Source organism: Geobacter sp. OR-1, assembly GCF_000813145.1.
Lineage (GTDB): Bacteria > Desulfobacterota > Desulfuromonadia > Geobacterales > DSM-12255 > Geoanaerobacter.
This window is the reverse complement of the sequence record NZ_BAZF01000008.1, coordinates 114619-171038: the sequence shown is the minus strand read 5'-3', so window position 1 is coordinate 171038 and position 56420 is coordinate 114619. Positions and strand designations below refer to the sequence as shown.

Below are 56420 nucleotides of genomic sequence, written 5' to 3'. Positions count from 1 at the left end.
TGAACATACGTCCTCCATCTATGGAATTGACTGCTATTGATTCCATAGACGGGGACTTATCGAAAAAGGATACACCTGTGAGAGGAATTATTTCGGTTTGCGATCGCACATGAGTTCGTTGCGTTCGTCGTGGTAGAGGCTGCACTGGGATTCCATAGCCTTCCGTAACTCGGTGCGGCCGCGATGGAGCCTGATCTTGACGGTGTCGATGCTGATATTGAGTATTTCGGCAATTTCGGGGTTCGTCAGTTCTTCGAAATCGCTGAGGAGCAAGACGGTGCGGTAACCTTCGGGCAACTGGTCAACCACGCCGCGTATGCAGGCATTCATCTCCCGGCGGATATATTCGCTGTCGGTCCCTGGCGTACCGTGATCGGGGAAATCGTCAAGCGACGCGTCCTCGTCGAGCTGCAGTTCGGAACGCTTTTGTTGCGCCAAAGCTGAACAGGCATGATCATGGGCCGTGTTCGTGGCAATACGGTAGATCCAGGTGGCAGGAGAGGCCTCACCCCGGAAACCTTCCAACGATTTGCTCACCTTGAGAAAGACCGCTTGGGTCAGATCCAGGGCTTCCGCCTCATTGATGAGGTTACTGAGATAACGGTAGATCTTCGGCTGGAATTCCCTGTAGATGCTGTCAAAGTCTTTCAAATATGCTCTCCGGTTGCGCTTGATTTGTGCATTTCTGTGCATCGCAAGGCTGGCCGCGGGTTTTATGGCTGGTCCAGCATAAATCCTGATTCTTAGATTAGAAATGCCAAGTGATCGTTCATAGGTACCTTGGTTGTTTTGCCAACGTGTCGCGGTGTGACCTGCGTGGCGCGGTTTTGCTGCGTCAGTGTCTACGCCGGTGTTAGATCTTGCCTGTGATAATTTTGTTCAGTATCAAACCAACTGCTATCAAAATAGCACCTGCGGCTGCCATCACTACGCCGAAATCATAGCTTTTGTTCATCTCTCTTAGCTTGTCATCTGTTCGGTTGTAATTCAGTTGTGGAATCGTCTGGTCAAACTTAAGATTGTATTCTCCTTGGACGTTTCCAGACCCGATAGCAGGCATTGCGCCGACCAATGCAACCGCTACTCCAGACCAAATCAAAAGTGTTCCGTACCTTGCGCTGGAATACATTGCTATTCCGCCCATTACGGCAAAAATCGCCCCATCAATTATTGTTATAGTTTTTATCGCCCTTATCATATTTCCCGATCTAACGTTAATCACTGGTTTCCCGATATAAGTAACTTTGTTACCGATATAAGCAAGTTATTACTCAATATAAGTAACATGCCTGGTTACCTATATATGGGCTTCATTCGCACGGGCCTTGCGTAGCCTGGCTCGGCAGCATCAGTTCATCGATGTTTCTTGTACACCTTCTTCTTGGCCTTGGCCCCGGCCAGGGAAAAGAGGTCGCTCTGGGAGATCCGCCAGATGTCACCCTCTCTGACCATCCGGTATGAACGGGTCTTGTACTGGATATCGCCATCGCCCTCCAGGCCCACCTTGGCCCTGACGACTGCTATGTCGTCATTCTCGACATGAACCGAGACGTCCTGCATCTTCTGCCAGCAGCAGGCCGGTTTGAAGGTGGCATTCCCCAACTTTCTGGCAAAGTCCTCTTTAGCGGTTTTGCCGCCGTGCTGGGTCCGGTCGTACAGGTCGTCGTAACGGTCGGCGCGCCATAGGTCGAGAATCTCCTCGAATGCCGCCCTGGCGGCAGTGGATGCCTCGCTGTCGGTCTGGTAGGCACTTCTGGCAAAGGCGCTGACGCTGCTGAGGGTCAATACGAAAACGGCTAATACGGTAATGAAAAATTTCATGTTCACACCTCCCTCGGCAATTTTAGCCGATAACCCTTTGGGTGCAAGTATCCGTTGCGACAGGAACCGGTCGTGATATACTCCCTTCCAGGTTGAGCGATGCAAGGAGGGACAAATGATTTCACTTACCGTCAATGGCAAGAAGTACCAGGTTGATGCTGCTCCGGACAGCAAGCTCCTCTGGGTGCTGCGTGAGCAGCTGGGGCTTACCGGGGCCAAGTTCGGCTGCGGGATTGGGATGTGCGGGGCGTGTACCGTGCTGGTGGACGGCAAGGCGCGCCGATCGTGCATAACCCCGGTCAGCGCGGTCAAGGGGAAGAAGGTCGTTACCATCGAGGGGCTACCGGAAAACCATCCGCTGAAGGTTGCCTGGATCGCCGAGCAGGTGCCGCAGTGCGGTTACTGCCAGCCCGGCCAGATGATGCAGGCTGCAGGGCTGCTCAATGAGCATCCCAAACCGACCGAAAGCGAGATCGACAGCGCCATGAGCGGATGCCTCTGCCGTTGCGGCACCTATCAGCGGGTTAAGAGCGCCATCAACCGTGCTGCCGGAAAGGGGAAGAAGCCATGAGCCCGAAAATGAGCAGACGTGAATTTCTTCAGCATGCCCTTGCCGGAACCGGCATTGCCGTGGCAGTAACCATGACCCCGCTCGGTTACAGGGTCTTCTCAGCAGCGGACGCCGCTGCCGGCGAATTCGTCCCGTCGGTCTGGCTGACGATTGCGCCTAACGAAACGGTCACGGTCATGGTCGCCAAGTCCGAGATGGGGCAGGGGGTTTCAACGTCTCTGCCGATGCTGGTGGCCGATGAGCTGGAGGCCAACTGGGGGAGCGTCAGATTCGTCTTTGCCCCTGCCGACGACAAATTTCGCGATCCGGTCTGGGGAACGCAGGCCACCGGTGGCAGCACCAGTATCCGGCACCTGTACGAACCGCTTCGGCTTGCCGGCGCCGCTGCCCGCGAGATGCTGATCGCTGCGGCGGCCAGGGAGTGGAAGGTTCCTGCGGAAGAATGCCTTGCCGCTAACGGCGTGGTGCGCCACAAACGGAAACTGAAAAGCTTTTCATTCGGCCAACTGACCTCAATGGTCGCCGGGATAGCGCCGCCGGCCAAGCCGAAGCTGAAGACACCCCAGGAGTTCCGGCTGATCGGGAAAGAGATCCCGAGACTCGACGTCCCGGAAAAGGTCTCCGGCGCCGCGATATTCGGGATGGATGTAAAGGTTCCGGGGATGCTTGTTGCCGCTGTGGCCCACCCACCGCTCATCGGCGCCCACCCGGCTTCATACAGCAGCGCCGCCGCACTGAAGATCAAGGGGGTCAGGCAGATAATCAAGCTTCCAAAAGGGGTAGCGGTCTGTGCCGACAGTCTGCCTGCGGCACGGGGCGGAGTTGACGTACTCAAGATCAAGTGGGAAGGGGGCGACCCCAAACTGGACAATGCATCGCTCGATGCCCGCTTTGCCAAGGCGCTGAACGAGAGCGGGATCAAGGCCAAGGAAACTGGTGATCCGGCGACAGCTTTCAATGCCGCTGCCAAAAAGCTGGAGGCAACCTTCAGCCTCCCATACCTTGCCCACGCCACCATGGAGCCGATGAACTGCACGGCGCATATCACAGCCGAGCGGTGCGAGGTCTGGGCACCCACCCAGAACCAGACCGGCGTCAAGGCGATGGCCGAGAAGATCTCAGGCCTGCCGGCCGACAAGGTCCTGGTCAACACTACCTACCTGGGGGGCGGGTTCGGCCGGAGGTTCGAGACCGATGTGGTCGAAGAGGCGCTGCTACTCGCCAAGGCCACCGGAAAACCGGTTAAGGTGATCTGGGCCAGGGAGGATGACTTCCGCAACGACTTCTACCGGCCGATGAACCTTTCCCGGGTTGCGGCATCCCTTGACAGCCAGGGGAAGATCACCGGCTGGCAGCACAAGGTGGTCTGCCCTTCGATCTTTGCCCGGGTATTTCCGGACACCATGAAAAACGGCGTGGACCAGGCCGCAGTCGAAGGGGTGGCCAATCTTGACTACGATGTGCCGAACCTCAGCGTAAACTATGTCAGGATCGATACACCGGTGCCGGTCGGGTTCTGGCGGTCCGTGGGGAGTTCGCACAATGCCTTTGTCGTTGAGACCATGATGGACGAGCTGGCGTATCTGGCCGGTGTCGACCCGGTCGAGTTCCGGCTGTCGCACCTGGGGGGGAACCCCAATGCCTATGCGGTGGTCAAGACCGCCTCGATGAGGGCCGGGTGGGGCAAACCGCTTCCTAGCGGCAAGGGACGTGGGTTCGCCTTCCACCGGTCGTTCGACACCAATGTGGCCATGGTAGCCGAGGTGGCGGTTGACCGGAAAAGCGGCAGGGTCAAGGTCAGCAGGGTAGTCTGCGCCGTGGATTGCGGGCCGGTAGTCAACCCGGAGATCGTCAGATCCCAGATCGAGGGGGCAGTCTGTTTCGGGCTGTCCGCCGCGCTCAAGGAGCGGGTCGAGATCGCCGCCGGCGGGGTAGTTTCCGGCAATTTCAGCAATTACGACCTGCTTCGGATGAATGAAGCGCCAAGGATCGAGGTCCACCTGGTCAAGGGGCAGGATAAGCCGGGCGGGATCGGGGAGCCGGGTGTGCCGCCGATTGCCCCGGCTGTCGCCAACGCGGTCTTTGCCGCCATTGGCGCCCGGTTCCGGGAACTGCCGCTCTCTCCAAAGGCTATCCTCAAGGCGCTGAAAAAGACGTGAGGCGGGAATTATGAACGGCGGAAATGAAACAGTGGCGGTTTTCGAGGAGGTGGTCCGGTTGCAGCGCGCCGGTCAGCCGTGCGTGCTGGCAACCGTGATCGCCAGCCGCGGGTCATCTCCCCGCAAGGCAGGCGCCAAAATGGTGGTCCGCGGTGACGGCACCAGTGCCGGGACCATCGGCGGCGGCAAGGTGGAGCAGGAGGTTGTCAGGACCGCGCTCAAGTCGCTGGCAGACGGTACCGGCCCTGTATCCGCAACCTTTGTCCTGGATGAAACCTTTGGCCATGCCTGCGGCGGGGAGCTGACTGTGCAGATCGAGCCGCTGGGCGGGATGCCGCGGCTGGTGATGTGCGGCGCCGGTCATGTGGGGCAGGCGCTGACCCATCTGGCCGCCTTGGCCGGATTCCGGGTATCTGTGGTGGATGAACGGCCGGATTACCTGGCACCCGAGCGGTTGCCAGAGGCAGCGGAGTACTTTAACGGCGATTATGCCGCCGGTGTGGCATCGTTCCAGCCGACGGAGGCGGATGCCGTGGTAATCGCCACTCCCGGCTATGCGAGCGACCTGACTGCGGTCAAGGCAGCGCTGGCAACCCCGGCCGGTTTCATCGGCGTTATTGGCAGCATGCGCAAGAAGGAGACCCTGTTCAAGGATCTGGCCGGGCTAGGGTTTACCTTTGCCGACCTGGAGCGGCTGACGGTCCCGGTCGGCCTCGCCATTGGTGGAAATTCGCCGCCGGAGATCGCCATTTCCATAGCTGCCCAGCTGATCGAGCGCCGCTACCGTGCCTGAACCTAAGGTGGCGGCCCTGATCCCGGCAGCGGGCCGTTCCGAGCGGATGGGGTGCTGCAAGATGCTGCTGCCACTCCCGGACCGGCCGGTGATAATTCGCTGCATCGAGACCATCAGACTGGCCGGTATCAACGATATCGTCGTGGTCCTCGCCTCACCGCACGGCACAACCATCCATGAAAAAATTGACCATCTCCCTGTCACCGTTGCCTGGAACTGCAATGAGGGAAGCGACATGGCCGGCTCGCTGAAAGTGGGACTGGAACATCTCCCTGCCGATGCTACCGGCGTGCTGGTCTTCCTTCCCGACACCCCGCTGGTAACTCCCGAGACCTGCGAGATGCTCTGCGAGCGTCATACGCAAAACCCGACCGCCATTTTCATCCCTACCCATGCCGGCCGCCGTGGCCACCCGCTGCTGCTCCCCCGAGTCGTGATCGACCAGCTCCCAGACTATCCGACCCTGCGCGACCTGCTGCAGCTCCGCCAGGAGTTGATCAATCTCTGCCCCACCGAAGATGCTGGGATATTGCTGGACATGGATACCCCCGAGGATTACGAGCAATTGAAACGGATGTAACAATCTCCCAACCTTCCTATCGAATTTCAATTCCATTCACGTTCACTGTGCCATCACTTATGGTAAGCGATCCGTTTATTGTAGTTGTGCCTCCGGGGGGTGGAGTGGTCACTGATGGGTCATCGCATCCCCCACCAATAGAGATTAATTTTGGGCAATTGATATTGATCGATTCAAAGGAAGAAGGCAGGCATATGCTGCCTTGATCTGGAACTATGGTGCATATGTCACCAGCACCACCGCAATAAGGCTGTGGCGAGGGAAGAAGATTTATGTACATTGTTTTGACCGCGCAACCGAAACTTGCCGTTACGTTCTTGGGTTCAGTCATTGACAAAATGCACGGACTTCCGCTACATGCTCCTGACCAGCTTCCGAACATAAAACCGTTTGTTGCTAAAGGGGTAAGGGTCACTAGAGAGTCGACATTCAAATATTGACTACAATTGGCAGTGCAACTTCCTCCGGTGGAGAGAAGCACGCTGCCTCTGCCAGATATGGTTATATTCAGTGCAGGATTGAACAAAAATCCTACCGTACAATCACCAATTATTGTGCCTGTGGTATATGAATTACCGTTCCATGTGCCTGCCGGGCAGGTTCCGTTTACTGTGGTTGAAAGCGAATAATCGGATGAAGGATTAACGGTGAAGGTCGAAGTGCCACCACTGGCAACGACGAGAGGGTTAGGGGATGAAATTGTGCCGTTTCCGCGACTTATAAAAGCGGTAACTGAGTATGGCCCCGTTGTTGTGACGCTGTTGGAAGAAACCGAAACCGGTCCTGCCCCTGATGCGTTGGTGGCATAGACATTAAAACTATAGGTGGTTCCATCGGTAAGGCCCGTGATTATGATCGGACTGCTGGCACCACTGGCTGTTATGTTGTCGGGGGTGGACGTCACGGTATATGAAAGGATTTTGCTTCCGCCATCTGCCAGAGGCGGCTTGAAACTGATAGATGCCCGGCCTGGGCCAGCGCTCGCAATGACATCTAGTGGGGCGCCGAGTGGAGCCGGTTTGAATTTTTGGATACGGTTATTGCTCTGATCGACCACATAAATATTGCCGCTTTCATCCACTGCAACTCCGGTAGGGTTACTGAACTGCCCGTTGCCGTTTCCAGTCGAGCCCCATTGGGTCAGAAGTTCGCCGTTGCTGCTAAACTTCTGGATGTGATTGTTGCTGTAAGACGCCACATATACATTGCCATTCGGATCCGTTGCCATGCCGTTTCCAGCACCGGTTATGTTCCACTGCGTCAGATAGCTGCCGTTGCCGGTGAATTTCTTCAGGATGGGACCGAAGCCAGTCACATAGGTATTGCCACTCGCATCCACAGCCAGACCATTGGGAAGAAAGAACTGTGTAGGCCCCTGTCCCGATGAGCCCCACTGAGTCAGATAGTTGCCGCTGTTATCGAACTTTTGGATACGGTTTATTGCTTGCATCAGCGACAAAAATGTTGCCGGTTCGATCAACTGCCAAGGTGTTCGGGTTGTTAAACTGCCCGTTACCGGTCCCGTATGAACCCCAAACGTTGAGGGAGTTTCCGCTGCCGTCGTACTTCTTGATGCTGTTTGGGACTGAAACAAAAACCTGGCCGTTTGCATCAACCCCTATCCCCCTGGGGACACTTAATGTGCCCCACTGGGTGAGATAATTACCGTTGGAGTCGAACTTCTGAACCCGGTTGTTATTTCCATCGGTAATATAAATGTTGCTGCTGGTGTCCACTGCAATTTTATTGGGTGTAGAGAATTGCCCGTCTCCGCTCCCGGCTGAGTCCCACTTATAAAGAAAGTTACCGTTAGAGTCGAACTTCTGGATGCGGTTATTCTGATCCGCTACATAGACATTACCCTTGGAATCAACCGCCACTCCCCACGGATAATTGAACTGTCCGTCACTGCTGCCAATAGTTCCCCAACTGGTCAGAGAGTTCCCGTTGCCGTCGAACTTCTGTACGCGACTGACCCCTTGTCCCACTGCGACTTCGAGCACATATACATTGCCATTGCTGTCAACCGCGACATTGCTAGGAAATATTTGCACTTCGTTTCCCAACAGGTTAATAAAATTGCCATCATTATCAAATTTATGGACGCGGTTGTTCCCACCTTCAACCACATAGACGTTATTGTTTGTGTCCACAGCTACGCCACTTACCCCGCTAAACGGCAGGTTACCGCTCCCCGTTGACCACTGGGTCACGAGGCTGCCGCTATTGTCGAACTTCTGAATTCGCTTGTTGGCATTATCAGCCACGAAGACATTTCTATTGTCATCCACAGCCACTCCATACAGCGAATCGAACTGCCCACCACCGATCCCAGCTGGCCACTGGGTCACCAAGTTGCCATTATTGTCGAACTTCTGAATCCGATGGTTGCCGCCATCTGATACAAAGACGTTGCCATTACTGTCCACCGCCACTCCATACGGGAAGTTGAACTGCCCGTCTCCGCTCCCGGTTGAGCCCCATTGATTCACCAAATATCCGCTATTGTCGAATTTACTAACTCGATTGTTCTTGTAATCCACCACATAAACATTGTCATTGGCATCAATAGCAATCCCTTTTGGTAAGTTGAAATACCATTGTTGAGGGATGTTAGGCCAGGCACAGTCAAAGGAGAAAAGCAGGGTCGGGTCTATGGTATAGGAGTAGTTTCGCACCTGTTCAAGGTTGCCATCAATATCTCTAGAAAAAAAACGTAGTGTCGAAGACTCTGTTATGGAGATGGGAGTACTGTAAACCGTTGTAGGCGTGCAGCTATTCCCCAAGCAGTAGTAAGTGGCCTCGCAACCGCTGCCAGTACTATCGTTGCAGGTAAGAGTCACGTTCTGAGGGGTATTGAATGTTCCCATAGAAGGCGAAGGGATGGTCAGGGGAGGCGTGGTGTCCGCAGCTGTAACTGCTTGCAACGACCCAAGCAGACCGATCAGTAAGGGGATAAAGAGAATGTGGCGCAATGTCCTTTTCATTGTGATCTCCTGGAAATGGGATCTGGCCCGTCATTGCCTTGAAAGAGAACTCTATCGACAAACAAAAAGCCGGGCTGCTGGTTGCGCTCTAACGTTGAGCGCACCGGCAACCCGGCTGACTTGTCGCAAAAATAAGTGAGTCCCGTGGCTTTCCGTCCCCCGGTCACCCGGGGTTTGGCGTATATGCAATTAGTGCCATTTTATTCACGGTAACTCATGTGTCAATACATATCTGACAAAAAAGTAATAATTTTCTAGTCCGGCTTACAGACTCCGTTCCACTGCCTCGGCCACCTTTCTCATCTGCTCCATCAGCCTGGCGAACTTCTTCGGCTTCAGCGACTGCGGACCGTCGCTTGATGCGTGCTCCGGGTCGGGATGGACTTCGATGATCAGGCCGTCGGCGCCACCGGCAATTGCGGCCAGCGACATCGGCCCGACGTAGTGGTAGTTGCCGGTGCCGTGTGACGGATCGGCGATGATCGGCAGGTGGGTCTTGGTCTTCAGGACCGGGATGGCGGAGAGGTCCAGGGTGTTGCGGGTGGCGGTCTCGAAGGTGCGGATGCCGCGTTCGCAGAGGATTACCGACTGGTTTCCCTCGGCCATGATGTACTCCGCGCTCATCAGGAACTCCTGGATGGTCATAGCCATGCCGCGTTTGAGCAGTATCGGCTTTCTAATCTGGCCGACCTTTTTCAGCAGGGCGAAGTTCTGCGAGTTCCGGGCGCCGATCTGCAGGATATCGGCGTATTCGGCCACCAGTTCGACGGTTTCCGGGTTTATCACTTCCGTGACAAAAGGGAGTCCGGTCAGTTCCCGTGCCTTTGCCAGCAGCTTCAGTCCCTCTTCCTCAAGCCCCTGGAATGAATAGGGTGACGTCCGCGGCTTGAAGGCGCCGCCGCGCAGGATATGAGCTCCGGCGGCCTTTACAGCCTTGGCGCTCTCGATGATCTGCTCTTCGCTTTCCACCGAGCAGGGACCGGCCATAATGATCACTTCCGGGCCGCCGATGGCGACGGTTTCGCTGATCCGGACGATGCTCCGCTCCTTTTTTACTTCGCTGGAAGCGAGTTTGTAGGGCTGGAGAATCGGCACCACGCTCTCGACGCCGTGCATCGATTCCAGCTGCTGCAGCACCAGTTTCCCCCGTTCGTCGCCGATGGCGCCGATGACGTCGCGGGTGGTTCCGTGAATCACATGCGGCTTGTACCCCAACTCCTTGATCCTCTTCAAAACCTCATCCTTGTCTTTTTTTGCTGCGCCTGCCTTCATTACCACGATCATGGTTCGATCCTTTCTTGCCAAAAGCAAAAGGCCGGAGGAATATCCCCCGGCCTTTGGTTCTGCAAAAAAAAATAAAGCCGGGGGAGACTCGTTGTCTGCCCTCGGCTTTTGGCTGTGTGAAGTGTTATGTTCCCTCGCTCAGACCTGTAACCGGGCAGACGGCCTAAAATAAAAGCCATACCAAAAAGAGAAGCCGGTAAAGTTCTGGAAGGAGAAATTTTTCATGTGGCTATCTTTGTCCAGCCGTAGCCGGTTTGTCAAGCAAATTGTTGCGGGAGGCCGTTGTTGCCGCAGCCAGCGGTAGAAAGGCGGGGAAGTCGGGGCTCTGCAGCAGTTTCATCAGTCTGGTTATACCGGGAGGTTCGTTGCCGTTGCCGTGCACCAGGATGATGCTGCCGTTCCGCGGCTCTTCCCCTTTGGCCAGCCAGGCATCGGCGCCGAGCGGGATCAGGGAGAGTTCGGCCAGCAGTTTCACCAGCCGCTCGTCGGCCACGAGGCCGGGGAAGCGAAAGAACGGCGCCGGGACCAGTCCCGCTTCCAGCATGGCAACTTCGTTTGCCAGGATCTCATGTCGCTGGTCGGTCTTGGCGGCCAGCATGAAGTTGCGCTCCAGCGGAAGCGTCGGGTCGTAGAAATGGGTCAGGGAATGGTTCACCCAGGTGATGGCCAGCAGCCCTTGCTGTTCCCGGGCTTGCAGCCAGGAGAGCTCTTCACGGTGTGTACGGAGCCAGGCGCCGGTGATGCAGATGGCAACCGGTGTCGGCCGGCCGCTTTTACTCGCAATAGCTGCCAGCGCCTCGAACGCCCCCTTCTCGAACGGGCGTTTAGACGGGCAGAGGTCAACGGTCAGGAACATCCCGGAGGGATTGGTCATGGCATGCGTCAGGCCGAAGTTCTGCAATTTGTACGGCGGGGCGGTGTTTTTTGCCAGGATGTCGCTAAAGGATGGTGGTCCTGCTTCTGTGATCGGTCTTACTGAAGAGGCAGGCGCTGTCCTGGTTGCGAGGCTGTTCAGGTCTACAAGCAGGTAATAAGGAACGCCTTCTTTGCGGAACGAGCGGATTGCCAGCTGTTTGGCGCCATTGTCGAGCCGGCAGGCAACTGTTGTCGGCCGGTATTCGGTGATTGTGGCTGCACTGAGCGGCACAGCCAGACAGAGGAGCACCAGCGTCATCAACATCCCCGTCAAACCGGGGTGGAGCCGCATCATCAGACGATTACCGATGCAATGGCCGAATCGATCTTCTCGACATCGACAATGGTATCGATGCACGGACCCTTGGGGCGCTCGTTTAGCACGCCGATAACCGGGAGCGGGTAGCAGTCCTTTATCCCCGAGGTGAGATCCCGTTCGCAGGCAACGGCGACCACCAGCTTGGGGCGCTTTTCCACGATGACTTTGCGGGCCAGGGTGCCGCCGGTGGCAACCGAGATATCGATCTTGTACTTGTCCCCCAATTCGGCCAGACCTTTTATGTTGCACCGTCCGCACCGCACGCACTTGTCGATGCCGCCGGTCACCTTGATGTCGCAGTCGAACAGCTGCAGGCAGTGGGGGAGGAGGATGAGGATCCGGTCCGCCGGGATCAGCAGCTTCTGGGAAGATACCAGGCTGTTGTTCATGGCGACGAACGACTGGCGGATATGGTCCTTGTGGATTCCGATGGCGCGACCGAGCAGTTCTATTGCCGGAAGCAGGAACTTGATCACTACCAGGCGCATGAAACGGGTGAAGAAGATATCTTTGCCAAAGGCCGTGGTCAGCACCAGGAGACCTGTGCCTAGAACGGCCAGGAGGGAGAGGGCGGCAAAGACCAGGCCGACTATCCGCGGCAGATCGGGGTGAAAGTTGGCCAGCCCTTTGGTTGGTATCCACCACATCAGGTAGATCACCCCGACGATCAGCAGGCATGTTACACCCATGAGCGCTACAAACAGGCGCTTCCGGGGAGGAGACGTTGTACCCATGCCGTTATCCTTCAACTGCGGAGCCTCTTGTGCCGAGTGTCATTCCCGGAGAGAGCCGGCATCCGGCGAGGAATTCGGCGGCCGGCAGCCGCTTTTTCCCTTCCAGTTGCAGTTCGTCGACCAGGATGCTGCCACCGGAACAGGCGATCTCTATCCCGCTTTTGTCGGCCTGCAGGACCGATCCCGGCGTCCCGGTGCCGTCGGCTGTCCTGACCCTGAAGATCTTCAACAGCTTGCCGTCAAGGTAGGTATAGGCGCCCGGCCACGGGGTAACGCCCCGGACCAGGTTCTTGATCTTTGCCGGGGGATCGTTCCAATCGATGCATCCGAGTTCCTTCTTGAGCATCGGCGCGTAGCAGGTCAGGTTATCGTCCTGTTTTTCCGGAACCAGGCTGCCAGCTGCCAGCAGCTCAAGCGTCTCGGCAAGCGCCTGCGCGCCGATTTGCGACAGACGGTCATGCAGCGATTGGGCATCTTCGTCCGGGGCTATCGGCGTTGTCTTCTTGAGCAGCATGTCGCCGGTATCCAGCCCCACATCCATCAGCATGGTGGTGACGCCGGTCTCGGACTCGCCGTTTATTATGCACCAGTTCAGCGGTGCGGCGCCCCGGTATCGCGGCAGCAGCGAGGCATGGACGTTGATGCAGCCATGTTTCGGGATATCCAGCAGCGCTTTGGGGAGGATCTGGCCGAATGCCACCACCACGATCAGGTCCGGTTCATAGGAACGGATCTCCTCGACTGCCTCCGCAACCCTGACTTTAAGCGGCTGCATAACGGGGATGTTGTGTTTTTGCGCCAGTTCCTTGACCGGTGGCGGCTGCATCTGCTGGCCCCGGCCCTTGGGCCGGTCCGGCTGGGTAACCACGGCCACCACGTTTTCGCCCCGATCGATCAGGGTCTGCAGGGTGGGACAGGCAAACTCCGGGGTGCCCATGAAAACGATCCGCAACCCGGTCATCGGTTATGCTCCTGCATCTCTTCCAGGGTCCGGCGGTACTTTCTCTTGAATATTTCGCGCTTGAGCGGCGAAATATGGTCTACGAACAGGATGCCGTCCAGGTGGTCGATTTCGTGCTGGAAGGCAATGGCCAGCAGACCGTCCGCCTTGCAGGTCACCTCTTCGCCGTCAAGGTTCAGCGCCTTGACCACCACGCGGGCATGGCGCCGGACATTGGCCGCGTACTTCGGCACAGAGAGGCACCCCTCCTCTTCGTATGATTCGCCGTCGCCGTGTACGATCACCGGATTTATGGCAACGATCAGATTCGGGTCCTCATCTTTTCCGGAAATGTCGATTACTATTATCCGCTGATGCACCCCGATCTGAGGGGCTGCCAGCCCCACTCCGGGTGCGGCGTACATCGTTTCCGCCATGTCTCTGACCAGCTCCCTGGTCTTGTCGTTGATAACCGTCACCGGATGGGACTTCTTTTTCAGGTCCGGGTCGGGAAATGTAAGAATCGTTCGTATCATCTGTCCTCGGTCTCCCTTGAGAATTCAACCACTATAACTAATTTCCCTGCCAAAAAGCAAATTCTTCCTTACTGCGCTTACCGGACGGTAAATAACTCTTGACCTCCTGGCTGGAATAGGTGTACTTACCGGTAGGTATATAAATTTGTGAGGCGGTGCACCATGACCGAAGAAGCAACAGCCGGGGCTCAGGCTAACCAGGCGGTCCGTGAGCGGCTCCTTGCCGAGGGGTTGCGGCTCTTTACCTCCAAGGGGTACGCCGGAACCACGGTGCGTGAGATCGTCGAAGCTGCCGGGGTTACCAAGCCGGTCCTTTACTACTATTTTAACAGCAAAGAGGGGATTTATCTCGAACTGATGGAGGGTGCCTACACCATCTTCGGCGAGCGGATGCGGGAACTGGTCGGCAAGAGCGGGTCGGCGCGCGACCGGATGGAAATCCTCTGCCTCGGGATTTTCGACGCCTTTCTCGAGTTTATCGATGTGGCACGGCTCATTTACGCGATCTATTTCGGTCCGGCGCAGGGCGCCCCGCAATTCGAGCACGATCAGGCCTTTGACTGGATGCTGGATGCGGTAAGGACCGTGGTTGCGGAAGGGATTGCATCCGGCGAATTCCGCCCCGGCGACCCGGCCGACATGACCTGGGTCATCATCGGATGCCTTAATGTCTGCATGGAAGAACAGCTCTGCCGGAACGACCCGAGGATCAACCGGGATGACACCAAAAGAATGCTTGCCCTTATTCTGGATGGGATATCGCGGGGAGATGCAAAATGAAAAAATATGCCTATTTCTTGATGACGCTGGCGTTGGCCGGCCTGACTGCCTGTTCCGGCAAAGGTGAGGCAAAGAAGGCGGGAGTGCAGAAGCCCCCGGTGGCCGTGGACGTGGCAAAGGTCGCGCCAATGCCTCTGGTTGAAGGGATCGAAGTCACCGGAAGCCTGGAGCCGAAGTTTTACGCTGATATCAAGACCCAGATCCCCGGCTTGGTGAAGCAGGTGTTCGTGACCGAGTGGGTCCGGGTGCGGAAAGGTCAGCCTCTGGCCAAGATCGACGTGGCCGAGACCGAGGCGCTTGTGAAGCGGTTCGAGGCCAATGTCGAATCGGCAAAGGCCGGGCTTGCGCAGGCCCAGGTGGCTGTAAGCCGGGCGGACCGGGAGTTGGCCAGGATCAGGAAGCTCAAGGAATCCGGGCTGGCGACGCAGCAGGCCGTTGATGATGCGACCACCGAGGCCGAGGCTGCTCAGGCGCGCATCGCGGCGGCCAGGGCGCAGATTAGGGCCGCGGAAGAGGAGGTTCGCCAGGGACGGGCCAGGCAGGCCAAAGGTATGGTGGCCGCGCCGATGGACGGCGTAGTATCGCTCCGCGAGGTCAATGTCGGCGATCTGGCCAGCGATGCCGCGGCTGCCAAACCGATCTTCAGGATCGTGGACAACCGGTTGCTCAACCTGACCGTCACGATCCCGTCGGCCGAGTCGGCGCGGGCCAGGGTCGGCCAGCCACTGGAATTCACTGTCGATTCCCTGCCGGGTAAGGTTTTCAGCGGCAAGGTGATGTACATCAACCCGGAGCTGAACTCCGGCGACCGATCCCTGAAAGTGATTGCCGAGGTGCCCAACGTTGGCGACCTTCTGAAAGGCGGGCTCTTTGCCAAGGGTAAAATCATCTCGGGAAAGCGGAACGATGTTGTCCAGCTTCCCCGGCAGGCCCTCTCTGCCTGGGACACGGCGGCAAAAACCGGGACCCTGTTTGTGGTGACAGATGATATGGCTCGATTGCGCCGGGTGACCACCGGGGCGGTCAGCAACGAGCTGGTGGAGATCGTGAGCGGAGTCAAGCCGGGCGAGACCTACGTGGTCCGCGGTGGGTTCAATCTCAGGGACGGTGACAAGGTGACCATGGCCGGAGGGGTGAAACAGCGATGAAGATAGATGGTGAGTTCATAAAGCTCGACAGTTTTCTCAAGGCAGTCAATGCCGTCTCCAGCGGTGGCGAAGCAAAGATCGCCATTCAGGACGGGTTCGTCATAGTCAACGGCGAGACCGAAACCCGGCGGGGGCGCAAACTCAGGCCGGGCGACACGGTCGAGGTCAGGGGTGGCAAGAGGTACGGCGTTGAGTAAACCGGTCCTGAAGGGGGGGAAGATGAGCAGCTATTGGTTGCTGGTTCTGATGTTCTGCGGCGGTATGGCTGTGGCGGTCCAGCCGTCCATAAACGCCAGGCTGGCGCAAAAGGTCGGCCCTTTTGAAAGCTCATTCATATCGTTTGCAGTCGGGACCCTGGCCCTGCTTGCGGTTGTTATGCTGACCGGCCGCGGCGGTATCAAGGCGATCGGCACCGCGTCGTGGTGGGAACTGACCGGTGGGCTGCTGGGGGCCTTTTTCGTAACGCTCACCATTATTGTCGTGCCGCGGATCGGCACGGTCGCCGTAATGGCCGGCGTCATCGCCGGACAGCTGGCCACCGGGGTGCTGCTTGACCATTTCGGGCTGTTCGGTCTGAGGCAGGTCCCGATGGAGCCGAAACGGCTGCTCGGAATCGTGCTGCTGGCAGCCGGCGCCGCTCTGGTGCTCAGGAAATGAAAGGAGAGGCAATGAAACCTTACCTGGTATTCGTCTACAACGCCGACACCGGCGTCTTCAACACCCTGACCGACATCGCTCACAAGATCTTTTCGCCCGAGACCTATTCCTGCAACCTCTGCGCGATCACCTACGGCAATTTTTCCATCCGGGCAGAGTGGAAGGAGTTCCTGGAATCGCTCGATGCGGAGTTTGAATTTTTGCATCGCGATGAGCTGGAACCGAGGTATGGGGTCTCCGGCGTGCCGCTCCCGGCGGTCTTCGTGAAAAAAGGGGAAGCTGTCGACATCTGGATCAATAGCGAAGAGATCAACCGCTGCGGTTCGATAGAAGATCTGAAAGCGCTGATAACGGCAAGGCTTGCCGGTTGAGACACTGAACGGCATCGGCATGCAGGGGTGACCCTGCGCTGATCACGGCCAAAAAACATGCAAGGAATAACCAGATGATTCTCTCCGATCTCTCCATAAAACGGCCGATCTTCGCCACGGTCATGGTTTTGGCGCTCGTTACCCTCGGGATCTTCTCCTACAAGCGATTGCCGGTGGAGATGTTCCCCAACGTGGAGTTCCCGCTGATCTCGGTGGTGACCACCTTTCCCGGCGCATCTCCTGAGACCGTGGAGCGGGAGATATCCAAGCGGATCGAGGAGTCGGTCAACCAGATCGCCGGGGTCAAGCACGTTTTCTCCACCTCCCGCGAAGGGGTCTCGACCGTCATGGTCCAGTTCCAGCTGGAGCAGAAGGTGAACGACTGCGCCCAGGAGGTCCGGGCCAAGATCGGCTCCATTCGCGGCAATCTGCCGCAGGGGATCGATGAGCCGATCATCCAGAAGCTCGACTTCAATGCCGCGCCGGTGGCTGCTCTGGCCGTACAGTCCGATACGCTTTCGGCCAGGGAACTGACCTCGCTGGTGGACAAGAAGATAAAGAAAAGGTTCGAGAGCGTTGCCGGGGTCGGCAAGGTGGAGATGGTTGGCGGCCAGAAGCGGGAGATCAATGTCGAGCTCGATCCGGTGAAGCTCGACTCCCTCGGCCTGGGGGTGAACGACGTGGTGACCGGCATCAGGTCCGAGAACACCAACACGCCGCTCGGCCGGCTGACCCGGGGTACCGCCGAATACCCGATGCGGATCGACGGCAAACCGAACCGGGCCGAGGAGTACCGGCTGATGCCCGTGGCCCAGAGGGGCGGCCGGCCGATCACGCTCGGTGAAGTGGCGCAGGTAACCGACGGGGTCGAGGAACAGCGGAAACTGGCCCTGGTGAACGGCAAGCCGGCCATCGGCCTCGATATCTACAAGCAGTCCGGCGGCAATGAGGTCGAGCTCGTGGATACGGTCAAGAAGGTGATGGAAAAGGTTATAAAGGAGCTGCCCCCCGGGGTCTCGTTGACCATGGTGCGCGACGGCACCATCATGACCCGGGAATCCCTGGCCGATGTGGAGGAAACCCTGATCATCGGCGGCATCCTCACGGTCCTGATTGTGTTCTGCTTCATCAACTCCTGGCGGTCCACGGTCATCACCGGCGTCACCCTCCCGATTTCGGTCATTTCAGCCTTCATTATCATGAATGCCATGGGGATGACCCTGAACGTCATGACCCTGATGGCCCTGTCACTGGCGATCGGGATGCTGATCGACGATGCCATCGTGGTGCGGGAGAATATTGTCCGGCATCTGGAGCTGGGCAAGGATCATATGGAGGCGTCCCGTTTCGGGACCGCCGAGATCGGACTGGCCGTGTTTGCCACCACGATGTCCATTGTCGCGGTTTTCGTCCCGGTGGCGTTCATGAAGGGGATCGTCGGCCGGTTCTTCTATCAGTTCGGCATCAGCGTGGCCTTTGCCGTGCTGGTCTCGCTCTTCGTTTCTTTTACCCTCGATCCGATGCTGTCGTCCCGCTGGAGCGACCCGTCCATCCACCTGCACGGAGGTCGGAAAGGCATTGCCCGCTGGCTGGAGCGCTTCAACGACTGGTTCGACATCTCCGCCGACCGCTACCGCGCTGCCATCGGCTGGGCGCTAGACCATCGCAAGACCGTAATGCTCGCGGCGCTGCTGGCCTTTATCGGAGGGATCTTCATCTTCGGCACCCTGGAATCCTCGTTCATGTCCCGGGAGGACAAGGGGGAGTTCCAGATATCGTTCAAGACTGCGCCGGATGCCTCGATGACCGAGACCGATGGCCGGTTGCGCGCCATACTGGCAGCGGTCGCCGGGATTCCGGAGATCGATCACAGCTATGCGACCATCGGCGCCGGTGACAACGGCACGGTGCGCGACGGACTGCTCTATCTCAAGCTGAAAGAGCGCAAAGAGCGGCAACGGGGACAGTTCGACCTGCAGCGCGAGGTGCGGCAGCGGTTGCAGAAGATCGCCGGTATAACCTTCTCTATCGAGGAGGTCGGACAGATCGGCGGGGCGCGTAAGCCTCTGACAGCAGATCTGAAGGGGGACGATCTGGCGGTCCTGAAGCAGCTCGGGCTGAAGCTGAGGGAGGAGTTGTACAAGGTGCCGGGGATCGTTGACCTGAGCGTCACCCTGGAGCACGACATCCCCGAATACCGGCTCAAGGTCGATCGGGAAAAGGCACTTTCCGCCGGGGTCACCAGCAACGATATCGTCGGTTCTCTCAGCCGCCTTGTCGGCGGGGAGGCGATCTCGACTTACGAGGACGAAGACGGCGATGCGGTCGACGTCCGGGTGCGGCTGCCGGAAGCGCTCCGGCGAAATCCGGGGCAGGTCGCGGATCTTAAGGTGTCGGTGCCGGATTCCGGAGGGGGCGCCAGGCTGGTTCCCCTGGCAAGCCTCGTGACTACGGCAGTTGCCGCCTCGCCAACCGAGATCAACCGGCGTGACCTGGCTCGCCAAGTCACGGTATCGGCAAACCTTGACGAACTCCCGATCGGCACGGCCGTAAAGCATGTGGAAGAGGCGGCCAAACGGATCAACATGCCTCCTGGCTATTCAGTCAACCTTTCCGGCGAGGCTGAGGACATGGCCGAATCGTTCGGTTACATGGGCGAATCGCTGCTGCTGGCGGTGATCTTCGTTTTCCTGATTCTGGCGGCCCAGTTCGAGTCGTTTTTCGAGCCGTTCGCCATCATGCTCTCGCTGCCGCTCTCCATCGTCGGCATGGCCGGGATGCTCAAGATTACCGGCGACACGGTCAACATCATGTCCCTGATCGGCCTGATCATGCTGATGGGGCTGGTGACCAAGAACGCGATCCTGCTGGTGGACTATGCCAAGGTCCTGCAGCGGCGGGACGGCCTCGGTCGGCGCGATGCGGTCATCCTTGCCGGCCGGACCAGGCTGAGGCCGATCGTCATGACCACCTTGGCAATGATCTTCGGCATGATGCCGCTGTTCCTCGGAATCGGCGCCGGTGGCGAGGGGCGGGCGCCGATGGCCCGGGCCGTGGTCGGCGGGCTTCTTACCTCCACGCTGCTGACGCTGCTGGTGGTGCCGGTTATGTACACCTACATGGACGATTTCGGCGCCTGGTTGAAACGGAAATGGAAAAAGCAAAAGCGCCGAACAGCATAAAGCAGCAGCCGTCATCATTGCCCTCATTGCCGGAATGCTCCTAGCAAAGCCTCTCTATGCGGTCGAACCGCGCATCCTGACCCTTGAAGGGGCGGTCGACATCGCTTTGAAGCAGAACCGCGATCTCCTCAGAGCCCGCGAATACGCCAATTACGTCCAGGGGCGGTATGTCGAGGAGCGGGCGGCGGCGTTGCCGCATTTCTCCATAGATGCGTCGGCAACCGTGGCGCGGGACGACAGCACCCGGCTACTTGCCCCAACCGATCGCCAGTACAGCCGCGTTATGGACCTCTCGGTGTCACAGGCGCTTTTTACCTGGGGGAAGATCGGTGCGGCGATCCGGGCGGCAGAGGTAGGGCTGAAGACCGCGGATGATCAGTTGCGGCTGTATCGGCAAGCGGCGCAACGGGACGTGTCGGTCGCCTTTTATGACGTGCTGCTGGCAAAGGAGCTAGGGCGCTTGGCGCAGCAGAACCTGGAACAGAAAAAGAGGTTGCAGGACGAGGCCCACAAGAGGTTCAGCGCCGGGGTCGCCACCGATTACGACGTGCTCGCCGCCGATGTGGCGGTGGAAAACGCCCGCCCTGAAGTGATCCGCACCGAGAATGCGGTCCGGACGGCACGGGACAGGCTGCGGTTTCTGCTGGCGCTGGACAGTGAGGATATCGACGTGACCGGCAAGCTGGAGGCGCCGCCGATGAAAGCGGAAACCTATGAGACCGCATTTGCCGCTGCGGAGCAGCACCGGCCCGAGTTGGCCGACATCAGGCACCGGGTCGGGATCTATGGCGAACTGGTGACCATTGCCGCGGCCGAAAACAAGCCGCGTCTCGATCTCAAGGCCGGCGCTGGTTTGCATTACCTCGATACCTACGGCCGGGACGAAAACGGCGCTGCCTGGAACCTCGGCGTTTATCTCAGCTTCCCGTTTTTTGACGGCTTGAAGACATCGGGCAAGGTTCAGCAGGCCAGGAGCGATCTCAGGACCAAGGAGATCGAGGCGGCCAAACTCCGGGACAGCATTGCCCTGGAGACGCGGAACGCCCTGAACGGGGTGCGCGAGGCGTCCGAGATCGTCTCGGCCCTGTCCGGCACGGTCCGCCAGGCGGAGCGGCTGCTGCAGATGGCTGAGAAGGGTTACGAATACGGGGTCAAGATCAGGCTCGAAGTGGACGACGCCCAGTTGAACCTGCTGCAGGCGCAGAGCAATCTTGCCCGGGCGCAGCGGGATTATCTCTCTTCGCTGGTAAACCTGCAATGGACCATGGGGATATTGGGAGAGTAATTCTGGTGTGGTCTAAAGCTAGAAATTTTATCAGGCTTCGTGCAACAAGTAATCTTCCGAGATCTGGGTTTCATCAAAACATGGGACCATATCTCGCACGTAGTCGGCAACGATATCAACAGCGAGATCTGGGAAATAGCCAACCGCACAATAATGGACAAAATCAATAACTCTACCAACAAGTTCAAGATATGCGGCTCTTGATATCCTCTTTTCCCAAGGCTTGGCCAATTTGATTACATCTGAGAACCAGGACTCAAATTCGTTTGCACATTCCTGCTTTGGCCATGCAATTTCAAAATACTCTTCGTAATTTCTGCAAAACTGCCGGATGATCTCATCTTCAAAAGCCGAGAAGTCCTTGGCTTCGCATTGCCATTCTCTGCTTGTTTCCCCGCCGATAATCGCTTTGACAACATAATGTGAAAGCTCACGTGACATATAACCATCATCCGGGGATTCCAGCTTGATGGCGATTGAGTATAACCGGGTTATTTCGGGCAGATTTCCATCTATGCAGATAAATGAAATATTGGAGGGCGTTTCTGTCGCAATTTTCTTAAACGGCCTTGACCTGTTATTACGCACCGTGAAGGTGGCCTTTAACATAAGTCGATGCTTTTTTGCCAGTTCAAGTATAGGAATTACGGGGCCTGAAAAAGTTGCGGTTTCGTTTTGTGGCATCTGAATCATTGTTTACGGGCTGATGTACCTGCCAACTTTGGCAGGACGATGTACTACGGGGTAACGGCTATTGATGTCAGTCACTAAGGAACGTACTTGCTTTTAAGTTTCTCGGCATATCCGGTTAGCTGTTTACTCTTGCAGAGGTTTGCAATGACATCTTCGGTTGCAACTATTGATACCCTGTCCCACAAAGTCGAGAGTTGAGGTCTGACTTCATCTAATGTCTTCCAGAGTTTTTTATTCGCCTGAGGAAGCAGGAGAATCAATCGAGCCTTGTCATCCTGCGCAATAAGCCACATATACCTCATGAGCTGATAATATTTGAAGAACTCTTTCGGGTCGAGTAATTTCGCATCAACTTTTCCCGCAAGTTTAGGTAGATAAGTCATTTTCAGTTTGTTGCGATGCTCATCATCGTTTTTTGCCTTTCCGAATTCAGCTTCTGAAAGCTTGACTTCGCAATATGTCTTTGAACCATCTAAACTCTCCCAATAGACATCGATATTTGTTCCTTCTTTATGAAATTCAATTTTCTCGAATTCAGGATTTTTGATTGGTCCTGTTTGCCCCAGAGCTTTCAGAAGTGTTTCCGGATTCCCTTTTGTATCGAAAAAGTAGGGGTAGAAAAGGTTGAAGGCAAAAGCCTGTGAGGAATTGAGGTGGTGGAAATATCTGTGGAGCGAAATACCTTTCTGGGCCACATGGCCTTCAATCTCTTCTTGTATTCCTTCAAAAACATTGAGCCACTTGTCCTCGTAAGCGAGAATATGGGGGTATAGTTGTCCTCTGAAATATCCGGGCTTCTGGGCTTTCAGTACATTCTTCTTGTAGTCTGCCAAGTGTGTCGTAAGCTGCTTCTGATATGTCATGTTACAAGATCTCCCTCGAAATGATTGGATTGAAGTATACACAATGAGAATATACAAACAACTACATGCTGAAATCCGGCAGGGCATAGCCATAATTTCGATGCACCCTGCAGTACGTCACTTTTTTGTAAAACCTTCCTGTTGTGGCATCTATGAGAACGGAGACACTAAACCGACAGTTGTAGAAAAGGAATTTGCGAATTCTTCCTTCTGCCCATTCAAGACATTCTTTAGTCGGGTTGTTGTACAACTCGGTGAGCGATGAGTCGTTGACATCCTGTTCAAGGTAATGACCGGTCACGAATCCAGGCATGAGATAGTGAAAATCTCTCTCAAAGCGCAGTTCGATATGCCCGCTCTCCATGAATGCGACACCCTTTACCTCGTGACTACCGTTGCCGACCGACAGCAAGATCAGCCAGACCGGTTGATTATTGTGTTTGCGCAGCAGAACCTCATGAATCTTGAATGAAATGATCGGCAGCCGTACCTGCAAATCGTCAAAGCTGTTAAGTTTCATCCAAAGGCACCTTATGCTGTTTTGTCCCTTGCAACAACTCTTTGTAGACCTGGGTTCGCAGCGTTGCAGGGCTTACAACTTCGACCGACGGGAGCCAACGGTAAAGCCAATGTTTGATGGTTTCGGTGCCGATAACGGTAAAGCTCAGTTCGATCCTGCCATCTGGCAACCGCTTCTCCTTTTGCGAGAGATGCCATTTTTTGCGCATTACCTGCCTAGCAATTTCGGGATTGAATCGTAGAACCACGTCAGTCGGCTCACCGTCCAGTTGCGGTCCGAACGCCGATTCAAGCTCCTCTGCCTCGTTGATGTCGTATTTCCTGTAATGCTCATTGGTAACATCGAGAGCAATAATCCGGTCGAAGGCGAAGGTGCGAAGGTTATCGGCATTATGGCACAGGCCGCGCACATACCAGAATCCGTCATGATTGAAGAGATAGAGCGGATCGATCTTCCTCCCAAACGGTTCCGTTTCCGGAGACAGCCGATAATTGAATTCAACAACCCGGCGCTCAGAGATGGCCCGATACAATTGGGACAGATAATCTGCAATCGTCCCTGGCATGTTCCGGTCAGGGTGGATGATCTTCTCAGTCTGTTCAGATGACGTGCCACAAAGCCGGTTACGAATTCCTTCAAGTGCTTGCGTCACTTCTTTTCCCATAGGCTCAACTAATGACTGGGCAATGGAAAGCGCCACTTCCTCCTTGAGGGGTATTTTCTGCCGCTTGAGCCGATATCCTTCCACAAAGGCGTATGTCTTCCGTTTGCGGTCAAACCAGATTGGGAAATTCGCAATAATAAGGCTCTGAATATAGCGATAGGCGCTCCGTTCGCTTATGTCCAGTTCTTCCATTAGAGAGCGGTTGGTGACTATCTCACCGGAATCAAGTTTGTTAAGGATTATGAGAAGGGAATCGAATCTTAACGACATGCACACCTCCAAATGTGAGGCCAGTATACCATATCACCCTGCCATATGTGTGGCAGGGTAAAAACGACAAAGCTTAAACGATGATATTGAAGTGCACATTGCCTCAGGAAAGCTTGGAAATTTCAACTCCGGTGTTTTGGATTCGTAGAAAAGTGTGGCCGCGAGATTATGGTGAGGTAAACAGCAAACAAGGGATCGGGGCGAAAGCCAGCCGATCCCTTGTTTCAATGTGGCGCCGGTGCGGTTGTTACTGGAACCGCGGATTTTTGTTAAAAAATTGGAAGCAGGACTCCATTCGTTGCGTCTGAGCAGACGAGAGTTGCTGGAACTCCACCCCGAGCAGCGTATTTTCCCCCTCCAGCCGTACCCATACCACCCTGGCGGTCACACGCAGCGGCGTCTGCCGGTCATATTCATTCAGAGACTTGAAAGGGGTCATGATCTCCAGGTCAGCCTTGCTGCCAGAGGCAATCTCATGCCGGCCTGGGAGGCGTAGCTGCATTCCGGAGACACTGAAATCACTGGATATCCCTTTTACCTGCACCTGCATTTCCTCGTTTTTCACCAGTACCAGCAGGCTGTTCTGCGCCCGGGGATTGCGGCGGCACTCCTTGACGCTGTTCGGGGGTATGGTTGAGGTCGTGTCAAAGGTAAACCGGGCGATTAAACGGTTGAACTCATGGGTCAGTTTGTTTAGATCCGAACTTATGGTAGCAGTGATTCCTACCTTGGTGCCGTTGTCACTGATGGTGAAAAACAGCGACTCCAGGCTCTGCTGTAAAGCGCTCAGCTTGTGCATCTGCGATTCGCTTACCTCTGAAATCCTCTTGTTGGAGCTGGTCACTTCCCTGACGCTGGCGACCATCCTTTCGATGACTGCAGCAGTGGCGTGGGATTTCTCCTCGGTAACATGGACCCGTTCAACCACCCGCTCCATGGTTTTGGTATTCTGATTGGCCTGGGCGGAAAGTTCGTTGATGATTCGGGAGATCTGTTCGGTCTCCTTGGCGGTCCTCGATGCCAGGTTCCGCACCTCGTCCGCCACCACGGCAAATCCCCGCCCCTGTTCGCCGGCCCTGGCCGCCTCGATGGCAGCGTTGAGCGCCAGCAGGTTGGTCTGGTCCGCGATGTCGCTGATGCTCTCGATGATCGTATGGATCTGCTCGCCGATCCGGTTGAGCCCTTCGGTTTCCTGAGCCGCCCTATTGACCTCCTCCACGGTCAGCTGCAACTGGTCGATATTTTCCCTGGTAGCCAGAAGCCCCTGCTCCGCCTCCCGTTCGGTCTCGATCGACATGGCGCGCATGCTTTCCGCCAGTTCGAGAACGGTTTCGGAGATCATCCTTACTTCCGTGGTTGCAGAGGAGACATCTTCAGCCCTTTTCTGCTGGGTTTGGCTGGCGCCGGCAATTTCATTCGATATCTCTGCAATCTGATAGGACGATTGTTCCATCTGCAGGCTGGCTTCGTTGATGTTTTTCAGGACCTCGATCAGATTTGCGACCATCTGTTTCAGGGATATCAGGATCTTGCTGATTTCATTCCGGCGTTTTACCACTACCTCCTGGCTCAGGTCCCCTTTTGCCATGACCTGGAGATGATTGATGGTGCGGTTGATGGCGGATGTGATCGCCCAGATGTTGATTCCGCCGAACAGCGCGCCGAGTCCTATGAACAGGACCACGGCAATGATCTGGAGCTGCGGGGAATGAAGTGTTCCGGCAACGGTTGCGGCGACGATGCAGAGGCTGTAACAGGTGCAGAGAATGATCAGTCGGTTGCGGATGCTGATGCTCAAATACCAGTTCCATAATGCCATCAATTGCTTGACCCTCCGGGCGCTGATTATTTACCGACGCCATGCAGAAAAAGCAGAGACGCGGCACTTTCTTGTATCGGATTATGATTTCTTAACTTGAAGGTGAAAAAGGATTCTGTGCGATGTTGTGAGGAAGTCCGTGTATTAGCAAAGTGTTCTCTTATCCGCCAAGTCCCCTTGCTCTTGGAGTAAATGGCGATATCATTAAGTTAATTTAAATTCTTGTGGCCTCGTCATCAGATTTGTAACGGCAGATCCGGTAAATTTCCAGACAGCCATTAAGTGGAGGGAGATGGAATGCGGTACCCCGGAATCATTTTCGTCGTGTTGTCTATCGTTACGCTGTTATTTACTCGTCCGGTGCTCAGTCAGACCATTGTGCTCAATACGGCCAACGACTCACCCAATGCAACGGATGATCATAAAGGGATCTGCGACAGGATCATGCTTGAGGCGTTCAAGCGGATGGGGATACCTGTGAAGATCATTGTTCTCCCGTCAGAGCGAGCTCTGATAAACGCAAACGAAGGGATAGATGACGGGAACTATGCGCGGGTCGAGGGGCTGGACAAGCAATATCCCAACCTGATCCGGGTCAAGGAAGAGATCACGACCTTCGAATTCGTCGCTTTTTCCAGAACAGTTCCATTGAAAATCACCGGATGGGAAAGCCTCAAACCCTACAATGTCGGCATAATCACCGGATGGAAAATCCTCGAAAACAACATTGTGGGAGTTAAGTCACTCTCCAAGGTGAGTAACGAACAGCTTCTTTTCAACCTCCTGATCTTAGGCAAGGTGGATCTTGTTGTTTATGACCGCAGGCAGGGGAAAGTCGTTCTCAAGCAGCTGGCTGATAAGGAGATCAAAATTTATAATCCGCCGCTTGCGGTAAGAAAGATGTATCCGTATCTGCACAAACGGCATGCCGATCTGGTCCCACGGCTGGAACAGGTTCTCAGAGCCATGAAGAAAGACGGCACATATAAAAGAATCGTTGACGAGTCACTCCGAACCATTTCAGTAACGGAGTAAATAGATGTCGAGCAGGTTTGGCAGTTCCATAGCAAACAAGTTGACGGCTGCGGTGCTGATCTTCAGTCTGGCGCTCACCCTTTTTTCGGGAATGGGCCTGTTTGCGCTGTATTACCAGGAGGCGATAAATAAAGTTGAGCTAGACCTTCGGCAGATTGGAAAAGCCAATTTGCCCGGCATAACCACCAGCCTCTGGTTAATGGACATGCAGCAGCTGAAGGTTCAGTTGAACTCGCTCTTGAATATCCCCCATGTAGCGGAAGTGAAAATTGAATCGCATGGCCGGATACTGATGTCTGAGGGGGCCGTAAAGCCGGGCCGTACCATGGAGCGGGAGTTCCCGCTCATATACCACTTTGACGGCAGGACAATGCCCTTGGGGACCTTGCAAGTAAAGGTTTGCTCTTCGGATATTTACCGCGACCTTATCGCGGCAACCTACATCAGGTTCCTGTTTCAGGCCGGACAGATAGCCCTGGTATCGATTTTCATGCTGTACATATTTCGGAATATCGTCACACGACGTCTTTCAGCGATATATAAACATATGGCCAAGCTTGACACCGGCAGGCTGCAAGAGTTGTTGATGATGCCGAAGCCGCTGTTGTTCAAGGGGAGGGACGAGCTGGATACATTGGGTGAGTCCTTCAATACCATGATTCACCGGATCGAAGCAGGCATCGACGAGCGCAAACAGGCGGAAGAGCAAATAATAAAACTTAACGTGGAGTTGGAAAGCAGGGTCATTGAACGCACTGCCGAGCTCGAGCGCATGAACAGGGAGCTGGAAGGGTTTTGCTATGCGATTTCGCATGAGTTCAGGGCTCCAATCGCCAGGCTCGAAGGTTTCGGGGCCATGATGCTGGAGATTGCAGAGGGGAAAGGTGAAGTTCAGCTTGTCCACTGTGCCCGGCGCCAAGTTGCTGCCAGCAACCGGCTCAGAACGGTCATCGACTCGCTTCTTGACATGAACCGCCTTTCCCGGGCCGACATGCTCAAACAAAATGTAAATCTGTCGCTGATGGCGACACAGATAGTTGCGGAACTTCGCATAAACAGCGCAGAGCATCCGTTTCATACTGTCATAGCCCCGGAGGTAACAGCCACGGGTGATCGGCGCATACTGGAAATATGCCTGCGTAACCTGCTGGGAAACGCGGTCAAATACAGTGCCCGGACTCCTGATGCTGCGGTCGAGTTCGGCCAAAAAAACATTGACGGGGAAAGAGTCTATTTTGTGAGGGATAACGGCGTGGGATTCGAGATGGAGTATGCAAAAAACATCTTCCAGCCGTTCTGCCGCCTACACCACGAAGGCGAATTCGAAGGTACCGGAATAGGATTGGCCACGGTTCACCGTATCATCGAGAAGCATAATGGCAGGATCTGGGCTGATGCGGCTCCGGGGGAAGGCGCAACCTTTTACTTCACGCTCGGGGTTCAAGGAGGGGAGTGATGAAGGGTCTGCCAGTGCTAGACCCGCCATCGCTCCCCATTACCTCGTCGAAATATCATGCCCTGACGTTTTCAGCTCATTAACCACCGTTTCGGCAAGCTTCGGCAGCAGTTCGGCCAGGATCGGCGACAGCTCGACGCCGGCCTCGTAGGAAGCCGGGATCACGCCGAACAGGGTCACTTCATCAGGTGTCCGGCCGCGGAGATCTGAGAGGGTGAGCACCTCCTGGATACCGATCTGGTGCGGAGACATCTTGATCGGCAGCTTACCGAGCAGGAACTCTTCCTTTTCAAAGCGGAATACATCGCCCGGCTCACCTTTGGCATCTATGACATCAACCAGGTAGACCCGGTCGGCCTCTTCCAGCAGGTGGGTGACCATGATCCCCAGCGTACCGCCATCGTAAAGCTCGACATCTTCGGGAAAGGTGTAGTTGTCCTGCAGATATTTGATGAAATGAACGCCGAACCCCTCATCCGAGAGAAGCAGGTTACCAGCGCCAAAAATCAGAGTTGTCATAAAAGTTCCTCTGAACGTTCTATTTTTCGCAAGATCAAGGCTGTCAAGGGATTGCGCGGAGGCGTAGCAGCGCTACGCCGCACAAGGAATCCCGAAGACTTACGCAGATATTGCGGAAAAGAGGACGTTCTTTACATCACCTTGACCTTGGTGATCTCTTTCCCCTCCGGATCGATGGTATGCACGGCACATGCGATGCACGGATCAAAGGAGTGAATGGTGCGGAGCACTTCCAGCGGTTTATCCGGCTGTGCCACTGGGTTGCCGACCAGCGAGGCCTCGTATGGCCCCAACACCCCTTTCTCGTCTCTCGGCGAGGCATTCCAGGTCGAGGGTACTACTGCCTGGTAGTTCTTGATCTTGCGGTTTTCGATCACGATCCAGTGTGACAGTGTGCCGCGCGGCGCTTCATGGAATCCGACCCCCTTGAAATCGCCCTTGGGAATTTCTGTATGGTTTGCGTAGACCTTGTCCCCCTTGCCAACATTCTCCACCAGCTTGTCCAGGTATTCCAGGGAATAGTCGGCCATGATATGCGCCCTGATCGCCCTGGCGCCCAGGCGGCCCATGGTGGAGTGGAGGTCGTTGACGCCGACCCCGATCTTACGGCAGGTATCGTCAACCAGCTTCTTCACCTTGGCATTGCCGCCGGCATAGGCTGCCAGGAGCTGTGCCGGCGGACCGACCTGCACCGGTTTGCCGTTCAGGCGCGGCGCCTTGCACCAGCTGTATTTGCCGTTATCCTGAAAGTCTGTGTACTTCGGTTTGGTCTCGCCTTCCCAGGGGTGAAGCGTGCGGTCCCCCTCGTACCATGCATGTGCCACGTTTTCCTTGATGTTGGCGATCAGGTCGAGATCCTGGTGGTTGGTGATAACCCTGGCACCCTTGACGTCACCGTTGGCGATGATTGCGCCGGGGAGGGCAAACTTGGTGTTCCTGGTGTCTTCCGCCATCTCCGGTACGGCCAGGTAGTTCACGACTCCGCGGCCATACTTGAACCACTCCTTGTAGGCAGAGGCGATGGCGACCATGTCCGGATAATACACCTGCTGCACGAAGTCGCGGGTTTCCTCCATAAGTGCCCGCATGGCCGCGATCTTCTCTATGTTGATGGTGGCAAGGTTTTCCATGTTGATGGCCGTGGCGACTCCGCCGACGCAGAGATTCTGGATATGGGGGTTCTTGCCGCCGAGTATGGCCACAGCCTGGGCAGCCTTGCGCTGATAATCGAGCGCTTTCAGGTAGTGGGCCACAGCCATCAGGTTCACCTCGGGCGGCAGCTTCATTGCCGGGTGTCCCCAGTAGCCGGACGAGAAGATCCCGAGCCTGCCGGTGTCCACAAAGGATTTCAGCTTCTGCTGCACCGCCTTGAATTCGGTTTCGCTGTTCCCCGGCCAGTTGGAGATGCTCTGGGCTATCTGGGCGGTCTTCTTCGGGTCGGCCTTGAGCGCCGAAACCACATCGATCCAGTCAAGGGCGGAGAGGTGGTAGAAGTGGACGATATGGTCCTGCACCGAATGCTGGGCCATGATGATGTTCCTCACGTACTGGGCGTTGAGCGGCACCTCAACCTTGAGGGCATGTTCGACCGCACGGATGGACGAAATGGCGTGGACCGTGGTGCAGACGCCGCAGAACCGCTGGGCGTAAATCCAGGCGTCCTCGGGCGGGCGCCCCTGGAGAATGGTCTCTATGCCGCGCCACATCTGGGCGGATGACCAGGCGTTGGTGACGGAGCCGCCGTTTACTTCAACATCGATCCTCAAATGACCTTCGATTCTGGTGATCGGGTCAAGGGTTATGCGAGCCATATATTTGTTCCTCCGGGAGATGATTTCTATTGCTTACGTCTTGGGGGCCTCTATGCCTTCTGGGCCGTTTCCGCCGCGGCATCGATCTGCTGTCTGGTGTGCAGCCGCGGCAGCACCGGCAGGATCTTTACGATCACCTGGTAGCCGAGGATCTCGAAGGCAACGATGCCGACGGTGATCATCAGTTCCGCCAGTGCCGGGAAATAACGCCATCCTTTCCCCGGGTTGAACCCGATGAGATAGACGTTGAAACGGTACAGGGCGCCGCCGACCACTATCAGGGCTGCGGAGACGAAGAGCCAGCGGATCGACTCCCTTCTGCGGCTGCTGAACAGCAGGAACGACCCGGCAGCGATCAGGCAGAACTCCAGCAGGAAGAACCGGGAGTAAAAGTCGAATGACAGCGCCTTGGCCAGCTGGCCGCGCCAGGCGAGATCGCCGATCACAACACTCAGCCAGATGACCGTCAGCCAGGGGATAATCCTTGCCAGTCCGGAGAGTTCCTTGGTCTCGAACGGGCGCTTGAAGGCATAGCACGAGATGACCGATTCGAGAATGGCGATGGAGTAGCCGATGTACATGCAGTTGATCAGGAACAGGAGCGGCAGGAACCCGGTATGCCAGAGCGGATGGAGCTTGGTGGATGCGATCAGCAGCAGCGAGCCGAGCGACGACTGGTGCATGGTCGGCAGGGTAATCCCGAGCACGATGATGAAAATCAGCACCTTGTCCAGCCTCGGCTTGAGCCAGGTTGCGCCTGCCCTGACAAAATCGAGCTTATGCTGCAGGGCCTCCTTGTCCGGCGCGATCCTGGGGCTGAGCCAGGCAATAATCGCCTGGGCCATTTCCCACTTGGTGTTCTCTAGGGTGGTCAGGATTGCCGGGAGGAATTCGATCGCCAGAACCGTGGTGTAGGCCATGACGCAGAGCGCGACCTCGAACATGGCCGAATTCGCCTGCCACTGGGAAGGGATGAAGAAGTTATAGGCGTTCCAGGGGCGGCCGACATCGACCATGACCGAAAATCCCGCCAGCCCGTAGCCGAACATGCTGGTAAGGATTGCCGACCGGATCATCGGGTGGTAGTGCATCCTGTTCCTGATATAGACCAGGATCGCCATGGCATAGCCGCCGCAGGCTATGGCCGTGCCGGTGGCGACGTCGTAGGTGATCCAGATCCCCCACGGGTAGCCGTCGCTCATGTTCGAGACCGCGCCGATCCCCTTGATGAAGCGGAGCGCCACCAGGCAGAAGCCGATAAGCGTCAGCACCAGCAGGACTATGAATGACGGGGTGAATATTTTTGCCTCATGTTTTTGGTACTCGCCGTGGCCCATCAGGCACCCCCCTGCTTGTCAGTATCATTATGATGATCCTTCTCATCCGGGCCGTGCGTGCGCATGTTCTTTACCGCGATCCAGCAGAGGGTGCCGTACAGCGCTACTGGAGCGACAAAGCCCTTGTAGATGGTGTGCTGGATTTTTTCCGAGAATTCTGCCGGCGCCTCATCTTTCAGCACCGGCAGGCCGAGCTTGTTGAACTGCATGCTGGCAAGGTAAAGGTGGTTGGCGCCGCCGACCTCCTTTTCCCCGTAGATATGGTTGAGGTATTTGCCCGGGTTTTCGGCCAGACGTTTTTGCGCCTCTGCCAGCAGATCGCCCCTCTTGCCGAACATGATCGCCCCGGCTGGACAGACCTCGGCGCAGGCGGTGATCCCTTTCTGGCGCAGGTTGGTGTTCTTGCAGAGATCGCATTTGACGATCTGGGGGATGGCACGGTCCCACTGGAACTTGGGGATGTTGAAGGCGCAGGCGACCTGACAGTAGCGGCAGCCGATGCAGGTGTTCTTGTTGTAGTCGACGATGCCGGTCTCCGGGTCGCGGGTCATGGCCGCGACCGGGCAGACCGATACGCAGGACGGTTTCTGGCAGTGCATGCAGGAGTATTTGACGTAAGACCAGTCTCGTTCCGACTCCTTGAACAGCTTGATCAGGGTCCGGGTGCTGCCGGAGAGGTCCTGCGGAGCATCCCAGAGGCCGTCCCGGTCGAACGATGCCTGTTCGTAAGCGAGACTGCCGTAATCGCCGTTCACTCTCTTGCAGGCCGCCATGCACGCCTTGCAGCCAACGCATTTCGTGGCATCGTACAGCATTGAGAGGGTGTTGTTGTTGACCTTCCGGTGCGCTTCGGATGCCGAGGCCTTGCCCGTGGTCAGAATAGCCGCCCCTGCTGCCGCTACCTTCAGGAATTGACGCCTATTGGTCTTTTTCATGCGTCTCCTCCCCCTTGTCCGGAGCATCGGGAAGTTTGCGGGCAAGCATGGCGCCGGCGCCGACGGCGGCCCCTGCGGCAAGGCCGATCACGCCGGTCGTGAGCGGATCCGGCCCTTTACCCTTTTCCTTCAGGTCAACCGGGGCATAGCTGTCGAACGGGGTCGGCTCGTGGATCTGGACTTTATCGGCAATGGCGGTCTTGAACAGGATATCCGGCTCGGTGCAGCCGATGCATGGATGACCGACCGAGACCGGCCAGACACCCATATCGTTGAACCGCTGGACCGAACAGTTGGCATAGGTTGCCGGCCCCTTGCACCCAAGCTTGTACAGGCAGTACCCCTGGCTGTGGCCGTCGTCGCCGTAGGCCTTGGCAAACCGGCCGGCATCGAAGTGGGGCCGGCGCTCGCAATGCTCATGAATCTTCCGGCCGTAGGCAAATTTAGGGCGCCCCATGGCATCGAGTTCGGGGAGCTTCTTGAAAGTCACGTAATAGAGCACTGTGGAGAGGAAGTTGTACGGGTTGGGGGGGCAGCCGGGGATATTGATGATCGGTTTGTCCTTGACGATATCCCTTACCCCGACAGCGCCGGTGGGGTTGGGGCCGACCGATTGAATCCCGCCGTAGCTGGCGCAGGTGCCGATGGCAATGATGGCAAGCGCACCGTCTGCGGCCTTCTGCAAAGACTCAAGGGCGGTTTTGCCCGATATCTTGCAGAATATGCCGTTTTCCTTGGTTGGAATGGCTCCCTCAACAACGAGGATATATTTCCCTTTGTTGGCCAGCATCGAGTCATGAAGCGACTTTTCGGCCTGATGCCCGGACCCGGCCATCAGAGTCTCGTGGTAGTCGAGCGACACCAGGTCCAGGATCAGGCTGGACACCGTCGGATGGGTCGAACGGAGCAGCGACTCGGAACAGCCGGTGCACTCCTGAAAATGAAGCCAGATAACTGCCGGCCTGTTGTCTTCCTTTTGTGCCGCTTCGGCAATCCTGGTGACCATGCCGAACGGCAGACCGAGCATTGCCGAAACCGTAACGCAGGTCTTGATGAAATCGCGCCGGGAGACCCCGGAAGTACTCTTTTGCTCCGCCATGTACCCTCCGAACCGCCTTAATATTGTGTAGACATGTAAACGAAATCAATCCATAAGGGCAACCGGCGTGCCATTATCGTTAACCCTTTGTAACTGGTCGTAATTACAGGGTATAGTGAGGTTAGGAGCCGGATGAGAGTCCCTGCCGGGGAAAAGCATGTTGCATCATTTTGTCCGGTATTGTATCGTTTTGACGCAATCCTTCGCGAGGTTCAGTTATGAAGACCGTATTTATCTGTGATGACGAAAAAGATATACTCAACTTCCTGGGCAAGCTGCTGAAGGTCAACAGCTACAGGTTTGAAACCTTCGACTCGGCCACCGCTCTTTTGGCGAGGCTTGAAGCCGACCCGGCGCCGGAATGCGATGCGGTGCTCATGGATGTCCGGATGCCGGATCTGGACGGTATTCAGGCGATGAAACGGTTGAAACGCCGGTCGCCGGGAATCCCGGTCGTGGTCATGACCGGACATGGCACCATAGACGATGCGGTGCACGCCATTAAACTTGGTGCTTACGACTACATAACGAAGCCATTTCCCAAGGAAAAGCTCCTCGGTGTCCTGGACCGGCTTTTTGACCATGCCCGGCTCGCCAGGGAGAACCGGGAGCTGCGCGAGGAGCTTCATCTTTCTGCGCATACCGGACCGATCGTGTTCCGGAGTGCGGCATTCCGGGAGGTTTATGACCTGACGCTCCAGGTTGCGGCGAGTGACGCCAATATTCTGGTTACGGGCGAATCCGGCACCGGCAAGGAGCTGATCGCGGCAGCGGTCCATAATAACAGCCTGCGCAAGGGGAAGCAGCTGGTCTCCGTGAACTGCGCGGCCCTCTCGGATACTTTGCTCGAAAGCCAGCTGTTCGGCCACATGCGCGGGGCCTTTACCGGTGCGGTCATGAATCAGAAGGGGCTTCTGGAAGAGGCTGATGGCGGCACGCTTTTTCTTGACGAGATCGGCGATGTCAGCCCGGCGATCCAGGCAAAGCTGCTGCGGGTGATCCAGCAGAAGGAATTTATCGTGGTCGGCTCGACCAAACCGCGTTCGGTCGATGTCCGGTTCGTGGCTGCCACGAATCGGGACCTGATGCTGGAGGTCAAGGAGGGGCGATTCCGGGAAGATCTGTACTACCGGCTCAATGTCATAGGCATTCCCCTGCCGCCGCTCAGGGAGAGGCTTGATGATGTCGAGCCGCTGGCCCGGCATTTCCTGGCAATCTATTCGGCCCGGATGAAAAAAGGTGTGCGCTCCATAGCCGAGGATGCCATCCGGCTGCTGCTGGATTACGACTGGCCGGGAAATGTCAGGGAGCTGGAAAACGTGATCGAGCGCGGGGTGATCCTGGCCAGAACCGATATCCTGACCGCAGATCTGCTCCCGGTCGGAGCCCGGAAAAAGGATCAGGCGCAAAATCTAGCGGGGCAGCTGATCCCGTTGGATGAAATAGAGCGGCGGCATATATGTTCGGTTCTGCTGGAGACCGGTTTCCACAAGAGCAGGACTGCCGAAATCCTGGAGATATCCCGCAAGACCCTTGACCGAAAGATCGCCGAATATAACATTGCCGATCCGGGCAATAAATGAAAAGCATCAGATCGTCCATACGGCTTAAGCTCACCGTTGCGACCATGATCCCGCTGGTGGCGGCAATTACCCTTTTCTGGATAATCGGTTCGACTCTCATAACCACCAGGATCTTTGCCCAGGCCCAGAACAAGGTAAAAACCGATCTCAACGCGGCACATGAACTGCTTGTCGCCGAGCAGACCCGGACCGAAGACATCATCCGGCTCACCGGGCTTTCCCCTGAGCTCGCCGATTCGGTCGAGAATTCATCTCTGGCCGCGATTGCGGTGCAGCTCAATGGCGTGCTGCGCAATGAGCGGCTTGCCTTCCTGACGGTTGTCGACCGCTTCGGAATGGTCATCTACAGGGCAGCCAACCCGGGGCTCAAAGGAGATTCGCTCGCCACCGCCCAGTTGGTGGCAAAAGCGCTCGACGGGGTTGCTTACAGCGGAGTCAGCGTCATTGCGGCCAGTGAAGCGGGCAAAGAAAACCCGCTGCTGCCGGGACTGATGCAGGTGCCGATTAAAGAGACTCCGCATGCACGGACTTACGCCAAAAAAGTGGAGGACCGGGGGATGTTTCTCGTGGCGGCATCCCCGCTTAAGTCGGCTGCGGGCAAGACCGTCGGTGCGGTATACGGCGGCACGCTTCTGAATAACGACAACTCCCTGCCTGACCGGATCAGCAGGGTTGTATTCGACCGTGGGGAAGGTGGGAGCGGGAACGCCACGATTTTCCTGGACGATGTCAGGATCGCCACGACCGTTATTGACCAGAGCGGCACCAGGGCAATAGGTACGCGCATGTCAGAAGAGGTGTTCGGTGAGGTCATCCGGGGGGAGAAATGGACCGGCCGGGCCTTTGTGTTCAATGCGTGGCATTTGTCCGCTTACGAGCCGGTTCGCGACATTACCGGCAGCATTGTCGGCGCTCTCTATGCCGGTACTCCCGAGCAGCCGCTGCTTGAGGTTCGGTGGCGCATTCAACTGATTTTCACCGGCGTAATCATGTTCGTGACCCTGCTGGGAGTATTTGTCTCTGCCTGGATAAGCTCGCGTCTTTCCAGCCCGATAAAGGCGCTCGAAGAAGGGGCGAGAAGGATCGCTTCAGGGGCAAGCCTTCCGGATATCCAGGTTGACACCAATGATGAGATCGCGTCGCTGGCCAACGAGTTTAATGCGATGAAAAAGCGGCTTCAGGAGCGGGAGGCAGAGATCCTGACCTTGAACCGGACCCTTGAGCATAAGGTTGTCGAACGTACGACGCAGTTGGAAGAGCAGGGAGCGAGATTGCTGGAGGCCCAGGCCGAACTGGCACGCTCCGAAAGATTGGCTGGATTGGGTATGCTGTCAGCAGGGGTGGCGCATGAAATCAACAACCCGCTGGCCATAATCAGGGGGAATGCCGAATTGCTGCAGTTGGCCAGCCCTGCCGATTCCGAAAACGGCGATGAAGTTCTTGCCATTATGCGCCAGGTTGCCAGGATCGAGCGGATCATCCGTAATCTGCTCGTTTTCTCCCGCGGTACGGAAAAACGGATTACCAGGCTCTCTCTGGGCGGCCTTCTGGACGAGATTCTCGATCAGATTCATCATCAGGTTCAAATGGACCATTATCTGGTTTTCAGAGAGTACCTGAGTGTACCGGTAACCCTTGAGGGGGACGAGGACCAGCTGAGGCAAGTGTTTACCAATCTGATCGTCAACGGCCTGCAGGCCATGGACCGGGGCGGGGCGCTTACTGTCGGCGTGGCGGTGGATGACCCGGCAGACGTGTGCCGGGTCAGCATCGCCGATACCGGCCCCGGGATAGCTGCCGAACAGATGGATAAACTGTTTACTCCATTCTTTACGACCAAGCGGGGTGGCACGGGGCTGGGGTTAGCAGTTTCCTACGGAATAGTCAGGGATCACGGGGGCGATATTTTTGCTGAAAGTTCTGCCGGCAACGGCGCGGTATTCACGGTGTTGCTGCCGTTACGCCAGGAAGGCACGGGAGAGCTTTAGTTGGCAGCAACGGTTAACCTGTTGGGAGAAAGGGTGGGCATTTCCCTGGTTGGCGTGGGCATAACAAGTGAAAGCTTGACCTTTTCCCTGGGGGTCTGAGCAGGAACGCTGCTGCGACATTTTATTATGTCGGTAACCTTGTAGGACAGGCTCTGTTCCTTGATAGCCCGTTCATGCACCATGCGGTTGTAATCAGCGGTGGTCCGCGTTATCCGGCTCTCGACTTCGTCGAGCCTGGACAGCATTGTTCTAAAAACCGGATCTTTCATGAGCTTAGGGAATGTTTCCTGAGAAACAACCAGTTTGGCAAGCGTCGCGGTGAGCGCTTCCTGCTGGTCCCGATAAGCGGCAATTCCAGCCGGATCCGCAGGTGTTGCCGGGGTACAGCTTGTCGCCGCCTTGAACGATTCTGCCAGGGCGGTCAGTTCAGCGGAAGCACTTGACAGGCTCATTCCCCTCTGAAGGAACGGACCGATGAGTGCGAGCCGCTGTTGATAGGCTGCTTCGGCTTTACTCCATGCCATAGCCACGGCATCGTCCTGGTTCGGATTGCCGAGCATGCAGGCTGTTGTTGTTAAAAGGGCAACAATGCTGAGGAGTGCAAAATGCCACTTGTTCATATCTTCCCCTTTCAGGGGGTGCTTGCATATTGGGTAAGTTAGACTAATGTATTATCCGGGCATCATTAAAATTAACTGAAGCAATAATTGTTCCATTAGGATATGGGAATTAATTGCTGTTCATAAATATTGGCTATTTTGCCGATCTTTGCGAGGAATGTAGCAATGTGACGCGGTATTGCTGTCATTTGACCGGATGTTCGGGTCATTAGGCGTAGGGGGTAATATGGGGCGGGGAAAACCGGCAAAGCGATACTCGCAAGCAGGGCGAGTACACGACATAATCAGGCTTATCGAGGCACGTCATGGCATGACTGTAGAGGAGCTTGTCGAGGAGACCGGCGTTACCAGGAGAACAATCCATCGCGACATGAATGTCATTCATGAGGCCGGTTATCCGCTGGTGTCGGAATGGCAAAACGGTCAGAAGAGCTATCGTTTCCTGACCCGTTTCAAGGATGTGCCGCCGGTGAGCTTCACGCTTCAGGAATTAGCGACAATGTATTTCCTTAGAAGCCAGTCGGAAATTTTTCACGGGACCCCGTTTGCCGAGGAACTGGAGGGAATTTTCCGCAAGGTCAGATCTGTGCTGCCGCCACGCTTTGCTGCGCATCTGGAGAGGATTGCCGGAGCCGCTATTCCGCTGTTCCAGGGGCGGCACGACTACACCGGCCATGCGGAAACCATAAAGCAGGTGCGGGACGCGCTCGTGCATCAGAACCGTCTGACGGTCAGCTACCGGGCGTCAGGAAGAGAGCATGCCGACACCTATCTTGTTGACCCCTACACCCTCGCATTTTACAAAGGGGGGCTTTACCTGATTGCTTATGCCCATAATCGCGGGGCATTCCGGACCTTTGCCATGGAACGGATAAGCTCCGTAACAATGGAAAGAGAACGCTTCGAACTGCCCGATGATTATCAGCCGGAAGGGCGGTTGCGGGATGCCTTCGGGATCGTGGCCGAAGACGCCATGGCGGTAAGGATCCGGTTCTCTCCCGTGGTGGCGGATAGCGTCAAAGGGCGGATCTGGCATCCGAGCCAGAAGTTTACGGACACGAAAGATGGCGGTGTAGAGCTGACCTTTTCTGCCGGCGGGAAGCTGGAAATCGCTTCCTGGGTGTTGTCGTATGGAGAACATGCGGAGGTGCTCGCACCGGTGGAATTGCGCGACATGCTGCACCGGGCCGTTACTGGTCTGTCTGGGATCTATGGCCGTTAGCGGAGATATTGCCCAGGCGGAGGTTTCGGCTCCGCCTTGCGGCACATCAGTAGCCGATCAGCTGCTGACCGTCTCCCTTGAGGAGCTTGATGAGTTGGAAATGCTTGGTGGTTGGGAAGCCGACGGTCACCATGATTATTGGCCCGGAAATTTTGAGTTCCGGGGTGGCGATGGCCTTGACCGCATTGGTGAGCCCGCTGGACGGGATTATCCCGATGGCATTGGGATCGCTTGCCACTTTGGCAACGATATCGGCAACACTTTTCGCCTTGACCCGGATGTTTGTTATCGGCTCACCGTCCATGATTTTGTCAGCGAGTATCCATGAGGCGCCGGTGCTCCATTCTCCCCAGACCACCGCAACTGGCGCTTTCGGGCCGTCCACATCATCCCACTCCTTGTATTTCCCGGAAAAGATGCGGTGCAGCTCTTTTTCAGAAAGCTTGCTGACCGGGTTCGCAGGGTTGACGATCACATTGTAGGCGACCTCCGGCAGCAGCACGGAATGCTGGGTCAGCGCTTTATTGCGTCTTTCCAGGCCGGCCTCGGTTGCAAGCCGGTTCAATTCCTCGAAAGACATGGCCACCACCAGGGCGTCGCCGATACCACTATCGACGTCAGCCAGCCCTTTGACTGCAGACTGTTCGGCGATGATGAGCAGTGGCATTTTGTTTTCGCTCTGAAAGGTCTCTTTTAATGGAAAGATGACCGCAGCCAGAGACTGAGAGTCGCCTTGAATCTTGAACAGTTCCGGCGGCCTTGGCCGTATGGCGCTCGCGGGTGAGGCAACAAGAACTGTCAGAAATGCTGCGGTAACGATCGTTGTGAAGTATCTGCGGATCATGACCCTGATCCCCTTTTCTGGATTTGACTCGAATTCTCTTTATGGGTTGAAACCTTATCGTATAGCCGCGGATTCTTCTTAATGCTACCATGGAAAAACGGAATGTCACCATATCATAAACAAAGAGCGCCGCAAACGGTCAACACGCATATCCCGATTTTTTCTTGTTGCGTTTCGACAATTTTGCTATGAAGAGTTGACTCGGCAACATATTTCAGGAGGTTATCAAATATGAGATTTACCAAGATGCATGGGGCAGGGAACGACTATGTCTATGTCAACTGTTTCGAAGAGCAGGTTGAAAACCCTGCCGAGATCGCAATAAAGGTCAGCAACCGCAATTTCGGAATCGGCTCGGACGGCCTGATCCTGATCATGCCTTCCGACAAGGCGGACGTGCGGATGCGGATGTTCAACTCCGACGGTTCGGAATCCGAGATGTGCGGCAACGGCATCCGCTGCGTGGCCAAGTATTCCTATGACCACGGCATTGTAACGAAAAAGGAGATCACGGCCGAGACCGGCGCCGGAATCCTCACCCTGCAACTCTTCACTGGCTGCGACAACAAGGTGGACCGGGTCCGGGTCAACATGGGCAAGCCGCGGCTGACCAAGGTCGAGATCCCGATGCTCGGTGATCCGCAGGACGGCAAGACCGTGGGCCAGCCGCTCAATATCATGCACACTACCTTCAACATCACCACCGTATCCATGGGGAATCCGCACTGCGTGATCTTTGTCGATGACGTGGAGAGCTTCCAGGTGGAAAAGTACGGGTCGCTGATCGAAAACCACGATCTCTTTCCGCGCCGCACCAATGTGGAGTTCGTCCAGATCATCTCCCGCTCCGAGGTCCGGCAGCGCACCTGGGAGCGAGGCGCCGGCGAGACCCTTGCCTGCGGCACCGGTGCCAGCGCGGTCTGCGTGGCCGGGGCGCTGAACGGTCTGACCGACAAGAAGATCCTCAACCACCTCTCCGGAGGCGACCTGGAACTGGAGTGGGCAGAGGACGGTTATCTCTACATGACCGGCCCGGCTACGGAAGTCTTTTCCGGGGAAATTGACATCTGATTTGTAGGGGCGCCTCTTGTGGGTGCCCCCTTTTTTCGGGCAGGCACAAGACCTGCCCCTACGGGAATCAAATGACCAACTGCCCGATGTGCACCAAATGGAGCGATGAGCCGGAGATTAGGATTGCGGAGCTTGAGCAGTGCTACGTAATGCTCAACCGCGACCAGTTCTTCCCCGGCTACTGCTTCGTCTTCACCAAGGCCCATGTTACCGAGCTGTTTCATCTGGACAGGGACGCCAGAGCTGCGGTCATCGAAGAGGTGAATGCGGTGGCCGAAGCCCTGTTCACGGCATTCCAGCCGGCCAAGATCAACTATGAGCTGCTCGGCAACATGGTGGCGCACATGCACTGGCACATCGTCCCCCGCTTCACGACCGACCCGCTCTGGCCGAGGCCGATCTGGAGCGAATCGCACCAGCCGGTCGAACTGACGCCGGCCGAGTGCGCCGACCGGATCGCCCTGATCCGCTACCAATTGAGGTAACCATGAACGACTTTCTCGGCGCGCACATGTCCATTGCCGGAGGGATTCACCTGGCCGTGGACCGCGGGGCTGCCGCCGGCTGCGGGGTTATCCAGGTCTTCACCCAGGTCTCCAACCAGTGGCGGGGCAAGATGCCGTCGCCTGCGGACGCTGCCCTGTTCCGCGAAAAACTGGCTGCCTCCGGGATGCACGAGGCGGTAAGCCACGATATTTATCTCATCAACCTGGCCGCACCGCCGGGTGAAACCCGCGACAAGAGCCTGGCCGGTTTCGGCGAAGAGATGCGGCGCTGCGCCGATCTCGGGATCGGCAAGATCGTCATGCACCCCGGCTCCCATGTCGGTGACGGCGAAGGGACCGGCATCGCCCGGATCATTGAGGCGTTCGACAGGCTCATTGCCGATACTCCGGAATTCTCCGGCAAGATCCTGCTCGAAACAACCGCCGGCCAGGGGACCAACCTGGGGCATTCCTTCGAGCATCTCGGCGCCATCATCAACGGGTCCGCTTTCCCGGACCGTTTTGCCGTCTGTTTTGACACCTGCCACACCTTTGCCGCCGGCTACGACCTGACCTCACGGGACAGCTATCTGAAGGTCTGGGACGAGTTCGACCGGATCATCGGCATCGGCCGGCTCGCCTGCTTTCATATCAACGACTCGAAAAAGGGGCTCGGCTGCCGGGTGGACCGGCACGAGCATATCGGCCAGGGCGCCATGGGGGTGGAGCCGTTCCGGTTCATCATGAACGATCCCCGTTTTGTTGCCGTCCCGAAGATCCTTGAAACCCCCAAGGAGGACGACCTGGGGACCGATATGGACGAGGTCAACCTCAGGCTGCTGCGCAGCCTGGTGGAGAACTAAAGAGGTGTAGATGAAAGAGAAGATCGAGATCATCCAGGCCGACATTACGACGCTTGCCGTCGATGCCATCGTGAACGCGGCCAACAACACCCTGCTCGGCGGCGGCGGCGTGGACGGCGCCATCCACCGGGCTGCCGGGCCGGAATTGGTGCAGGAGTGCGCCACGCTCGGCGGCTGCGAGACCGGCGACGCCAAGATCACCAGTGGATACCGGCTTCCAGCCAGGCATGTGATCCACACTGTCGGCCCGGTCTGGCACGGCGGGACCAAGGGTGAGCCGGAACTGCTCCGGAGTGCCTACCGCCGCTGCTTCGAGGTAGCGCATGAAAACGGCCTGAAATCGATCGCCTTCCCGGCCATCAGCTGCGGGGTGTACGGCTACCCGATGGACCAGGGGTGCCGGATCGCCATTGAAGAAGCGAAAGCAGCGCTGGCAAGCAACCCCGAACTGGAACGGGTCATCTTTACCCCGTTCGGCGCTCCGGCGCTCGCACTGTATCAGCAGGTATTCAAGGCGGTTTTCGGATGAAGGCAGTCATCCAGCGGGTAACTGAGGCGCGGGTCGAGGTGGATGGCGCGGTCACCGGCGCCATCGGCAGCGGCATACTGGTGCTGCTCGGTGTGGCGCAGGGCGATACGGAGCGGGACGCCGACTTGCTGGTGAAGAAGATCACTGAGCTGCGGATCTTCGAGGATGAGGCCGGGAAGATGAACCGGGCGCTGGCCGAAGTCGGCGGAGTGCTGCTGGTGGTGTCCCAGTTCACCCTGCTCGGAGACTGCACCAAGGGTCGGCGGCCGTCGTTCATCGCCGCTGCGCCCCCTGACGAGGGGAACCGCCTTTACGAATACTTTGTCGCCAAGGCTCGCGCCACCGGCACCCGCGTCGAGACCGGCGTTTTTCAGGCCATGATGCAGGTGCATCTGGTAAACGACGGCCCGGTGACGTTCATTCTCGACACCAAAACCCGCTGACCAAGCACCTGTCTGACCGGCAATACGCTCACCCTGAGCGGAACAACCTCCGCTCCTGAATCCTGGCAGCCCGTACATGATTTAGGGAGAATTCCCACCTGCAGGAGGACTGGAAACTGGGTTATCAACTGTAGTAGGATTCATGAAAGGGAAAGAGGTCAATATTCCTGATATCGCTTGATGTCAGTATATTAAGGAGTGATATTAACCAAATCAATTTCAACCAATAAATCACCCGTCCTGAGCCCGGCGGGTGATTCCACTCCGGTCCGGATCAGACCGCCTTGTTGAAATACTCATGCGGCATCAGTACATTCGTTTCGCGAGCCAGAACGCCGATATCGCTATACCAATCCGTAACCGCCTTTGTCGATGTGCTGATGATATACCAGTCGCCCAGATTCGATTTTTCGCTCTCGCTGCGCGACATCACAAGGCGTCGTCGTCCTTTTGCAAGTACCCTGTTGATTCTCTGTACCAATTCTTTCGTATCTACGGCCATTTTGAAATCGTCCATATCCACCTCATTCATTAACAATATGCCAAACGGCAAACAATACCAAGTTAATAAGTTTCAGTGCCGAGTTCAGAAGTTTTGCTCTCTCAGCGTAGGATGTGCAGCATAGACCTTGGACCTCATATCTGACCATAACTCCTCTGTCCTCTTTAGCCACTAATAACCTCTTGTATTACCTCCGAAATTCTATATCCGATAATTTTTCTAAAGAAACGTGGTTAGCTTCCGAAAAAAGGAATTGTTAATTAATGGTCATGAATATGCGGAGGGGGTATGAAGCTGAAGACAAAATTCATTTCTTTCAACATTGTCACCATCACCCTTGTCGTCTCGATCTGTGCAGCTGTTTCCCTGGTTCAGTTCAGGAAAGATGCTGAGCGTCGGGCAACAGTATCGCAGGAGAGCCGGATCAAGACCTTCTGGGAGCTGCTTCGGGCCAAAGGGCAGCAGTTCAGGATTGAGAACGGCACATTGATGGCTGGAGATTACGCGGTAAACGGTAATTTTGAGCTCCCGGACAAGTTGAAGGAGCTCTGTGGCGGAACTGCCACTGTTTTCATGAGGGATGAGCGGGTGTCTACCAATGTCATGAAAAAGGATGGTTCCAGGGCTATCGGCACCAAGCTCCAGGGACCGGCCTATGATGCGATTTTCAAGGAGGGAAAGCCGTACCGAGGGGAGACCAAGATCCTGGGCGAACCGTATTTCACTGCCTATGACCCGATAAAAAACCCGCAGGGGGAGACCATCGGTGTCCTTTATGTAGGGGTGAAGAAGATCGAATTCATGAGTGTGATCAACCGGCTTACCTGGCAAATCATAGCTATCGCGGCTCTCCTCATACTGTTGGGTCTGATTGCCGCTACCCTCTTTGCAAACAGGATCTGTGCCCCGATTAACCACATGAGCGATGTGCTGGCAAATGCCGCCACCGGTGATCTGTCGGTACGGGTCAGATGCACGGGCCGAGACGAGATCGGCATGCTTTCAGGCTCGCTCAACAAGATGCTCGGTGATGTGGGGAGCGCCATAGCGCAGGTTGCGGCAAACGCCCATGAAGTGGCCACTGCCGCGAGCCAGCTCAACTCCACGGCGGAGCGGATCGCCGGCGATGCGGAACAGGTAGCTATGCAGACCGTGACCGTTGCCACGGCCAGCGAGGAGATGGCTGCCACGGCCGGCGAAATCGCCCAGAACTGTATGATGGCAGCGGAAGGGGGTAAGCGGGCTGATAATGCCACCAATACCGGGACCGCAGTCGTGGGACAGACCGTGGCAGTAATGCAGCGGATCGAGGAAAAGGTTCAAGCCACCTCTAAGACCGTGGAGGCGCTCGGCGAGCGAAGCGACCAGATCGGGGCCATAATCGGCACTATAGAGGATATCGCCGAACAGACCAACCTGTTGGCGCTCAACGCTGCCATAGAAGCGGCCAGGGCAGGCGAGCAGGGACGAGGGTTTGCGGTGGTCGCCGACGAGGTGCGGGCGCTTTCCGAACGGACCACCAAGGCCACCAGGGAGATCAGCGCGATGATCAGAGGGATTCAGACCGAGACCAAAGGTGCAGTGGCGATCATGGAGGAAGGGGTTCGTGAGGTTCAGCAGGGGAGCGCCGAGGCTGCCAGCTCCGGCCAAGCGCTTCAGGAGATCCTGGAAGAAATTAATGCTGTGAGTCTCCAGGTGGGGCAGATTGCCACGGCAGCCGAGCAACAGACAATTACGACAAACGAGATCAGCAGCAGCATCCAGAAGGTAACCGAGGTGGTCTATCGCACTGCAAGCGGTGCCCAGGAGTCTGCGGAGGCATCGTCGCGACTGGCCTGCCTTGCCGGCAGCTTGCAGACGCTGGTGGGGCAGTTCAAGGCGGCCTGATTCACAATAACCCTGTGGGGGCGGAGGTGCAATCTCATTGCAATGACTGACCCCGGAAATTTCCCTCAGTAAGCAGAGACACTCCTCAAAAGTAGGAGTGTCTCTACTCCAGCCTATTCAGGAGAAAACGTTTTTCCACATCGGCAAATCTTTGATCTTATCCTTGCCTTCAATCAGTAGTTTGTTTTACTCTGTCTAACTACTGCGACTGGGCAGGATTCCCGTAACCTCATAAGCTCACGCGCAATACCGGGCGTACACCTGCAACGAGTGCGCAAGGAGAACATATGTCCCGGCACCCCGGTATCATCCCGTCTTGGGGTATCATCGGGTCCTGTATCTATCTGACAGGGTTTACTCTGCCGTATACCTTTACGTTCGACCCGTTTCTGTCTGCGTTGGCCTTCTGCTCGGCAGCAGCGGCAGTGTCGCATCGCCACGCGAAGCAATTGACATCGATACCGCTGATCCTGCCAGTAGCGCTCTTCCTGGTCTCAAGCGGGGTCTCAATCCTGTTGTCTGCCGATACAGCCGGAAGTTTGCGGGCAAGTACCTCCATCTTACCCGGCATTCTCCTGTTTTTCCTGGTATCCAGCCATGTTGACGGCACAACTGATATATATCTTTTGTCTCTCACCTGTTCCGCAGTCGCTCTGGCGCTGGCCGCCGAGTTGTTGTGGGCTTGCCTCGGCAACTGGGGCGGTGATCCTTTCAACTGGGTGACGAGGACGGGAAGCCCGATACTGGTGGTGAAAAATGACGTGGTATTCCTTGCCATTTTAAGCCCTCTGTCGTTAGCCGCTTATTTTTACCGGCCGAAGGGGGTTTGCGGGGTGGTGCCGGTGATTTCCCTGCTTTTGTGCCTGGTCATCCCGAGCCTGTTTCAAAGCCGGGGGGCAGCGGTGACGATGCTTTTTGCCACGGGCTGTTTTTCTTGCTGTTCCGGCCGAAATTACTCGTAGCATATGGCATTGTCGCACTCGGCATTATGTTGCTGGCCGACGCTGCCACCGGATTCAGGCTCGTGGAGCGGTCCGCCACTCATGGCTGGAACAGCACGGCACGGCTCCCGTTCTGGTTGTGCGCTTGGGACATGCTATTGGATGCGCCGGTTGTGGGGCAGGGGCCCCGCACGTTCGGGTCATTTTATGCGGAATACCTCAGGAAAGCGGCTCTGCCGCCAGGGCTGATCGCCGATCCCCGGGCCGTTCCCTGGCCGCATAATCTCTATCTCGAAGTATTGGCCGAACGAGGTCTGGCAGGGTTTGCCGCCCTCTCACTGGTGCTGGTTAATGGGTTTTTAGGGGCGAGGAAACTGATGATGTCGGTCTCGGATGAAACGAGGATTCTTGGCTATGGGGCTTGTGCGGCTTTGGCCGGATTTTGTCTGGCCGCCACAATCGAGCTTACCTTTCTGCGCCAATGGGTCGTAATCGTGTTGTTTATGTTGGCAGGAGTAATCTCGCACCTGGTGCGTCTCGAAAAATGGACATAGTGAGAGGAATCTATGAATAGTATACTGCGTCACCTGAAGACCGGCACTGTCATGCTGTTCGCCTTGGCATCCGGAGCCTTATCGATTTTGTGGCCGGAATGGGCGACTGACCTGAAGGCGCAGGGGAACTATCCCGCCCCGGCCCGCTCCGGCGATTCTCAGCGATCCGGGCAGGATGCGGGCATTACCCCGTCTGGGTCCGAACAGTTACATGGCACGGAACAATACAATAACCAGATCCAGGGCGGGTTCGACCGGCCCGCACCGGCCGGACAGGACGGCTACGGCACTACTCCGGCAGAACCGACTGAACCTTTCCAGACCGGCCGGGAGAGCGAACCGTCCACTGCCACCCAACAGCAGGCCGGTCGTTTTACGGTGGAAGGCGACTGCGTCGTCGACAACCAGACCGGTTTCATGTGGGCAAATGACGGCAACCTTCCCGACAGCCAGCGCACCTGGCAGGGTGGGCTCGACTTTATCACCGCGCTGAACAACGGTGCCGGTCTATGCGGGTTCAATGACTGGCGGGTCCCTGCCATCGATGAATTTTCTAGCCTGGCCGAATCCGGACGGCCGCCAAGCGGCGGTTGGCTCAATTCGTCTGGTTTCAGCAATGTGGGATCGTATTGTTCCTATTGGTCGTCCACGGTCGATACCAATGACGGTACCAGAGCCTGGGCTATCGATATGGGAAGTGGCGACAAGTGGCTGGCCGACAAGACATCTGTCTTTTGCGTCTGGCCCATAAGAAGGAAATGACAGCCGCTGCCGGCTCGGGTCCCGGCAATGGCCGGGCCATGTCGCGTTGTACCAAGGGCCGGTTGCCACATCGCCTATACTCGCCCGGATCGGATACATGAACCCGGTTTACTTTTCAATTCGAGACCACAAACCGTGAACCGAACGCTTAAAGACATCCTCGATCGCCTATACGAAGCCCGCTCCCTGGCCCATCTAGCCAACGATCCGCTCTCGTTCTGCCACCGCTACCCCGGCCCGGCTGACCGGGAAGTTGTCGGCCTCATCGCTGCGTCGTTTGCCTATGGCAACGTCAAGATCATCCTGAGAAACCTGGAACGGATCTTTTCGGTCATCGGCCCCGCTCCGCGCCGGTTCGTGGAGCAGTTCGAGCCGGAGCGGGATGCCCGGCTATTCAGCGGGTTCAAGCACCGGTTCAACGATGGCCGCGATCTCTGTGCCCTGTTGCTGGCCATCCGGCAGATGCTGGCCGAGACCGGCTCGATCGAGAGCTATTTCCTCAAAGGTTTCGATCCGCAGAGCGGCGATATCGGCCCCGGGATCGCCTCGTTTTCCGGCCGGGTCCTGGCCATGGATTTCTCGCCGCTGTTCGGCCCGGCCGGGATTTTCAAAGATTCGTACTTTCCGTTCTTTTTCCCATCACCCGCAGGCGGCAGCGCCTGCAAGCGGCTTTGCATGTATTTGCGCTGGATGGTGCGGCCGGCCGACGGCATCGACCTTGGGTTATGGACAGGATTGTCGCCGGAACGGCTCATCATCCCGGTGGATGCCCATATCCAGCGGATCGGGCAGTATTTGGGGTTTACCCGGAGAAAGCAGGCCGACTGGAAGGCCGCACAGGAGATCACTGCCGCGCTTGCGGCCCTGGATCCGGCCGACCCGGTGAAATACGACTTTTCCGTCTGCCACCTGGGGATATCGGAGGGTTGCGGAAAAAGCGGCCGAAACGCCTGCCTGAGCTGCGACATCGCCGGGGTCTGCAGCGGTATTGTGAAAAATTAACTTGCCTTTTTCGGCAGTTAGTGTCATAAAGTTATGTTTTTCGGACGGGCAACAGCCCGTCTCTTTTTTTTGTCAAAGCAGCGGAATTGAATGAAACAGGGATTTCCCGGGAGAAATGAGTAATGCAAGAACTGATTCGCAACATCGCCATCATCGCCCACGTTGACCACGGCAAGACCACCCTGGTCGATGCCATGCTGAAGCATGCCGGAGTATTCCGGGAAAACGAGGCGATCACTGAACGGGTGATGGATTCCAATGATCTGGAAAAGGAGCGGGGGATCACCATCCTCTCCAAGAACCTGTCGGTCCATCATGGCCGCTACAAGATCAATATCGTCGATACCCCCGGCCACGCCGACTTCGGCGGCGAGGTGGAGCGGGTGCTCACCATGGTCGACTCGGTGCTGCTGCTTGTGGACGCCCTGGACGGTCCGATGCCGCAGACCCGTTTCGTGCTCAAGAAGTCCCTTGACCTGGGGTTGAAGCCGATCGTGGTCATCAATAAGATCGACCGCCCCGGGGCGCGCCCCGATGAGGTGGTGGACATGGTCTTTGACCTGTTCTGCGAACTGAACGCCAACGACGAACAGCTCGATTTCCCGATCGTTTACACCAGTGCCAAAATGGGGTATGCCAAGCTGGACATGTCCTCGGATTCAACGAGCATGGAGCCGCTCTTTGCCGTGGTGGAGAGCAATGTTCACCCGCCCAAGGGTGATGCCAAGGCGCCGTTCCAGCTGCTGGTAACCAATATCGACTACAACGACTACATCGGCCGGATCGCCACCGGCAAGATCTACAGCGGCAAGGTCAAGACCGGTGAAACCCTGGCCCTGATCAAGCAGGACGGAGTTATCAGCAAGGGGCGGATCAGCAAGCTGCTCGGTTACGAAGGGCTGAAGCAGGTGGAGATCCCTGAGGCGGTAACCGGCGACATCGTCACCATTGCCGGATTCGATGACGTCGGCATCGGCGAGACCCTGGCCAGTGCGGACGCACCCGAGGCGCTCCCCTACGTCGCCATTGACGAACCGACCATCAGCATGAACTTCATCGTCAACAACTCCCCGTTTGCCGGTCGGGAAGGGAAGATGGTTACCTCCCGCAACATCCGCGAGCGGCTGGATAAGGAACTCCGCACCAACGTCTCGCTGCGGGTCGAAGACACTGACAACGCCGATACCTTCAAGGTCTCGGGCCGTGGTGAACTGCACCTCTCCATCCTGATCGAAAACATGCGGCGCGAAGGGTTCGAGATGGCGGTTTCCAAGCCTGAGGTCATTTTCCGCGAGGTGAACGGCAAGAAGCTGGAGCCGATGGAATACCTGGTGGTGGATGTGCCGAGCGAGTTTCAGGGCGCGATCATCGAGAAGATGGGGCCGCGCAAAGGGGAGATGACCTCGATGCAGCCGATGGGCGAGTTCATTCGCCTTGAGTTTGTCATCCCGGCCCGCGGGCTGATCGGCCTGCGGAGCGAAGTGCTGACCGATACCCGCGGCACCGCGGTTATGACCCATACCTTCCACGACTACGCCCCTTACAAGGGGGAGATCCCGGGCAGGAAAAACGGCGTGCTCATCGCCATGGAGAACGGCGAGACCACCGGCTATTCCCTGGACGGGCTCCAGCCGCGGGGGATCCTGTTCCTCGGCCCCGGAATCGAGGTCTACGGCGGCATGATTATCGGCCAGCACGCCAAGGACAACGATCTGGACGTTAACCCATGCAAAGGTAAGAAACTGACCAACGTCCGCGCCTCAGGCACCGACGACGCCCTCAAGCTTGCTCCTCCCCGCATCCTGACCCTGGAGCAGGCGCTGGAGTTCATCGACGACGATGAACTGGTGGAGGTAACGCCGAAGTCGATCCGGCTCCGCAAAAAGGAGCTGGAACCGACCAAGAGGAAGCGCAAGAACTAGCCCGGAATCAGCACCGCGTTGACGAAAAAAGGCCGCATCCCGCTTGGCAGGATGCGGCCTTTTTATTGGGCCCGGTGGTCGTTACATCTGGTGTCCGCCATGTCCCATATGCTCATGGGAGCCTTGCGGCTGATCCAGTTCCGCCTGTTCATTCTCGGTAATTTTCAAGGCTTCCTCGTACGTCGCGACCTTGCCGCCATGCCCCTTGATAAAATCCAGGGCTCCCTGCCTATTCGCAAACGCCCATTTGGCAACGCTGGTCATGACCCCTTGCTTGTCGCCGCCGATCACCCAGGTCGCGCTTCTCGCATCGGTCAAGGCCCTGCTGTCGTAATCAGCCACCTGGATTGACTGCACCTGTGCGCCGGGAACGCTCTTCATCTCGGTTGCCACGCAGTTGATGCTGCAGGTGCCGACGCTGCTGCCGTCGGTATAGGTCACCAGCATCCGGCTCTGGCTGAACATGGTTCGGTCCATGCCGCAATGCTTGCAGTCATCCGGGGCTTCGACCTTGTCAGCGGCGATTCCGGCAGCACAGAGAGAAAAAAACAGCAGGCACCCCATCCAGATCTTTTTCATCGCTTAATCCTCCTTCAAGTTTTACTGCAATTGATCCCGTTGGATCTGCCCTGCTCCATCGAAAATGCGTGGCATGTCTCTTAACCATGGTAAATATTTTTGACAACCGGATCGCCGGTAGTCGGCATTCGCGACAGAATCAGAGGCAAAGGCCGGAAAGATGCGGGTCTGGCCCCGCTTTCAGTTAAAGTTTACAAAGAATATGCCATCCTGTTGCTTGACCGTTCCTCAACTGCTTGCCGTTGACAATCCTGGCCAAATCCTCTAAGTTGTCGACGGAATAAGAGCCTGGAGAAACTATGAATATAAAAATAAAAATCGCGCTGTTGCCGGCGCTCTTACTGGCCATTGCGGGCTGCTCCTCCACTTCATCCGCGGTAAAAAGCGCTACGGAGTATTTCAAAGATGGGGAACAGGCTTATACGGAAAAGAACTACGAACAGGCCATCGCCCTCTGGAAAAAGGTCAAGGATAGCTATATCTCGCCGGAGCTGACGACCAAGGCGGAATTGAACATTGCGGACGCAATGTACAACAACGGCAATTTCATCGAAGCCGCCGCCGAATACGAGAATTTCCGGAAGCTCCACCCGAACCACGAAAAGGCGGCTTATGCGCTGTATCGACTCGGGATGTGCAATTTCCAGCAGATAACAGGCATCGATACGGACCAGACCTCTGTAAGCAATGCAGTGCACCTGTTCAATTCATTCCTCGAAACTTACCCAACTTCCGACCTGGCCAAAGAGGTGCGGCAAAAGCTCGATGAGGCGGTTACGGTTCAGCTTCGTCACGAGATATATGTCGGCAGGTTTTACATGCGGACCGGAAAGTATGCTGCGGCAATCAAACGGCTTGAAGGCGCCCTGGCCAAATTCCCCGGTAAAGCGGCCGATGATGAGGCCTTGCTCTACCTCGGGCAATCTTACCTTATGTCCGGAGATAAGGCCAAGGGGCGCGAAGCGTTCAACAGGCTGGCAACGGAATACCCGGCAAGCCCTTTTGTGGGAGACGCAAAAAAGTTCATGGAAAAAAATTACTGAGTGATTCCGGTTTAATACCGGGGAGGGAAGATGTTCACCGCTCCGACAACCGCCGGTCGTTCAGGGATGATCTTAACGTTCGGGACGATTTGGTGAGCTTGTCCTGGTACATACGCTCATCGGCCAGCTTGATGGCATCTTCCAGCCCTTCCGGGTTGTCGGTGGTGGCCGCGCCGATTGACAGGCTGAGTTCGAGTCCTCCGAACGAACATGTTGACTGATTGATTACATCCCGGATACGGTTCATGGCCTTTTCCGCAACATGGTGCTCGGCGCCCGGAAGAATAACCACGAATTCATCCCCGCCGATTCTGGCAACGATATCTTCTGATCTGAATACCGAGAACAGCACACTGGCAGTCTGTTTGAGCACCTTGTCTCCTGCGGCATGGCCCAGGGTGTCGTTAACCTGTTTGAGCCCATCTACGTCCAGCATGATCACGCTTACCGGAGCAAACCGTTGTTCGGCAAGACGTTTCAGCTCCTCTTCAAAAAAAGCCCTGTTGTAAAAGCCGGTCAACGTATCGTGCGTGCTCATGTAGCGGAGCCGTTCTTCCGACTTTTTCCGTTCAGTGATGTCCTCACATGCCGTGATTATCGCAACCGGCTCGCCTGACTGATCCAGCACGACGCTTGATATCAGATATACAGGGAAAGTGTCGCCGTTCTTGCGGACGTTTAAGGTTTCCCTCCTCATGCAGACAAATTTCTTGATGTCCTCTTTTTTCCACACTTTGCGGTGTTCAGGCACGGAGAAAATCCTGGCGTCGCATCCCAGCAGCTCATTTACCGTATACCCATGCATCTCGGCTTCAGCTTGGTTGGTGAATATTATTTTCCCTTCAATATCGGTAATGGTAACCCCTACCGGTATCGTTTCAATCGCATGTTTCAGGGTTCTCAGCTCTTTCTCGGCGTAATTGCGCTGCCGGCGCATTTCGGACTCGGCCAGTTCCCGCTGTATGGCGGGCGCCAGCCGCACGAGATTCCCTTTCAGGATGTAATCGTGGGCTCCGGCCTTCATCGCTTCTACCGCGGTCTCTTCTCCGACCTTGCCCGAGACTATTATGAACGGTATGTCCTCACTTCTTGATTTGAGCAGTTCAAGCGCTTCCAGGCCGCTGAATCCGGGCATGATATAGTCGGAGACGATCACATCCCAACTTTCCCTTTCGAGGGCAGCGATCATCTCTTCCGGCGTATCCACCCGCTCCCAGGAGGCTTCAATGTCATTTTTCTTCAAATGCCAGAGAAGCAGCTCGGCATCTTCCGGAGAGTCTTCCACCAACAGTATGTTTATCGGTCTGTCAAGCACCTGTCACCCTTAGAAATAGATTAGTCATGTTTTATATAATATCGGAATATTGATATGCAACCTTAAACCCGAGACGAAAAAAATGCCCGTTCTCCGGAGAGAACGGGCATTCGCGGGCCTGGCAGAATCAGCTATTTCTTTGATTCCATGGTGTCTTCCAGCAGTTTCACCCCGTCCTTGGCCGCCTTGATGGCACCGGTGAGGGTGTCGCGGGCGAGATCCGGATTATGGAAACCGTCGGAGTTCTCGGCGGTCCAGAATTCCCAGAGTACATGGGCCTCTTCATGCTTTTCGCGGGCCTTGGCAAGGGTCTCTTCGCTGACGCCGGACCTCTTGGCAACGGCGTAGGAGTCGATGAGCTTGCCGATCCAGTATTCGGCCTTGCGCATCTTACCCTTGGTATAGTTCTGGATGGTCTCGATCTGATATAGCTTTGCCTCAACCGTGTACTTCGGATGACAGCCGAGGCAGGCCTCCTTGATGTGATTCTTGGGCCGTATCACCCCGTGCGTCGAGAACTGCTTCCCTTCTTTACCTTTCAGTTTCGGCATATGGCACTGGTGGCATTGCACGCCGGCCCGGTCGTGAACGCTGCCGGCGTAGGTCTCGGCTTCGGGGTGCTGCAGTTTGATCAGCCGCGCCCCGGTCACGCTATGCCGGAAATCGTAGAAGTCGAGCTTCTTGTAGTGTGCCAACAGATCCTTGGCATTCTTGAGCGGCATATGGTTGGTACGCTGGTCGTCATAGCCGACCTTTTTGTTGTCCGACCATTGCGATCCGGTATTGCAGTTGTATTCCACATGGCATTGGGCGCACATCATGCGGGAGTCGGTCTTGGCCATCACCCCGATCTTGCGGAAGCCGCGGAAATCGATCTCTTTCATGTCTGTTCTGCCGGACTTTGCGAAGATATTGCTCCCGGGATCGCGCCCGATCGCCTGGATCAGGGCGTCGCGCACCACGCGGGGCTGTGCGCCGTGGGGATCGTGGCAGTGGATGCAGCCGACCGGGTTATTGGTGTCCCTGGCCACGTCATTGACATTGGAAGTACGGTCCCACTTGGCCCGCGGATCCTTGTCACCCAGGAATTTCCACTTCAGAATATGGTCGGAGGTCTTGCACTGGATGCAGGTCGGGTTTCCGGCCATTGCGGTTTCAGGCAGTTTGGTCTTCTCCCCGTTGTCCACCAGGACGTCCCAGGTCTTGCCCGGTTTGTCGTAACCGTACCAGCGATCCTTGTACTGATACCGGCCTCCCTGGAAGCGATCTACAATGAACTGGTCGGTTACCATGAAGGCATGGCCGCGCGGCTCATTATGCTCGAAGGTGAAGCCATGGCCTGCAAGCAGCTTGTCCTGCTGCGGCGAGCGGCCGGCCGGGACCCCTTTTTCTTTGCGGGCGCCGGATTCGTAGTTCATTTTGAAGAAGCTGTCGTACTGGTCCTTGTGGCACTTGCCGCAGAGAGCGGCATCAATCCTGGTTACCGGCTTGACATCCCCCATGCTCTCCAGGTGTTTCCCCAGGTTGTCATGGCAGGTCTCGCACGCAAGCTTTGCATGCCTGGAGTTTTCCTTCATGGTCTTGATCTCGTCGTGGCATTGGTAACATGCCTCTTTTCCCTGAGTCTTTCCGGCCGGTTTTGCCTTTGCAGCGGTGAGCTGCGCCGGAATCCCCAGGCAGAGTGCCGTACCGCATACAATCACCAGAGCTGTAACGGTTTTCTTCAGCATAAGCGTTTCTCCTTTTCATTGCTGGTCAATTTTGAAAACGGCCATATCAGGAGTAATTATAAATTAACACATTCAAATTTTTGCGCAAGCCAACAATCGTGTGGGCGACTCTATCCGAGTCTCTGGCGGCAAGCCTTGACGCAGGTCAAAAAAAGCCGAAATCTATCGCGCCTTGGGGTGAGCCTTGTCGTAGACCTCCATCAGGCGGTCGATGTTGACATGGGTATACTTCTGGGTGGTGGAAAGGGATGAGTGGCCGAGGAGTTCCTGAATGGCGCGGAGGTCCACCCCTGACTCCAGCAGATGGGTCGCAAAGGTATGACGGAGCGTGTGAGGAGAAACCTTTTTCATGGTGGCGAGATGGAGGATATAGCGATCGATGATCCTGGCAACACTTCGACGGGTCAGTCTGCCGCCGCGGTTGTTAAGGAACAGCGCCCGGTCCGGTCCGG

Annotated in this window: 56 protein-coding genes and 1 riboswitch (2 of these 57 only partly in view); of the genes, 27 read left to right on the top strand and 29 right to left on the bottom strand. The window is 56.5% G+C overall.

Features of this window, described 5'->3' with window-relative positions; translation table 11 throughout:
- The 4 genes from OR1_RS10650 to OR1_RS10635 form a co-directional block, all read right to left on the bottom strand.
- On the bottom strand, positions 1 to 7 hold the 5' end (the start) of the coding sequence (locus OR1_RS10650; protein ID WP_041971820.1) for a putative zinc-binding protein. It extends 497 nt beyond the left edge of the window; only the first 7 of its 504 coding nucleotides appear in the window; the start codon lies at positions 5 to 7; the stop codon falls past the left edge of the window.
- 80 nt (positions 8 to 87) lie between these two features.
- Positions 88 to 651 (bottom strand): sigma-70 family RNA polymerase sigma factor, encoded by a 564-nt coding sequence (locus OR1_RS10645; RefSeq protein WP_041971819.1) that lies wholly within the window; start codon positions 649 to 651, stop codon positions 88 to 90.
- Between the two features lie 202 nt (positions 652 to 853).
- On the bottom strand, positions 854 to 1222 hold the full coding sequence (locus OR1_RS10640) for a hypothetical protein (RefSeq protein WP_152609866.1): 369 nt from the start codon (positions 1220 to 1222) through the stop codon (positions 854 to 856).
- 131 nt (positions 1223 to 1353) lie between these two features.
- Positions 1354 to 1821: a nuclear transport factor 2 family protein gene (locus OR1_RS10635; protein ID WP_041971817.1), complete on the bottom strand. Its 468-nt coding sequence runs from the start codon at positions 1819 to 1821 to the stop codon at positions 1354 to 1356.
- A gap of 115 nt (positions 1822 to 1936) precedes the next feature.
- Here OR1_RS10635 and OR1_RS10630 point away from each other — a divergent pair, with 115 nt between their 5' ends.
- From OR1_RS10630 to OR1_RS10615, 4 genes are read left to right on the top strand one after another with little or no spacing between them, the layout of a single operon-like run.
- Complete coding sequence (locus OR1_RS10630; RefSeq protein ID WP_041971816.1) at positions 1937 to 2392, top strand: (2Fe-2S)-binding protein; 456 nt, start codon at positions 1937 to 1939, stop codon at positions 2390 to 2392.
- A gap of 8 nt (positions 2393 to 2400) precedes the next feature.
- Positions 2401 to 4551, top strand: a complete 2151-nt coding sequence (locus OR1_RS10625) for a xanthine dehydrogenase family protein molybdopterin-binding subunit (RefSeq protein WP_160295239.1) — start codon at positions 2401 to 2403, stop codon at positions 4549 to 4551.
- A gap of 10 nt (positions 4552 to 4561) precedes the next feature.
- Entirely contained in the window at positions 4562 to 5344 is a 783-nt protein-coding gene (locus OR1_RS10620; protein ID WP_041971814.1) for an XdhC family protein, read from the top strand.
- Positions 5337 to 5924: an NTP transferase domain-containing protein gene (locus OR1_RS10615; protein WP_082002905.1), complete on the top strand. Its 588-nt coding sequence runs from the start codon at positions 5337 to 5339 to the stop codon at positions 5922 to 5924. Before OR1_RS10620 ends, OR1_RS10615 begins: the two co-directional genes overlap by 8 nt.
- 16 nt (positions 5925 to 5940) lie before the next feature.
- Here OR1_RS10615 and OR1_RS22295 read toward each other — a convergent pair whose 3' ends face one another.
- The 7 genes from OR1_RS22295 to def all read right to left on the bottom strand — a co-directional run bounded on the left by OR1_RS22295 (position 5941) and on the right by def (position 13639).
- Complete coding sequence (locus tag OR1_RS22295) at positions 5941 to 7404, bottom strand: SBBP repeat-containing protein (protein WP_202812046.1); 1464 nt, start codon at positions 7402 to 7404, stop codon at positions 5941 to 5943.
- Positions 7340 to 8911 (bottom strand): SBBP repeat-containing protein, encoded by a 1572-nt coding sequence (locus tag OR1_RS22570; protein WP_052440382.1) that lies wholly within the window; start codon positions 8909 to 8911, stop codon positions 7340 to 7342. The genes OR1_RS22295 and OR1_RS22570 overlap by 65 nt, the downstream gene beginning before the upstream one ends.
- Before the next feature lie 102 nt (positions 8912 to 9013).
- Positions 9014 to 9100, bottom strand: a riboswitch (cyclic di-GMP riboswitch).
- A gap of 75 nt (positions 9101 to 9175) precedes the next feature.
- Entirely contained in the window at positions 9176 to 10195 is a 1020-nt protein-coding gene (gene aroF, locus OR1_RS10600; protein WP_041971811.1) for a 3-deoxy-7-phosphoheptulonate synthase, read from the bottom strand.
- A 229-nt stretch (positions 10196 to 10424) separates the two neighbouring features.
- Positions 10425 to 11369 (bottom strand): polysaccharide deacetylase, encoded by a 945-nt coding sequence (locus tag OR1_RS10595; RefSeq protein ID WP_237754274.1) that lies wholly within the window; start codon positions 11367 to 11369, stop codon positions 10425 to 10427.
- A gap of 35 nt (positions 11370 to 11404) precedes the next feature.
- Positions 11405 to 12163, bottom strand: a complete 759-nt coding sequence (locus tag OR1_RS10590) for a DUF116 domain-containing protein (protein ID WP_041971810.1) — start codon at positions 12161 to 12163, stop codon at positions 11405 to 11407.
- 4 nt (positions 12164 to 12167) lie between these two features.
- Positions 12168 to 13124: a methionyl-tRNA formyltransferase gene (gene fmt / locus OR1_RS10585; RefSeq protein ID WP_041971808.1), complete on the bottom strand. Its 957-nt coding sequence runs from the start codon at positions 13122 to 13124 to the stop codon at positions 12168 to 12170.
- Positions 13121 to 13639 (bottom strand): peptide deformylase, encoded by a 519-nt coding sequence (def, locus tag OR1_RS10580; protein ID WP_041971807.1) that lies wholly within the window; start codon positions 13637 to 13639, stop codon positions 13121 to 13123. Before def ends, fmt begins: the two co-directional genes overlap by 4 nt.
- Positions 13640 to 13801: 162 nt before the next feature.
- On the opposite strand from def, the gene OR1_RS10575 reads away from it, so the two are divergent.
- The 7 genes from OR1_RS10575 (at position 13802) to OR1_RS22755 (ending at position 21062) form a co-directional block, all read left to right on the top strand.
- Positions 13802 to 14419 carry a TetR/AcrR family transcriptional regulator gene (locus OR1_RS10575; RefSeq protein ID WP_041971805.1) on the top strand — a complete coding sequence of 206 codons (618 nt, stop codon included), beginning with the start codon at positions 13802 to 13804 and terminating at the stop codon, positions 14417 to 14419.
- On the top strand, positions 14416 to 15567 hold the full coding sequence (locus tag OR1_RS10570) for an efflux RND transporter periplasmic adaptor subunit (protein WP_041971804.1): 1152 nt from the start codon (positions 14416 to 14418) through the stop codon (positions 15565 to 15567). The genes OR1_RS10575 and OR1_RS10570 overlap by 4 nt, the downstream gene beginning before the upstream one ends.
- A complete protein-coding gene (yaaA, locus tag OR1_RS10565; RefSeq protein ID WP_041971803.1) occupies positions 15564 to 15764 on the top strand; it encodes a S4 domain-containing protein YaaA in 201 nt (66 codons plus the stop codon). Before OR1_RS10570 ends, yaaA begins: the two co-directional genes overlap by 4 nt.
- Positions 15765 to 15786: 22 nt before the next feature.
- Complete coding sequence (locus tag OR1_RS10560) at positions 15787 to 16224, top strand: DMT family transporter (RefSeq protein ID WP_041971802.1); 438 nt, start codon at positions 15787 to 15789, stop codon at positions 16222 to 16224.
- A gap of 11 nt (positions 16225 to 16235) precedes the next feature.
- Entirely contained in the window at positions 16236 to 16595 is a 360-nt protein-coding gene (locus OR1_RS10555) for a hypothetical protein (protein ID WP_041971801.1), read from the top strand.
- Positions 16596 to 16669: 74 nt separating this feature from the next.
- Entirely contained in the window at positions 16670 to 19777 is a 3108-nt protein-coding gene (locus OR1_RS10550; protein ID WP_041971800.1) for an efflux RND transporter permease subunit, read from the top strand.
- A gap of 34 nt (positions 19778 to 19811) precedes the next feature.
- Positions 19812 to 21062 (top strand): TolC family protein, encoded by a 1251-nt coding sequence (locus OR1_RS22755; RefSeq protein ID WP_041971799.1) that lies wholly within the window; start codon positions 19812 to 19814, stop codon positions 21060 to 21062.
- A gap of 30 nt (positions 21063 to 21092) precedes the next feature.
- Here the strand turns inward: OR1_RS22755 and OR1_RS10540 are convergent, their stop codons facing one another.
- The 5 genes from OR1_RS10540 to OR1_RS10520 form a co-directional block, all read right to left on the bottom strand.
- Positions 21093 to 21746, bottom strand: coding sequence for a hypothetical protein (locus tag OR1_RS10540; protein WP_152609865.1), 654 nt, complete (start codon positions 21744 to 21746; stop codon positions 21093 to 21095).
- An 83-nt stretch (positions 21747 to 21829) separates the two neighbouring features.
- Positions 21830 to 22618, bottom strand: coding sequence for a hypothetical protein (locus tag OR1_RS10535; RefSeq protein WP_041971797.1), 789 nt, complete (start codon positions 22616 to 22618; stop codon positions 21830 to 21832).
- Positions 22619 to 22679: 61 nt separating this feature from the next.
- Positions 22680 to 23138 (bottom strand): hypothetical protein, encoded by a 459-nt coding sequence (locus OR1_RS10530; protein ID WP_041971796.1) that lies wholly within the window; start codon positions 23136 to 23138, stop codon positions 22680 to 22682.
- Positions 23128 to 24072, bottom strand: coding sequence for a YafY family protein (locus OR1_RS10525; protein WP_041971795.1), 945 nt, complete (start codon positions 24070 to 24072; stop codon positions 23128 to 23130). The genes OR1_RS10530 and OR1_RS10525 overlap by 11 nt, the downstream gene beginning before the upstream one ends.
- A gap of 247 nt (positions 24073 to 24319) precedes the next feature.
- Positions 24320 to 25891 carry a methyl-accepting chemotaxis protein gene (locus OR1_RS10520; protein WP_041971794.1) on the bottom strand — a complete coding sequence of 524 codons (1572 nt, stop codon included), beginning with the start codon at positions 25889 to 25891 and terminating at the stop codon, positions 24320 to 24322.
- 297 nt (positions 25892 to 26188) lie between these two features.
- Here OR1_RS10520 and OR1_RS10515 point away from each other — a divergent pair, with 297 nt between their 5' ends.
- Together OR1_RS10515 and OR1_RS20805 are read left to right on the top strand one after the other, a co-directional pair.
- A complete protein-coding gene (locus tag OR1_RS10515; protein ID WP_052440379.1) occupies positions 26189 to 26926 on the top strand; it encodes an ABC transporter substrate-binding protein in 738 nt (245 codons plus the stop codon).
- A 4-nt stretch (positions 26927 to 26930) separates the two neighbouring features.
- A complete protein-coding gene (locus tag OR1_RS20805; RefSeq protein ID WP_052440378.1) occupies positions 26931 to 28382 on the top strand; it encodes an ATP-binding protein in 1452 nt (483 codons plus the stop codon).
- A gap of 39 nt (positions 28383 to 28421) precedes the next feature.
- On the opposite strand, the gene OR1_RS10505 is transcribed toward OR1_RS20805, so the two are convergent.
- The 5 genes from OR1_RS10505 to OR1_RS10485 form a co-directional block, all read right to left on the bottom strand.
- A complete protein-coding gene (locus OR1_RS10505) occupies positions 28422 to 28901 on the bottom strand; it encodes a HyaD/HybD family hydrogenase maturation endopeptidase (RefSeq protein WP_041971793.1) in 480 nt (159 codons plus the stop codon).
- A 131-nt stretch (positions 28902 to 29032) separates the two neighbouring features.
- Positions 29033 to 30712 carry a nickel-dependent hydrogenase large subunit gene (locus OR1_RS10500; protein ID WP_041971792.1) on the bottom strand — a complete coding sequence of 560 codons (1680 nt, stop codon included), beginning with the start codon at positions 30710 to 30712 and terminating at the stop codon, positions 29033 to 29035.
- A gap of 50 nt (positions 30713 to 30762) precedes the next feature.
- On the bottom strand, positions 30763 to 32049 hold the full coding sequence (gene hybB, locus OR1_RS10495; protein WP_041971791.1) for a Ni/Fe-hydrogenase cytochrome b subunit: 1287 nt from the start codon (positions 32047 to 32049) through the stop codon (positions 30763 to 30765).
- Positions 32049 to 32984 (bottom strand): hydrogenase 2 operon protein HybA, encoded by a 936-nt coding sequence (hybA, locus tag OR1_RS10490; protein ID WP_041971790.1) that lies wholly within the window; start codon positions 32982 to 32984, stop codon positions 32049 to 32051. The genes hybB and hybA overlap by 1 nt, the downstream gene beginning before the upstream one ends.
- A complete protein-coding gene (locus tag OR1_RS10485; RefSeq protein WP_041971789.1) occupies positions 32968 to 34083 on the bottom strand; it encodes a hydrogenase small subunit in 1116 nt (371 codons plus the stop codon). Before OR1_RS10485 ends, hybA begins: the two co-directional genes overlap by 17 nt.
- Positions 34084 to 34301: 218 nt before the next feature.
- Here OR1_RS10485 and OR1_RS10480 point away from each other — a divergent pair, with 218 nt between their 5' ends.
- Both OR1_RS10480 and OR1_RS10475 read left to right on the top strand, forming a co-directional pair.
- A complete protein-coding gene (locus OR1_RS10480) occupies positions 34302 to 35666 on the top strand; it encodes a sigma-54 dependent transcriptional regulator (RefSeq protein WP_041971788.1) in 1365 nt (454 codons plus the stop codon).
- Positions 35663 to 37654 (top strand): cache domain-containing protein, encoded by a 1992-nt coding sequence (locus tag OR1_RS10475; RefSeq protein ID WP_041971787.1) that lies wholly within the window; start codon positions 35663 to 35665, stop codon positions 37652 to 37654. Before OR1_RS10480 ends, OR1_RS10475 begins: the two co-directional genes overlap by 4 nt.
- Here the strand turns inward: OR1_RS10475 and OR1_RS10470 are convergent.
- Positions 37651 to 38274 (bottom strand): LemA family protein, encoded by a 624-nt coding sequence (locus tag OR1_RS10470; RefSeq protein WP_041971785.1) that lies wholly within the window; start codon positions 38272 to 38274, stop codon positions 37651 to 37653. The genes OR1_RS10475 and OR1_RS10470 overlap by 4 nt on opposite strands.
- A 226-nt stretch (positions 38275 to 38500) precedes the next feature.
- Here OR1_RS10470 and OR1_RS10465 point away from each other — a divergent pair, with 226 nt between their 5' ends.
- Positions 38501 to 39496, top strand: coding sequence for a YafY family protein (locus OR1_RS10465; protein WP_041971784.1), 996 nt, complete (start codon positions 38501 to 38503; stop codon positions 39494 to 39496).
- A 46-nt stretch (positions 39497 to 39542) separates the two neighbouring features.
- Here the strand turns inward: OR1_RS10465 and OR1_RS10460 are convergent, their stop codons facing one another.
- Complete coding sequence (locus tag OR1_RS10460) at positions 39543 to 40340, bottom strand: substrate-binding domain-containing protein (RefSeq protein WP_041971782.1); 798 nt, start codon at positions 40338 to 40340, stop codon at positions 39543 to 39545.
- A gap of 231 nt (positions 40341 to 40571) precedes the next feature.
- Between OR1_RS10460 and dapF the strand changes: the two genes are divergently transcribed.
- From dapF to dtd, 5 genes are all read left to right on the top strand, one after another.
- Entirely contained in the window at positions 40572 to 41411 is an 840-nt protein-coding gene (gene dapF, locus OR1_RS10455; RefSeq protein ID WP_041971781.1) for a diaminopimelate epimerase, read from the top strand.
- A gap of 71 nt (positions 41412 to 41482) precedes the next feature.
- Positions 41483 to 41896 (top strand): HIT family protein, encoded by a 414-nt coding sequence (locus tag OR1_RS10450; protein WP_041971780.1) that lies wholly within the window; start codon positions 41483 to 41485, stop codon positions 41894 to 41896.
- A gap of 2 nt (positions 41897 to 41898) precedes the next feature.
- Positions 41899 to 42759 carry a deoxyribonuclease IV gene (locus OR1_RS10445; protein WP_041971778.1) on the top strand — a complete coding sequence of 287 codons (861 nt, stop codon included), beginning with the start codon at positions 41899 to 41901 and terminating at the stop codon, positions 42757 to 42759.
- 10 nt (positions 42760 to 42769) lie between these two features.
- Entirely contained in the window at positions 42770 to 43288 is a 519-nt protein-coding gene (locus tag OR1_RS10440; RefSeq protein ID WP_041971777.1) for an O-acetyl-ADP-ribose deacetylase, read from the top strand.
- The gene (gene dtd, locus OR1_RS10435) at positions 43285 to 43731 is read left to right on the top strand and encodes a D-aminoacyl-tRNA deacylase (RefSeq protein WP_041971775.1); all 447 of its coding nucleotides are present in this window, start codon (positions 43285 to 43287) and stop codon (positions 43729 to 43731) included. Before OR1_RS10440 ends, dtd begins: the two co-directional genes overlap by 4 nt.
- A 274-nt stretch (positions 43732 to 44005) precedes the next feature.
- Here dtd and OR1_RS10430 read toward each other — a convergent pair whose 3' ends face one another.
- Entirely contained in the window at positions 44006 to 44248 is a 243-nt protein-coding gene (locus OR1_RS10430; protein ID WP_041971774.1) for a hypothetical protein, read from the bottom strand.
- Between the two features lie 273 nt (positions 44249 to 44521).
- Here OR1_RS10430 and OR1_RS10425 point away from each other — a divergent pair, with 273 nt between their 5' ends.
- Entirely contained in the window at positions 44522 to 46120 is a 1599-nt protein-coding gene (locus OR1_RS10425) for a methyl-accepting chemotaxis protein (protein WP_041971773.1), read from the top strand.
- A 340-nt stretch (positions 46121 to 46460) separates the two neighbouring features.
- Here the strand turns inward: OR1_RS10425 and OR1_RS21570 are convergent, their stop codons facing one another.
- On the bottom strand, positions 46461 to 46898 hold the full coding sequence (locus OR1_RS21570) for a hypothetical protein (protein WP_082002903.1): 438 nt from the start codon (positions 46896 to 46898) through the stop codon (positions 46461 to 46463).
- Between the two features lie 48 nt (positions 46899 to 46946).
- On the opposite strand from OR1_RS21570, the gene OR1_RS10415 reads away from it, so the two are divergent.
- The 4 genes from OR1_RS10415 (at position 46947) to typA (ending at position 51301) form a co-directional block, all read left to right on the top strand.
- Positions 46947 to 47615, top strand: coding sequence for an O-antigen ligase (locus OR1_RS10415; RefSeq protein WP_160295238.1), 669 nt, complete (start codon positions 46947 to 46949; stop codon positions 47613 to 47615).
- 12 nt (positions 47616 to 47627) lie between these two features.
- The gene (locus tag OR1_RS10410; RefSeq protein WP_041971770.1) at positions 47628 to 48377 is read left to right on the top strand and encodes a DUF1566 domain-containing protein; all 750 of its coding nucleotides are present in this window, start codon (positions 47628 to 47630) and stop codon (positions 48375 to 48377) included.
- 135 nt (positions 48378 to 48512) lie between these two features.
- Positions 48513 to 49379, top strand: a complete 867-nt coding sequence (locus OR1_RS10405) for a TIGR02757 family protein (RefSeq protein WP_041971769.1) — start codon at positions 48513 to 48515, stop codon at positions 49377 to 49379.
- A 122-nt stretch (positions 49380 to 49501) separates the two neighbouring features.
- The gene (gene typA, locus OR1_RS10400; protein WP_041971768.1) at positions 49502 to 51301 is read left to right on the top strand and encodes a translational GTPase TypA; all 1800 of its coding nucleotides are present in this window, start codon (positions 49502 to 49504) and stop codon (positions 51299 to 51301) included.
- Positions 51302 to 51382: 81 nt separating this feature from the next.
- Here the strand turns inward: typA and OR1_RS10395 are convergent, their stop codons facing one another.
- Positions 51383 to 51880 carry a nitrous oxide reductase accessory protein NosL gene (locus OR1_RS10395; RefSeq protein ID WP_052440377.1) on the bottom strand — a complete coding sequence of 166 codons (498 nt, stop codon included), beginning with the start codon at positions 51878 to 51880 and terminating at the stop codon, positions 51383 to 51385.
- A gap of 299 nt (positions 51881 to 52179) precedes the next feature.
- Here OR1_RS10395 and OR1_RS10390 point away from each other — a divergent pair, with 299 nt between their 5' ends.
- Positions 52180 to 52923 carry an outer membrane protein assembly factor BamD gene (locus OR1_RS10390; RefSeq protein ID WP_041971767.1) on the top strand — a complete coding sequence of 248 codons (744 nt, stop codon included), beginning with the start codon at positions 52180 to 52182 and terminating at the stop codon, positions 52921 to 52923.
- Positions 52924 to 52957: 34 nt separating this feature from the next.
- On the opposite strand, the gene OR1_RS10385 is transcribed toward OR1_RS10390, so the two are convergent.
- The 3 genes from OR1_RS10385 to xerC all read right to left on the bottom strand — a co-directional run.
- Positions 52958 to 54238 (bottom strand): diguanylate cyclase, encoded by a 1281-nt coding sequence (locus OR1_RS10385; RefSeq protein ID WP_041971766.1) that lies wholly within the window; start codon positions 54236 to 54238, stop codon positions 52958 to 52960.
- Positions 54239 to 54369: 131 nt separating this feature from the next.
- Positions 54370 to 55968 carry an ammonia-forming cytochrome c nitrite reductase subunit c552 gene (locus OR1_RS10380; RefSeq protein ID WP_041971764.1) on the bottom strand — a complete coding sequence of 533 codons (1599 nt, stop codon included), beginning with the start codon at positions 55966 to 55968 and terminating at the stop codon, positions 54370 to 54372.
- Between the two features lie 162 nt (positions 55969 to 56130).
- Positions 56131 to 56420 carry the 3' portion of a tyrosine recombinase XerC gene (xerC, locus tag OR1_RS10375; protein WP_041971763.1) on the bottom strand. It continues 592 nt past the right edge of the window, so only the last 290 of its 882 coding nucleotides appear in the window; its start codon lies beyond the right edge, outside the window; the stop codon is at positions 56131 to 56133.

Bases quoted from the DNA above. Each gene is read 5' to 3' on its own strand.
- OR1_RS10570 (WP_041971804.1), top strand. From the start codon at position 14,416: ATGAAAAAATATGCCTATTTCTTGATGACGCTGGCGTTGGCCGGCCTG.
- def (WP_041971807.1), bottom strand. From the start codon at position 13,639: ATGATACGAACGATTCTTACATTTCCCGACCCGGACCTGAAAAAGAAG.
- OR1_RS10450 (WP_041971780.1), top strand. From the start codon at position 41,483: ATGACCAACTGCCCGATGTGCACCAAATGGAGCGATGAGCCGGAGATT.
- OR1_RS10485 (WP_041971789.1), bottom strand. From the start codon at position 34,083: ATGGCGGAGCAAAAGAGTACTTCCGGGGTCTCCCGGCGCGATTTCATC.
- OR1_RS10530 (WP_041971796.1), bottom strand. From the start codon at position 23,138: ATGAAACTTAACAGCTTTGACGATTTGCAGGTACGGCTGCCGATCATT.
- OR1_RS10635 (WP_041971817.1), bottom strand. From the start codon at position 1,821: ATGAAATTTTTCATTACCGTATTAGCCGTTTTCGTATTGACCCTCAGC.
- OR1_RS22570 (WP_052440382.1), bottom strand. From the start codon at position 8,911: ATGAAAAGGACATTGCGCCACATTCTCTTTATCCCCTTACTGATCGGT.
- OR1_RS10430 (WP_041971774.1), bottom strand. From the start codon at position 44,248: ATGGACGATTTCAAAATGGCCGTAGATACGAAAGAATTGGTACAGAGA.
- OR1_RS10500 (WP_041971792.1), bottom strand. From the start codon at position 30,712: ATGGCTCGCATAACCCTTGACCCGATCACCAGAATCGAAGGTCATTTG.
- yaaA (WP_041971803.1), top strand. From the start codon at position 15,564: ATGAAGATAGATGGTGAGTTCATAAAGCTCGACAGTTTTCTCAAGGCA.
- OR1_RS10445 (WP_041971778.1), top strand. From the start codon at position 41,899: ATGAACGACTTTCTCGGCGCGCACATGTCCATTGCCGGAGGGATTCAC.
- typA (WP_041971768.1), top strand. From the start codon at position 49,502: ATGCAAGAACTGATTCGCAACATCGCCATCATCGCCCACGTTGACCAC.
- OR1_RS10395 (WP_052440377.1), bottom strand. From the start codon at position 51,880: ATGAAAAAGATCTGGATGGGGTGCCTGCTGTTTTTTTCTCTCTGTGCT.
- OR1_RS21570 (WP_082002903.1), bottom strand. From the start codon at position 46,898: ATGGCAAGGAATACCACGTCATTTTTCACCACCAGTATCGGGCTTCCC.
- OR1_RS10525 (WP_041971795.1), bottom strand. From the start codon at position 24,072: ATGTCGTTAAGATTCGATTCCCTTCTCATAATCCTTAACAAACTTGAT.
- OR1_RS10595 (WP_237754274.1), bottom strand. From the start codon at position 11,369: ATGACGCTGGTGCTCCTCTGTCTGGCTGTGCCGCTCAGTGCAGCCACA.
- OR1_RS10620 (WP_041971814.1), top strand. From the start codon at position 4,562: ATGAACGGCGGAAATGAAACAGTGGCGGTTTTCGAGGAGGTGGTCCGG.
- OR1_RS22755 (WP_041971799.1), top strand. From the start codon at position 19,812: ATGCTCCTAGCAAAGCCTCTCTATGCGGTCGAACCGCGCATCCTGACC.
- OR1_RS10465 (WP_041971784.1), top strand. From the start codon at position 38,501: ATGGGGCGGGGAAAACCGGCAAAGCGATACTCGCAAGCAGGGCGAGTA.
- dtd (WP_041971775.1), top strand. From the start codon at position 43,285: ATGAAGGCAGTCATCCAGCGGGTAACTGAGGCGCGGGTCGAGGTGGAT.
- OR1_RS10470 (WP_041971785.1), bottom strand. From the start codon at position 38,274: ATGAACAAGTGGCATTTTGCACTCCTCAGCATTGTTGCCCTTTTAACA.
- OR1_RS10630 (WP_041971816.1), top strand. From the start codon at position 1,937: ATGATTTCACTTACCGTCAATGGCAAGAAGTACCAGGTTGATGCTGCT.
- OR1_RS10505 (WP_041971793.1), bottom strand. From the start codon at position 28,901: ATGACAACTCTGATTTTTGGCGCTGGTAACCTGCTTCTCTCGGATGAG.
- OR1_RS20805 (WP_052440378.1), top strand. From the start codon at position 26,931: ATGTCGAGCAGGTTTGGCAGTTCCATAGCAAACAAGTTGACGGCTGCG.
- OR1_RS10555 (WP_041971801.1), top strand. From the start codon at position 16,236: ATGAAACCTTACCTGGTATTCGTCTACAACGCCGACACCGGCGTCTTC.
- OR1_RS10535 (WP_041971797.1), bottom strand. From the start codon at position 22,618: ATGACATATCAGAAGCAGCTTACGACACACTTGGCAGACTACAAGAAG.
- hybB (WP_041971791.1), bottom strand. From the start codon at position 32,049: ATGGGCCACGGCGAGTACCAAAAACATGAGGCAAAAATATTCACCCCG.
- OR1_RS10520 (WP_041971794.1), bottom strand. From the start codon at position 25,891: ATGGCATTATGGAACTGGTATTTGAGCATCAGCATCCGCAACCGACTG.
- OR1_RS10590 (WP_041971810.1), bottom strand. From the start codon at position 12,163: ATGGGTACAACGTCTCCTCCCCGGAAGCGCCTGTTTGTAGCGCTCATG.
- OR1_RS10410 (WP_041971770.1), top strand. From the start codon at position 47,628: ATGAATAGTATACTGCGTCACCTGAAGACCGGCACTGTCATGCTGTTC.
- OR1_RS10480 (WP_041971788.1), top strand. From the start codon at position 34,302: ATGAAGACCGTATTTATCTGTGATGACGAAAAAGATATACTCAACTTC.
- OR1_RS10440 (WP_041971777.1), top strand. From the start codon at position 42,770: ATGAAAGAGAAGATCGAGATCATCCAGGCCGACATTACGACGCTTGCC.
- dapF (WP_041971781.1), top strand. From the start codon at position 40,572: ATGAGATTTACCAAGATGCATGGGGCAGGGAACGACTATGTCTATGTC.
- OR1_RS10515 (WP_052440379.1), top strand. From the start codon at position 26,189: ATGCGGTACCCCGGAATCATTTTCGTCGTGTTGTCTATCGTTACGCTG.
- OR1_RS10550 (WP_041971800.1), top strand. From the start codon at position 16,670: ATGATTCTCTCCGATCTCTCCATAAAACGGCCGATCTTCGCCACGGTC.
- hybA (WP_041971790.1), bottom strand. From the start codon at position 32,984: ATGAAAAAGACCAATAGGCGTCAATTCCTGAAGGTAGCGGCAGCAGGG.
- OR1_RS10575 (WP_041971805.1), top strand. From the start codon at position 13,802: ATGACCGAAGAAGCAACAGCCGGGGCTCAGGCTAACCAGGCGGTCCGT.
- OR1_RS10560 (WP_041971802.1), top strand. From the start codon at position 15,787: ATGAGCAGCTATTGGTTGCTGGTTCTGATGTTCTGCGGCGGTATGGCT.
- OR1_RS10390 (WP_041971767.1), top strand. From the start codon at position 52,180: ATGAATATAAAAATAAAAATCGCGCTGTTGCCGGCGCTCTTACTGGCC.
- OR1_RS10425 (WP_041971773.1), top strand. From the start codon at position 44,522: ATGAAGCTGAAGACAAAATTCATTTCTTTCAACATTGTCACCATCACC.
- fmt (WP_041971808.1), bottom strand. From the start codon at position 13,124: ATGACCGGGTTGCGGATCGTTTTCATGGGCACCCCGGAGTTTGCCTGT.
- OR1_RS10475 (WP_041971787.1), top strand. From the start codon at position 35,663: ATGAAAAGCATCAGATCGTCCATACGGCTTAAGCTCACCGTTGCGACC.
- OR1_RS10460 (WP_041971782.1), bottom strand. From the start codon at position 40,340: ATGATCCGCAGATACTTCACAACGATCGTTACCGCAGCATTTCTGACA.
- aroF (WP_041971811.1), bottom strand. From the start codon at position 10,195: ATGATCGTGGTAATGAAGGCAGGCGCAGCAAAAAAAGACAAGGATGAG.
- OR1_RS10380 (WP_041971764.1), bottom strand. From the start codon at position 55,968: ATGCTGAAGAAAACCGTTACAGCTCTGGTGATTGTATGCGGTACGGCA.
- OR1_RS10540 (WP_152609865.1), bottom strand. From the start codon at position 21,746: ATGCCACAAAACGAAACCGCAACTTTTTCAGGCCCCGTAATTCCTATA.
- OR1_RS10625 (WP_160295239.1), top strand. From the start codon at position 2,401: ATGAGCAGACGTGAATTTCTTCAGCATGCCCTTGCCGGAACCGGCATT.